Origin of the sequence: Acetobacter sp. AAB5, assembly GCF_050106715.1 — a bacterium.
GTDB lineage: Bacteria > Pseudomonadota > Alphaproteobacteria > Acetobacterales > Acetobacteraceae > Acetobacter > Acetobacter oryzifermentans.
This window is the reverse complement of the sequence record NZ_JBNIEW010000004.1, coordinates 1-57368: the sequence shown is the minus strand read 5'-3', so window position 1 is coordinate 57368 and position 57368 is coordinate 1. Positions and strand designations below refer to the sequence as shown.

Sequence of the window (57368 nt, the reverse complement as noted above, 5' to 3'; positions counted from 1 at the left end):
GGGCATGATTGCCTACGCAGATGATGATCAGAATGGTGGTTTTTTTGCCGGGGCCTCTCGCAACTTCTCGGAAGAAACAGCCCGTGAGATTGATGAGGAAGTTCGCCGGCTTGTAGATGAAGCCTATGTGCAGGCTCGGAACTATCTGCATGATCATATTGATGAACTGCGCCGTCTGGCAGAAGCCCTGCTGGAATATGAAACCCTGAGCGGTGAAGAAATTCGTCAGATCATGCGGGGGCAGCCTATCGAACGTAAGGAAGAGGAAGAAAGCGGGCCAGTTAACCGGCGTTCTTCTGTGCCTCAGGTTGGTGGGCCAGATGCGCAGGGTTCGGATAAACCGGAAAATGAAAACGGGGGCCCAGCTCCTGTGCCTCAGCCAAGCTAACTTTCTAATAAAGATGTAGAGTGGAAAGAGGCGGCAGAAATGCCGCCTCTTTTTGTTTGGGATAGGCAGATAAGATGACGTATGTGCGGCTGGTTGAACCTTTGGGGCTTGTCTATGGCAACATAGCGCAAGCAGCTATCAAGCAGGGTGACGCTTTACCCTTATGCGGTGGCCCGGTGGCATTTACGTATGTGCGTTTGATAGAAGGGTACCAGACAATCGGTTTGATGCCTGTGCAGAAAGTGCCGCAGGAATGGGCGCTGGAGCTTGAGCGGATAACACGTTCTGTACCATCAGTTGGATTACCAGCAGGTCTCCAGATTATGGGTATCCTGAATATCACGCCAGATAGCTTTAGCGATGGCGGTAAACTGGCAAGTGCTGATGAGGCAGTTTTAAAGGCGCATGAAATGGTGCGTGCTGGCGCAACCGTGCTGGACATAGGGGGAGAAAGTACACGGCCTGGTTCCGCCCCAGTTACGCCAGCAGAAGAATGGAAGCGTATTGGCCCGGTTCTTGTGGCTTTAAAGGCAGAATTGCCAAGCGTGGCTGTTTCTGTAGATACGCGGAACAGTTATGTCATGCAGCAAGCTTTGGCGGCTGGGGCGCACATTATCAATGATGTAACGGCTCTTGCGTATGATGCGGCAGCTTTGCCGCTTCTGGCTGCACAAGATTGTGGTGTTGTGCTGATGCATATGCGCGGCACACCACAAACCATGGCAGAACATGCCGTTTATGAAGATGTGAGCATAGACGTGGTGCGTGAACTCGCCCAACGGATTGAGGTCGCTGTAAAAGGAGGCATTGCACGACATCGGATTATGGTAGATCCGGGGTTTGGTTTTGCAAAAAACTTTGAACAGAATAAGCAATTGTTGCGGCATATTCTGCTTCTGACCAATTTGGGCTGCCGGGTTGTATTTGGTGTGTCCCGCAAGCGGATGATTGGAAACCTTACGGGAGAAACTATGCCACATTTGCGTGATGCCGGAACGCAGGCGGCATCTTTTCCTGCTATGGCTTTGGGTGGCCCGGTTTTGCGCGTGCATGATGTTAAAGGCATGATGCAGGCTGTAAACGTATGGCGAGAAATATATCAGAACTAAAAAAGTAAGTTTCCGGGCTGAACAAGGTTTCTTCCAGCCTGAAACCGTTTTAGGAAATAAAAGAAAACCGCAAGAAGGCAGTTCCGTTCTTTATGCAGGATGGGCTTTTTCTGTCTGAGGCGGACAGAATGGAATGAGCAGAATGAAGCGTTTTTTCGGAACAGACGGTATTCGTGGCACCGCTAACGTTGCACCGATGACGGTGGAAATTGCCCAAAAGCTGGGGCAAGCTGCGGGGTTGCATTTCAAGCGGGGGGATCACCGGCATAGCGTTCTGTTGGGGAAGGATACGCGGCTTTCTGGATATATGATCGAAAGCGCCATGGTTTCGGGCTTTCTGTCTGCTGGCATGGATGTCACGCTGGTTGGTCCGCTACCAACACCCGCGATTGCCATGCTCACGCGCTCTCTCAGAGCAGATCTGGGTGTTATGATTTCTGCCTCTCATAACCCTTTTGGAGATAACGGCATCAAGCTGTTTGGCCCAGATGGCTTTAAGCTTTCTGATCAGGATGAAAGCGAAATTGAAGCCCTGATGGAAAAAGACCTTACCGCATATCTGGCAACGCCAGAACATATTGGCCGAGCCTCTCGGCTGAATGATGCCGCTGGTCGGTATATAGAAAGTGCCAAAGCATCCTTCCCGCGTAAATTGCGGCTGGATGGCATGAAGATTGTTATTGATTGTGCCAATGGCTCTGCCTATCGGGTTGCGCCAACCGCATTGTGGGAGCTGGGCGCAGAAGTTATCCGGATAGGTTGTGAACCTAACGGCGTAAACATTAATGAAAAATGTGGTTCAACACACCCTGAAGCCCTGTGCGCCGCAGTTGTAAAACATAAGGCGGATCTGGGTATTGCTCTGGATGGCGATGCAGACCGTGTGCTGATTGCAGATGAAACTGGCCGCCTGATTGATGGTGACCAGATTCTCGCTCTTATTGCCCAGTCTTGGGCGCGTGAAGGGCGCTTGGTAGGCAAGGCTGTTGTGGCAACCGTTATGTCCAATATGGGGCTGGAACGGTTTCTTGAAAATCTGGGCTTAAATCTGGAACGTACGGCAGTGGGGGATCGCTACGTTGTAGAACGCATGTTGGAACGACAAGCCAATATAGGCGGTGAACAGTCTGGCCATATGGTGCTGACAGATTTTGCAACAACAGGAGATGGGCTGATTGCCGCTTTGCAGATTCTGGCAGTGCTTGTGCAGGATGGTCGCCCAGCTAGTGAAGTTTGCAGGTTGTTTCAACCGTTTCCCCAAAAGCTGAAGAATGTTCGATATAAAGGTGTCTGCCCGCTTGATGTGGATGAAGTAAAAAGTCGTCAGGCTGATGTAGAACGCAAATTAGCTGGCCGTGGGCGTTTGGTGCTGCGTAAAAGCGGTACAGAACCTTTGGTGCGTGTGATGGCAGAAGCAGAAGACGCAAATCTGGTTGATGAGGTTGTTGATCAGATGTGCGATGTGCTTGAGCAGGTGCGTGTTCCTGCGTAAAATACAGTATAGGGAAAGGAGTTTTGAAAAATTCTTTTCCCTAGAATGTTCATGTTACAATTTGGAGCATGTTTAAACAACCATGCTTCATTTTGCACGGCAACAATCGAGCGTCTTTTATTCTTATAAATTACCAAAATACATTATAATTCAAATATATTTTGGTAATTTAGGCACTATTCTCCGCAACATGCTGATGGTGGGAAGTATGCCGGGAAGACACTGATTGAGATTGTTCCAGGGGTTTGCTGAGTGTGGGGATGGATGCGCACGCTTTAGGTGCTTGTGGGTCATTCAGAATATAACCTCTGCCCCATACCGTAGAAATAAGGTTTCCTACACCTGCAGCCTGAAGTTTTTTGCGAAGTTTGCAGATAAAAACATCTATAATTTTTATATCCGGTTCATCCCGTCCTCCATAAAGGTGATTGAGGAAGGTTTCCTTGGTTTGGGCAATGCCTTTGCGCAATACAAGGAGTTCAAGAATGGCAAATTCTTTTCCGGTAAGGTGAACAGGCTGGTTGTTGACCGTTACGGCATGACTGTTGAAGTTAACTGTAAGGTTGCCAATGTGGGCAATAGGGTGGGCATAGCCGTGAACCCGCCGTAAAATGGCTTGAATGCGCGCTGTAAGTTCCGTTGAATCAAAAGGATCCGTTAGATAATCGTCGGCACCCACGGTAAAAGCTTTGGTTTTCACCTCAGGATTATTAACTGGTGAGATAACGATAACAGGTGTTGTGAGTTTTAAAGATCGTAACGTGCTAAGAATATCATACCCATGAATATCAGGGTGTTGCAGGTGAAGAATGGCAAGGCCATAATCATAGTTTCTGAGTAATTCTATAACTTCCTGATCACACTGAACCATATCCACCGAAAAAGAGGCTTTTGTTAATGCCGAAAATATGGCCCGGCTGGAGGTGCAATTATTTTCTAAAAGCAAAATACGCATGGTGGAACCTCATTATGGTTCAGAGAATCAAAATGCACTCTATGGTTGCATTTTTTGTTATCACTAAACCTATACGTGTTTCAAAAAGAAACAAACAATATTTCGTCCAGAGCTTCTCTTTAGCGCGTATCAATCATGCATTTTGTGCATGTCGAAAGGAACATAATAATGAGTGAAGATTAAGGAAGTGATAAAAAATGTTAGATTTTATTCGTGAAATTTCAAGAAAATTATTTATAAACAATGGAATGTAGAAAATATTTGTTTGCTTGGCTTAAGCTACACTTCTTTGTGATATCGAAACTGACGTAACAAAAAACCTCTCATTGTTGTGATTTAACAGCAAATGGCTGGGCAATGGACGGAGAAGGCTAAGATGGCCAGAGAAATGATTCTGCAAGATGAATACGCAACAATAAAACTGGCCACAAAGCTGGCAGAATATGCGCAAGCAGGGGATGCTATTTTACTTTCTGGGCCGCTAGGGGCTGGGAAAAGCCTTTTTGCACGTGCTTTTTTGCGAGCATTTTGCCAAGAGCCCAACCTAGAGGTGCCAAGCCCGACCTATACCTTAGTGCAATCTTACGAATCCCCTTTATGCATTGTGTCTCATTTTGACCTCTGGAGATTGGGTGGCCCTGATGAGCTTGAAGAGCTCGGATGGGATGAGGCACGAGAAGGTGTGGTGCTGGTTGAATGGCCCCAAAAACTGGAAGACTTGTTGCCTGAAGATGCCTTGAATCTTGAAATACACGTTCTGGCCGATGGGCAACGCCAAGCCAGATTATCAGGATGGGAAGAAAGATTGAAAAAGGTAGATATCGCTGGCTATGGGATTGGCGCATGAAACTTGCAACAATTCCCGCACACCTTCCTTTCCTTGATCAACTCGCCATACGTTGGATCGAATCTGCAAATCACGATGTAGAAGCTATAGGTGAAGGCATTATTGTATTGCCCGGCAGGCGTGCTGCACGTGCATTAACAGAAGCTTTTTTGCGCCATATGGATGGGCAGAGTGTATTGCTGCCACGCATTGTGCCTATCGGTGCGCTGGATGAAGCTGAACTGGGATTATCCGCTGGCATAGGCGGTGAACTGGCATTGGACTTGCCCCCCGCTGTTGCCGGTATGACAAGGTTAGCTGTGTTGGCTCGGCTGGTTTTGCAGGCAGATAAAGCATTTGGTACACGGCCAACGCTGGATCAGGCATGGCCTTTGGCAAAAGCTCTGGCAGATTTAATGGATGAAGCCGAGTGGTCGGGCGTTAACCTGGCAGAACGTTTGCCAGAAGCTGTGCAAGAGAATTTTGCAGAACATTGGCAAATTATTTTAAGATTTCTAGAAATTGTAACACAGGCATGGCCTGAATGGCTAAGGGAAAACGGGGTTATGAACCCTGTGGCCAGACAGGTTGCGTTGCTTGAAGCACAGGCAGATTTATGGCGTAAACTCGCACAACAGGGTGATAGTACACCTATATGGGCGGCCGGGTTCACGCATGTTATGCAGCCTACAGTAAAGGTGTTGCAAGCCGTTCTGGAATGTCCTGCAGGTAAGGTTGTATTGCCTGGATTGGATATGATGATGGCAGAGGAAACCTTTCTTTCTTTGCCAGATAGTCACCCTCAGGCTGGGTTAAGTGCTTTACTAAAAAATTTAGAAATCACACGAAATAAAGTTCAAGTTTGGGAAGGCACAGGAAAAGGAGCAGAACGAGCTGCCATTCTTGCGCGCGTTCTTCTTCCGGCTGAAGCTTTGGATGATTGGTCTCATCCGGGTGGTGCTGAGTTAGAAAATGTTTACAGGCTAGATGCAGCGGATCAGCAGGAAGAAGCTGTTGCAATCAGCATGATCATGCGTGAGGCTATCGAAAAACCAATGCATCGTGTCGCCCTTGTAACGCCAGATAGAGTATTGGCGGCACGTGTGGCAACGGAACTGGCACGCTGGGGTGTGCTGGCGGATGACAGCGCAGGCTCATCCTTGGTGGATACACCTGCGGCTGTTTTATTACGTCTTGTCGCTCAAATGGTGGATAGCAGATTTTCGCCAGTTTCTCTTTTGAGTGTTTTAAAACATCCTTTGGTTGCATGTGGTTTTTCATCAGGTGTCTGCCGCGCAACAGCACGCCTTTTGGAACGTGCTATTTTGCGTGGTCCAGCACCTCCACCTGGGTTTGTAGCTTTATGTCGGGTTGTGAATAATGCTTTAGAAAACCTGAATGAAAGAGCAAAAGCCAAGCTGGAAGGTGGTGTTACGGCGGATAGGCCTTTTGGTCCGGTAGCATTGTCTGTTTTCATGCAGCGTTTAGCTTTTTGTCTGGAACCGGTTCTTGGGTGGGAGCTGGATGCGGTAGAAGCAAGCGTGCAGACAGCGCAAGATTTAGAGCAGCATTGCGCGCCTGTGCCAGACTTACTTGCTGCATTAATTGCAACAGTAGAGCGTTTGGTTGCAACTGATGAAGAAAGCGCATCAGAGCGTTTATGGCGTGGTGAAGAAGGCAACATGCTTGCCAGCCAGTTAACAGAGTTGATGTTGGCATCAGAGGTTTTGCCGCCTCAACCGCCTGTTGTTTTGGATGGCTTGTTAACAGCAGTTCTTGCCCCTGAACGCGTTGCCATGCGCCGAGGAGGAGACCCCAAATCTTTACATCCACGTGTTTTAATCTGGGGTTTGTTTGAATCGCGCTTGCAAACAGCAGAAACAGTTATTCTGGGTGGGCTTTCTGAGGGTGTGTGGCCGCCCGTAGTGGATGCTGGCCCATGGATGAGCCGGCCTATGCGGCAAAGAATGGGGCTTCCTTCTCCAGAGCAGGCAGTAGGGCAGGCAGCGCACGATTTTTTTGCAAGCGCAGCCGCCGCAGATACAGTTATTCTTTCCAGCGCACGGCGGAGAGAAGGTGCGCCTGTTGTGCCGGCCAGATGGCTTACGCGGCTCAATGCTTTTTTGGCAGGCCGTAATGGGTATATTCCCAATCACCCTGCTTTAGTTTGGTTGAATAAGTTGGATCAGCCATTAGGGCCAGCAACACCTGCTGCACCACCGCAGCCCATGCCCCCCGTTGCATTGCGGCCACGTCGTTTGAGTGTGACAGAAATAGAAACTTGGATAAGAGATCCTTACGCTATTTACGCAAAACACGTTTTACGACTTGAAGTCTTGCCAGAGTTGGAAGAAGCAGCCGATGCATCTGACTATGGTATGATTGTGCATAAAGCGTTGGAGCGCTGGATAAAAGCTTATGGTGTGACATGGCCAGAGAATGCAGAAAAGAAATTATGCGATTTATTTTCTGCAAGTTTACAGGAACATGTTTTGCATCCAGCATTGCGTGCATGGTGGGCGCCCAGATTAACACGTATTGCCCAATGGGTGGTGCAGGCTGAAGAAAAACGACGTAGTGAATACGGTGTGCCGCGCGCTATTCTGACAGAAATTCGTGGGCGTGTGAGCATTATGGATGCTCCAGGCGGTAAGTTTGACATTATTGGTCGGGCAGACCGTATAGAATTAAATGCTGATGGGCATGTGATTGTGCAGGATTATAAAACGGGCACATTACCCTCTGCCAAAGATGTTTGGGCCGGTTGGAGCCCGCAACTTCCGCTTGAGGCAGCTATGATTATTCGGGGTGGTTTTAAAGAAGTTCCCGAACATTCAAGAGAAATATCAGATCTTATTTATTGGCGCCTAACGGGTGGTGCTGATCCGGGAGAAGAGGTGGTTGTGAAGACCCGTGAAGCACTCAGCCTTACCGATTTGGCCGAACAAACTTGGGAAAATTTGCTATTGCGGGTGGCAGCATACGATCAACCAGATCAACCTTACCTTTCTCATCCCCATCCGGGCAGAGAGCCGCGCTTTGCCGATTATGCACGTCTGGCGCGTGTGCCCGAGTGGAATTCAGCCCGTAAGGAGGATGAGGAATGAGCATATCTGCACAGAAAGCTTTACAAAAAGCTATTTCTCAGGCGAACGCACAGCAAGCTCTGGCCTCGGATCCTTCGGCTTCGGTTTTTGTTTCAGCTTCTGCGGGAAGTGGTAAAACAAAACTGCTGATTGACCGCCTTTTGCGCTTGATGCTGCCGCGTTTGGCAGAAGATGGTTCTATCCACCCCGGAAGTTCACCTGCCCGTATTTTGTGCTTAACCTTTACTAAGGCAGCCGCAGCGGAAATGTCCATTCGTCTGCAAAAGCGTCTTGGCCGTTGGGTAACATTGTTGGATGAGGAATTAGATAAAGAGTTGGCAGGGTTGTACGTTCCCTGCACAGATGAAACACGCAGGCGCGCGCGTGCATTGTTTGCAGAAGTGCTTGATCTTCCAGGGGGTATGCGCATTGGAACAATCCATGCGTTTTGCCAATCTCTGTTGCGGCGCTTCCCTATGGAAGCTTCCATGAATCCGCATTTTACAGTTATGGAAGAAACAGATGCATCCTTGGCTTTGCAATCGTGTGTAGAAGCTATTTTAGGGCAGCAAAAAGAAGGTATTATCTCTCCACTGGCAGGTCAGATTTCTCTAGGGGATTTTATTTTTATTGCCGGGGTTTTGAGAAAAGATGAGAGATCAGCATCTTTGCTAAAACTCATTGTAGAAGCCCCCCATAAGGCTGAGGCGATATTATGCCAGATTCTAGGATTATCACCTGATATATTACATGGCAGCACCTCTGAATTTCTTGAAAAATTATGCTCTGATTTTCCAGAAGAACAGAATTTAAGAGAGGGGTTTCAGATTCTTTCTAAGGAGGGATCAGAAGCAATTAAAAGAAATGCTTTTTCTCTTTTAGATTGGCTTACCTTGCCTGCATCTGAGCGTGCAATGCAATGGTCTGTGTGGCGAAATGGTTTTCTTACAAAAGATGGAAAGCTGCGCTCTACCGGTTTGATTTCTAAAAAACTTTCTGAAAAACACTCTGATATTGCACTCTATATTCAAAAAGAGGGTGAGCGTATATCCAAAGTGGAAGAGCAACTGCGTGCGCGAAAATTGGCAGAGATGGGAAGCGCATTGCTTAAAATGGCAGCAGATGTTTCTAGCCTTTATACAACGCAAAAAGCACGACATGGTCAAATTGAGTATGATGATCTTATTCAACGTGCATTGGGACTTTTGCGAGAGCCTGGTGCCGCTTGGGTCATGTATAAGTTGGATGGAGGTATAGACCATTTGTTGCTGGATGAGGTGCAGGATACCTCTCCCGAACAATGGCGTATAGCAGGCGATCTTACAGAAGAATTTTTTGCTGGCCTTGGTGGACGAAGTGAAGAGGAACCACCGCGGACTATTTTTGCCGTGGGGGATTATAAGCAGTCCATTTACGGGTTTCAGGGCGCAGATCCGGATTCTTTTCGAGAATGGCGTCAGAAGTTCAAAAAGCGTGTGCAGGATGCGCATTTAGTGTGGCGTGAACCAGAACTCACAGTTTCCTTTAGATCAACTGCGCCCGTTCTTAAACTGGTTGATGCTGTTTTTGCAGAATCTGATGCAGCCAAAGGGGTTGTTGAAGAACCTGGGCAAATCATGGAGCATATTACGGCACGCCCTGGCGAAGGGGGGCGTGTAGAGTTATGGCCATTGGTTGAGACTGAAGATGAAGAAGATAGTATTAGTCCGTGGGAGCCAGCACAAGGAAATGCCACACGGCAGAGCTCACGCCAAAAATTGGCAGATGCTGTGGCAGGCTATATCTTCAGGCAGTTAAATCAAAAATCTTTATCTGGGAAAAAGCCTTTAACAGCAGGAGATGTTTTGGTTCTTGTGCCGCGCCGCTCTCCCTTTGTGGGGATGTTGGTGCGTGCGTTGAAAGGCCATAATATTCCAGTGGTTACGCTTGTACGTACGGGGTTGGCCGAGCATCTTGCTGTACAGGATATGCTTTCATTATGCGCCGCACTTTTGTTGCCGCAAGATGATTTAACATTAGCGTGTGTGCTCACATCTCCGCTCGGTGGTGTATCGGATGATAGTTTGATGGCTTTGGCTACGGGGCGTGAAAAAGGAGAACCGTTATGGTCAGCACTCCGAGAGCGCCATGCAGAGCAGTCAGATTGGAAACAAGCGTGGAATTTTCTGAATGGTTTGTTCAGACAGGTAGATTATCTCACGCCTTATGAGTTTCTTTCTGCTGCATTGGGCCCGGGTGGGGCGCGTGCACGGTTTCTTGCACGATTGGGTCCGGAAGCTGCAGAGCCAATTGATGAATTGCTTTCCGCTGCAATCAGATATCAGGATCAGCATCCGCCTTCTTTGCAAGGTTTTCTGCATTGGATGCGTCATTCCGAAGAAACCGTGAAGCGGGAAGCCGAGGCTGGGGGAGATTCTGTAAGAATCATGACAGCCCATGGTTCTAAGGGGTTGCAGGCTCGCTTGGTGATTTTGCCGGATACAGTTGGCCTTCCGCGTTTTGAGGACAGATTGTTTTGGGCGCATGATAAAACACAAAATGTAGATGTGCCTTTGTATGTGCCGCGCAATGCTTTGTCTGTCGGTTTAACGCGAAGCCTTAAAGACGTTATGCGGAGCCGTGTGGTGGAGGAATATAATCGACTGCTTTACGTGGCACTTACACGTGCGGCAGATCGGTTGGTTGTGTGTGGATGGAAGCCAGGGCGCAATGTGCCAGCAGAAAGTTGGTACGAAAGATGCCGGGTTGGTTTTGAAAAAGCAGGCGCAGCAGAAGTAGATTTTCAGGAAGGGGGATGGTCTGGACCTATGCTGCTGCTAGAAGAAACGCCGCAGGAACAGACTCATCCCCAAAAGCCCGTCCCGAGTTCTGTTGAGAACCGTGTAAACGTAACTTCGCTGCCACAGTGGATGGGAGCTGCCCCGTTATGGAAACCTATTTTACCAGAAGCTGAAAGCCCACTAGCGCGGCCATTGGCGCCAAGCAAACCAGATGATGCCATGCTTGGGCCGTTACCACCTGTGCGTTCGCCACTGGATATTGCTGCTGTTACACCCGCCAAAGCGCGTGAGGCAGCTTTTCGGCGTGGTAATCTGGTACATTCTTTGTTGCAGTTTTTGCCAAATTGCCCGGTAGAACAGCAACCCGCTATGGCGCATCAGTGGTTGGCACGGCCAGCAAGTGGTTTGTCATCGCATGAAGCCACCGCGCTTGCACAACAGGTTATTGCGGTTTTGAGGCTGCCGGAACTGGCTGATCTGTTTGATCCTACTGCACGGGCGGAACAGCGTTTGGCCGGTGTGGCAGGCGGGCAGGTTATTGTGGGGCAGGTGGATCGTTTGCGTGTGCTGCCAAACAAAGTGTTGGTGTGTGATTTTAAAACTGGCCGCCATGCTCCCCGTAGGGTGCAGGATACACCTGTTCTATATCTCCGACAGATGGCGGCTTATCGTGCCCTTCTGCAGGGCATATGGCCAGATCGGCCAGTGGTTTGCGTTTTGGTTTGGACAGAAATGCCACGTGCAGATGTTCTGCCAGATGCGGTGTTGGATAAACACGCCCCCGGCATTTTGCCTGCGGCTGTATCTTGACCACAGCAAGCGCAACCTTAAGTGTTAGGAAGAGTTGGGTAGGAAGCCGTTTCAACTTGTTACCCTGTATTGGTAAAGGCAGTTCACGGCATGCAGGCGCGTGCCGGAGATTTTAAGGAACCAGAAAATGAGTGAACACACGCTTGCTGTCAGCGATTCCAGCTTTGATAAAGATGTTCTCAAGGCATCTGGCCTTGTGCTGGTAGATTTCTGGGCAGAATGGTGCGGTCCGTGCAAGATGATTGGCCCAGCACTGGAAGAAATTGGCAAGGAACTGGCCGGTAAGGTGACTGTCGCCAAGGTAAATATTGATGACAACCCGGAAACCCCCAATGCGTATCAGGTGCGTAGCATTCCTACCCTTATGCTGGTGCGTGATGGTAAGGTTGTAGATAAAAAAGTGGGTGCCCTGCCCAAAAGCCAGTTGAAGGCATGGGTTGAAGGCGCTCTGTAATCAGAGCCTCAGTTATGGCCTGAAGCTTGGAGGTAAATTACCAGCTTCAGGCTTAGTTTCCGCAGGGGCATATAGCCTGTAAGTTCTCATAAAACTTGGCAGATAGGTTCAGCCAGCGTAATGCAACGCGTGCTGGGCCATATTATATTTGTCCCTGCAATTTGTATTGTGCAGTCACAGGGTTCAAAATGAGCTGGATCACCGAATATGTTCGTCCCAAAATTCGCGGCCTGCTGCGTCGGGATGTGCCGGATAATCTGTGGACGACCTGTGACTCATGCAGCCAGATGATTCTGACCAAAGAGCTGCACAAGGCATTGAATGTGTGCCCCCATTGTGGGCACCATATGCGTGCGCCGGTTATGGACCGTCTGAAATGGACGTTTGATAACGGGGACTTCACCCGTATCGAACTGCCATCTGCTCCGGTTGATCCGCTTGGGTTCCGCGATCAGAAAAAATATACAGATCGTCTTAAGGATGCGCGCGCAAAAAGCCATCTGGATGAATCGCTTATTGTGGCCCACGGCACCATTGGTGGCCATCAGGCTGTTGTAGGTGTGATGGCGTTTGAATTTATGGCAGGCACCATGGGGGCTGCGTTTGGTGAACGCTTTGTGGCCGCTGCACGCTTGGCTATTCTGCAAAAAGCCCCTCTGGTTATATTTACGGCTTCTGGCGGCGCACGTATGCAGGAAGGCGTTATCAGCCTGATGCAGATGCCGCGTACCACCGTAGCCGTTGAAATGCTTAAAGAAGCCGGGTTGCCTTATATTGTGGTGCTGACCAATCCAACCACAGGTGGGGTTACGGCTTCCTTCGCCATGTTGGGTGATGTGCAGATGGCCGAACCCAATGCGCTAATCGGTTTTGCTGGCCCTCGCGTTATTCAGGATACAGTGCGCGAAAAGCTGCCAGAAGGCTTTCAGCGGTCTGAATACCTGTTGGATCACGGTATGTTGGACATGGTGGTGCCGCGTAAGGATGTGCCCGCAACATTGGCCCGCGTGATCGGGCTGCTGATGCATGCACCGGCTGATGTAAAAGCCCCACCGCCGCGCCCAGAGGCACCGGCTCCCGCCGCCGCAGAGTAATTTTTTCATGATAAAAGTAGCAGCCTCTGGCCCAACAGCAGAATTTACGGGCCGGACTGGCGCGGTGCTGGAGCGGTTGAATAACCTATATCCAGCCCTGATTGATCTTTCCCTTGGACGGTTAGAGGCGCTGCTAGCAAAGCTGGGGCACCCGGAAGAAAAGCTGCCCCCCGTTATTCATGTTGCAGGCACAAACGGGAAGGGCAGCACATGCGCAACTCTGCGTGCGATTGGTGAGGCCGCAGGCTGGCGTGTGCATGTGATGACATCCCCACATCTGGTGGATGTTACAGAACGGTTTCGTATTGCTGGTAAGCTTGTTAGCGAATCGGAACTGGTTGCCACGCTGGAAGAAATCGAGCGGGTGAATGATGGCGCGCCCATTACTGTATTTGAGGTTCTGACAGCGGCTGGCTTTCTGCTTTTTTCTCGCCATCCAGCAGATCTGGCTATTATCGAAGTGGGGCTTGGTGGCCGGTGTGATGCCACTAATGTGCTGCGTAAACCTGCGGCATGTATTGTTACCTCCGTCTCGCGCGATCACGAGGCGTTTTTGGGGGACACGCTGGAAGCTATTGCCGGAGAAAAAGCCGGTATTTTCAAGCCGGGTGTGCCTGCTGTAACGGGTAAGCAGCCAGAAGCCGTTATGAAAGTTCTGCAAGCGCAGGCCGAAAAGGTAGGGGCTCCGCTTTATCGGCGAGGGGCTGAATGGTCAGTTTTTTCGCAAAATGGTGCGGAGTCGGGCACGGCTAGGCTGACATTTACAGACAAGGCCGGAGAACTCACATTGCCTCAGCCAGCATTGGTTGGGCCGTGGCAGGTTGAAAATGTGGGGCTTGCTGTAGAGGCATTGCGTGTTTCCGGCCTGCATGTGCCGGAGCAGGCGTGGCAGGGTATTGGCCATGTAAACTGGCCCGCACGCATGCAGCAGCTTCATGGTGCATTGTCCTCTCATCTGCCTAAGGGCTGGGAACTCTGGTTGGATGGTGGCCATAACCCCGGTGCAGGCAATGCTCTGGCGCAGGAACTGGCACACTGGAAAGATCAGCCCCTGCATGTGCTGGTGGGCATGAAGCAGACCAAAGATGCAACAGGGTTTTTGCACCCTGTATTGCCATTTGCATCTAGCGTGTGGGCCATTTGTGAGCCTCAGCAGCATTTGGCATTGCCGGTGGAAGCTATTGTGGAAGCTTCTGGCGGAAAGGCTCAGGTTGGGCCAACGCTGGTTGAGGCGCTGGATGCGCTGGTTGCCCAGAATCCACAGCCACATGCAAGAGTGCTGATTTGTGGCAGCCTATATCTGGCAGGTGTAGCCCTTAAGCAGGATGGATGGGTGGCCGCGTAAATCGGCCGCCTGCCACTAAACACCAAATTTTCAATGGGGAAGAAAAAGTGGTGCCCCCAGTAGGATTTGAACCCACGACCTACCGCTTACAAGGCGGTTGCTCTACCACTGAGCTATAAGGGCACTCATGCGTCTTACGCAGGGGCAGAATTAAGCTGAAACTACCCCCTGCCGTCAAGACCTGTTTTTATGTTGATGGAAGGTTTTTTGAGGCGGCAGGATATTGCATCCAAACCGCTGCTGGCGCATCTAGGCTGCATGCCGCACTCTCATCTTCCTCCTCACCCAGTTCTATCCCTGCACGATAGCCAAAGCCGTGCCACGGTGCCGTTTACGCCTATCGATCCGGCACACGTAAAAGTCTATTACTGTGGACCAACAGTGTATGACTTGGCCCATATCGGCAATTTGCGGGCTATGTTGACGGCAGATGTGCTGGTGCGTTTGCTACGGCACGTTTACCCGCGTGTGACATTTGTGCGGAACATCACGGATGTTGATGACAAAATTACCGCCCGTGCCCGCGCGAATGGGGAGGATATTGGTTCTCTTACCCAGCGCACGACAGAAGAATTCCATCAGGATCTAGCATCCATGAATGTGCTGCCGCCGGATATAGAGCCGCGCGCCACACATAATATTGGTGAAATGCAGGCCATGATTGCGCGGTTGATTCAAAACGGCCACGCGTATGAGGCCGAGGGGCACGTGCTGTTTTCGGTCGGCTCCTTTCCATCCTACGGCGTGCTTTCTGGCCGCAACCCCGAAGATCTTGAAGCTGGCGCACGTGTGGAGGTAGCTCCCTACAAAAAAGCCCCGGGTGATTTTGTGCTGTGGAAACCATCGGATGCAGACCAGCCGGGGTGGGATAGCCCTTGGGGCCGTGGGCGGCCGGGGTGGCATATTGAATGCTCGGCTATGTCTCACCGCTATTTGGGGGATAGCTTTGATATTCATGGTGGCGGATCAGACCTTCTGTTCCCGCACCATGAAAACGAACGTGCCCAGAGCCTGTGCTGCTTCCCACATGGCAAGTTTGCCAATTATTGGGTGCACAATGCCATGCTGCTGGTTGAGGGCGAGAAAATGTCCAAGTCTTTGGGCAATTTTCTGACCATTCGGGATGTGCTGGCTCAAGCCCCGGCAGAAGCTCTGCGGTTGCTGCTGTTGGGGGCGCATTATCGCTCTACGCTCAATTATACGCAGGCCGGTTTGCAGGAAGCGCGTAAAACGCTGGATCGGTTCTACCGTGCGCTTGCTGCGGGGCCGGTGCCAAAAACAGATGTGCCGGAGGGCGTTTTGCAAGCTCTGGCAGATGATCTCAATACACCCAAGGCTATTGCAGAGCTGCACGCTCTTGCAGCGCAGGCTTTGGCAGGAGACAGGCAAGCCGCAGGCGCGCTTAAAGCGGGTGCAGGCATGCTGGGGCTTTTGCAGGGTGACCCGGAGCAGTGGTTTAAAGGTGATGCATCTGATGAAGATGCCGCGATTGAAGCCCTGATCAACGAACGTCTGGCGGCCCGCAAAGCACGGGATTTTGTAAAGGCCGATGCGCTGCGTGATCAGCTTCAGGCTCAGGGCATTGTGCTGGAAGATACCAAAGACGGCACAAGCTGGAGGCGCGCATGACCGGGCGGGACGGGGGCGCACCTCTGGAGCCAATAGGCAATACGCCAGTTGTTATTTTGGTGCGTCCGCAGATGGCGGAAAATATTGGCACCACAGCGCGCGCCATGGCCAATGGGGGCCTTTTCCATTTGCGGCTTGTCAGCCCAAGGGATGGATGGCCGCAAGAGCGCGCATGGCGTGCTTCCTCTGGGGCAGATCGGATTCTGGAAGCCGCAACGGTGCATGAGAGTGTGGATGATGCCGTGGCAGACTTGCACCATGTGTATGCAACGTGCCCACGGCCTCGGCATATCATCAAGCCAGTTCTAACGGCCCGTGGTGGTGCAGCGGAATTGCGTGCGGCAACAGGGCGCGGGTTAAAGGTTGGCCTGATGTTTGGCCCTGAACGTGCTGGCCTTGATAATGAGGATATGGCGCGGGCAGATGCGTTGATCCGCTATCCGCTTAATCCGGCTTTCATGTCGCTTAATCTGGCGCAGGCCGTCATGATCATGGCGTATGAATGGTGGATGGCAGAGGATCAGACCCCCCCGCGTGAACTCATGACGAATGAGACCCATGTGGCCACCAAAGGGGAGTTGGAAAACTTTCTGCAACATCTGGAGCGTGAGCTAGATAGCTGCGGTTTTCTGCGGAATGAGCAGAAACGCCCTGGTATGGTGCGGAACCTACGCCACTTTTTTACACGTGGTGAGGTAACGGAGCAGGAACTGCGCACGTTGCATGGTGTTGTGCGAGAACTGGCACATCCGCGCCGAAAAGACTGATATTTTTAAAGGAAATATATCTGCTGCCAGCCCATAAAAATGGCTGGCAGCAGTAAAGCGGTTTTTTAGTCCGCCGCCAAAGGCATATTGTGGTGCGCCATGGCCTTGGTCACGTGGTCTTCCACCGCGTTGGTAATCTTATCTACCTGTTTGGCAAAGATATGATCCGCTTCGGGGAAAACGCGGTAATCAACTGTCACACCTTTTTGGGTGTTCAGCTTATCCACCAGTTTATGAATGGCAGGTTCTGGGGCCATATCATCCTTGCCGCCAGCAATCATCAGGCCACCGCAGGGGCATGGTGCCAGAAAGCCGAAATCATAATGCGCGGCAGGTGGTGCAATGCTGATCCAGCCGGTAATTTCTGGGCGGCGCATCAGCAATTGCATGCCAACAAAAGCACCAAAAGAATAACCTGCAATCCACAGACCACTGGCGTTGGGGTTAACCATCTGCATCCAGTCCAGCGCTGCGGCGGCATCTGAAATTTCGCCAATACCGCCATCAAACCGCCCCTGAGAACGGCCAACCCCGCGCGAATTGTAACGCATGACGGAAAAGCCCATCTTTTCGAACGTGCGATACAGCGCATAGGTAATGCGGTTGTTCATGGTGCCGCCGTGCAGCGGGTGGGGGTGCAGCACGAGGGCAAGCGGGGCGTTGGGCTCGTTTGAATGGTGATAGCGCCCTTCAAGACGACCATCAGGGCCGGCAAACATAACCTCTGGCATTCGGGTTCCGCTTGATCATGGAAAACGTCCGTGGGCATGACGTTTCCGGGTTCTGTAAACAGGTCTGGCTAAAAACGATGCCACGTTCCTAATCAGGCCATGCGGGGCAGAAGCCGCGCAGTTAAATGTTCAACACACCTTTCCTTTCCGTTTGTGGGGAGAAAACGGAAAGGAAAGGTTCTTTAGGTATATGGTGTCTCTGATGTGTAGAGAAAATAGCAGAAGGTGTTTTCTGCCGTTGACCTTGGAGAAGACACAGGCATAATCATGCACCAAGATTCCGTGGAGATCGTAATGCGTGGGGGAAGGTTTTTCTCCCAGCGTGATTGGGCATGCTGCACCTCGTGGTGTTGACCATGCGGCTTTCTATAGCGGCTGTGCGGCCAAGATTTCCACATAAATCGTTATAATGGCTGTTTTTCGCCCTTTTGGGTATGGCATGTCTGTGTGGCAGGCGATCTGATTTGGGGCATCATGACAAGCAGAACAGAAAAAAACAGCAGTGGTTCAGATGTGGTTTATCTGGATGCGAATGCAACAGAGCCTTTGCGCCCCCAAGCGCGTGAAGCCTTGCTGGAAGCTGCTGATTTAACAGGAAATCCATCTTCCGTGCATCGGGCTGGCCGTAAGGCTCGCGCTTTGCTGGAACAAGCCCGTAATACGGTTGCACGTTATCTGGATGTAGCGCCGCTGAACTGTATTTTCACATCAGGCGGTACAGAAGCGAATGTGCTGGCCATGAGGGGACTCGGCCAAGGCCGCAGGTTCCTGATAGGGCGCACGGAGCATGATGCTGTTCGCAAAGGCGCGCCAGAAGGTGCACATGTGGCGTGGTTGGATGTGGATGCCAATGGTCAGGTACGGTTAGATAAGCTGGAACAGGCGCTGGCGCAGGATGAAATACCTGCTTTTGTGTGTTTGATGCTGGCGAATAATGAAACAGGTGTGCTGCACCCAATTGATGATGTGGTTTTGCTGTGCCGGAAGTACGGGGCGCATTTGCATGTAGATGCGGTGCAGGCAGCCGGGCGTTTGCCATTATCTGTTGAGAAAAGCGGAATCGATAGCCTTGCGTGTTCAGGCCACAAAATGGGTGGACCAAAAGGGGCGGGGGCCTTGTTGTTGCGCGGGCCAGCCCCAGCACGTGTGCTGCCAATATTTGAGGGCGGAGGGCAGGAGCAGGGCCGTCGTGGTGGCACGCCTCCGCTACCGGCTATTGCGGGCTTGGCCGCAGCCTTAGGTGCGGCGCTGGAGCAGCCGCGAGATCTAGCCCCGTTGCGGAATAGTATTGAGCAGGCGGCAGTGGCCGCAGGCGCCAAAGTATTTGGGGCAGATGTGCCACGCCTGAACAATACTGTTTCTTTGGCATTGCCGGGCAGGCGGGCGCAGGCGCAACTGATGCGCCTAGATCTGGATGGTATTTGTGTTTCGGCTGGCTCGGCCTGTTCTTCGGGCAAAGTGGCGTTTTCACACGTGTTGGAAGCCATGGGGGCGGATGACTTGGCAGGGCAAGCCTTACGCGTTTCTTTGCCGTGGAATGTGACAGAGCAAGATGTTGCCCGCTTTATCGAATCCTATACCCGTATGGCGCAAAGCCCGGCAGCTATCGGGCTTATGGATTCTCTGGTGTAATTTCGATCATGGCATCTTCTATTTATTTTGATCATGCAGCCACCACACCGTGTGATCCGCGGGTGCGCCAAGTGCTGCTGGATGTTCTGGACCATGAAAATGGTAATCCACACAGCACAACGCACGAAGCGGGTATGCGTGCAGCAGACAGAGTAGCACATGCGCGTAATCAGGTTGCCAGCTTGATAGGGGCTGATGCCAAGGAAATTATTTTTACATCGGGTGCTACAGAAGCCAATAATCTGGCCATTAAAGGGGCTGTACGCCATCTGGCTGCACAGGGTAGCCCGCGTAAGCGCGTTATAACTGTCGCAACAGAGCACAAATGTGTTTTGGAAAGCGTGAGAGATCTGGCGCAGGAAGGGTTTGAACCTGTTGTGCTGCCAGTAGATGCTAATGGCCTGCTTGATCCATCTGTGCTGCAAGAGGCGCTAAAAGTACCCACAGCACTTGTTTCCATTATGGCGGCGAATAATGAAACAGGTGTGCTGCAAGACATGCCGGTTCTTAGCACTTTAGTGAATGAAGCAGGAGCTTTACTACATTCCGATCTGGCGCAAGCCGCGGGGAAAATTCCTGTAGATGTGCGGGCATGGGGTTTGGCTTTGGCTTCTGTTTCCAGCCACAAACTGTATGGCCCAAAAGGTGCCGGAGCATTGTTTGTGCGGCGTCGGCCACGTGTCCGTCTGGTGCCTCTGTTTTCTGGCGGAGGGCAGGAACGTGGCGTGCGCTCTGGCACCGTGCCCGGTTTTCTTGTGGCTGCGTTTGGAGAAGCCTGCCAGATTGTAAAGCAGGAGATGGATACCGGCTTTGAGCATTTATCCATGTTACAGCGCGTTTTTCTAAACAAACTGAATGCTGTTTTGCCGGGGTGTAAGGTTAATGCCGTTGCAGCCCCACGTTTGCCGGGTATTTTTAACCTGCGCTTGCCCGTAGGCGTTTCGGCTTTGGATGTTGTGGCGGTTATGCCAGATCTTGCTGTTTCTTTGGGATCGGCCTGTTCTTCGGCAGAACTCGCCCCATCTTATGTGCTGGAAGCAATGGGATTGCGTAGGGAAGAAGCGGGAAGAAGCTTGCGTCTGTCTCCCGGACGTTTTACCTCAGCCGCCGAAGCAGAACGCGCGGCAGAAAATTTGGCGCAGGCTGTCTTGCGGGTGCGAAGCGTAACGTAAGTTACCAAGTGCAACCCAACAGAAGCGCCATAACCCCACATGCCGCAATGAAACAGCCTTTGGCAGGATGGAAAACCAATGCCCCAGATGACATTTGTTGAACAGGACGGAACCGAACACAAAGTGGATGCGCCGGTTGGCCTTTCCGTGCTGGAAATTGCCCACAAGCATGGCATTGATCTTGAAGGCGCGTGTGAGGGTTCTCTGGCCTGTGCAACGTGCCATGTGATTGTAGACCCAACTTGGGCCCCCAAGCTGGCAGCCCCTACAGATGACGAAGAAGATATGCTGGATCTGGCTTTTGGGCTGGAAAAAACATCTCGCTTGGGCTGTCAGATTGTCATGACAGATGCGCTGGATGGTTTGGTTGTACGCCTGCCCAGCAAGGCCTGAAGCCGTTTTTAAAAGGATATAGCGCTCATGCGTATACTTGTTGCCATGTCTGGTGGGGTGGATAGCTCTGTTGTAGCTGCTCGCCTTCTGGAGGAAGGGCATGAAGTTGTGGGTGCTACCTTGCAGCTTTACGATTCGCGCGGGGCTGCAAAAAAAGGTGCGTGCTGCGCGGGGCAGGATATTCGAGATGCCCGCGCAGTAGCAGACCTTCTGGGCTTTCCGCATTACGTGATTGATGCAGAACGCCGTTTTAAGGATAGCGTTATAGAGCGTTTTGCAGATGCCTATGCATCGGGTGAAACGCCAGTGCCCTGTGTGGCGTGCAATCAGGGTGTAAAGTTTACGGACCTGTTGGGCCTTGCGCGTGAGATTGGCGCAGATGCTATGGCAACAGGCCATTACGTTCGTCGTGTAGAAGGGCCAGAGGGCGCAGAACTGCACCGCCCGTGTGATGAAGACCGGGACCAGAGCTGGTTCCTGTTTGCTACCACGCGGGATCAGCTTGAGTTTCTGCGCTTTCCGCTAGGCGATATGCCAGACAAGGCCGCCGTTAGAAAAGAAGCCGAGCGCTTTGGTCTGGTTGTTGCGGGCAAACCCGATAGTCAGGACCTATGCTTTGTAAGCGATGGCTCCTACGTGGATCTGGTTGAAAAAATGCACCCTGAAATGGCTGGTCCGGGTGAAATTGTGGATCAGCAGGGGCAGATTGTCGGCCAGCACGAAGGCGTTATGCGGTTTACGGTGGGCCAGAGCAAAAGACTGGGGAATGCCGCGCGCCTGAATGGCGAACGCCAGATGGTGGTTGGTGTAGAACCGGGCCGCAGGCGTGTGATTATTGGCCCGCGGGAAAAATCTTTTGTTACGGCCCTTTCCGTGCGGAATGTGAACTGGCTGGTAGATGCCCCCCCAGAAGGTTTGGTCTGCCGTGTGCAGATGCGCGCGCGGGAAGAGCCGCGGGCCGCTCGCGTGGTGCCTACGCCGGAGGGGGCTATGGTGTATCTGGCAGAACCTGCCATGCCTGCCCCTGGGCAAGCCTGTGTATTCTATCAGGGCACGCGTATTCTGGGTGGTGGGTTTATCCGCCGTATGGAAGAAACTGTTCCAGCATAATTTTGAGGCAAAGGGCACGAATGATGGCTGATGGTCGGCTTGTTATTGGTACGCAGCGGTATTCTTCGTGGTCTTTGCGGGGCTGGCTGATGGTAAAGCTGGCACAACTGAACGTGGATATAGATGTTGTGCCGCTAGCAGGTGGTGGCAAAACCACAGTGCTTAAAACACTGTCTCCCAACGGGTGCGTGCCGTATTTGGAGCATGAAGGCGCTGTTGTGTGGGATTCGCTTTCCATTGCGGAATACTGCGCAGAACATCAGCCTGCACTTTGGCCGTCTGAACGGTGCGAACGTGCGATCGCGCGCTCCATATCAGCAGAAATGCATTCCGGATTCCGGGGCGTGCGTTCTGCTCTGCCGATGAATCTGGGGCGAGATGCGCGTCCGCTGGCAGAGCCTTTAGCGGAAGATGTGTTAAAGGATATCGCCCGGATTGATGCCATCTGGACAGATACCAGAACCCGTTATGGGGCTAATGGCCCGTATCTGTTTGGTGCATCTTTTGGAAATGCAGATGCCATGTTTGCCCCGATTGTCTGCCGATTCCTGTCCTATGACGTTACAGGGCTATCTGATGTTTCCCGCGCTTATATGGAAGCCGTGCGGCAGCACCCACTGATGCGGGAATGGTATAAAGAGGCGGCAGATGAACCGGCAGAGTGGCAGTTGGATATGTACGAATCCATCCCCTGATACGGTGTGACGTTCTGCAGTGTGCCCCACAGAATGTATGATACCGGAGGGGTAAAATGGCGCGCGCCTTACGGGTTTTAACAGTTTTACCCCCCCGAGAAAGATTTGCACCCCAACAGGCTGGGGCCATTGCGTTACTGGTGCATCGCACAGCTTTAGAAGGTGAAACTGTTGTAGGGTCACCTCTATCTGTTCCAAGTTTTCAGGGTGTGGCTTTCCAACCCGTTCCTTTCATTTTGTATCCGTGGGGGCGGATTGGCCGATATATAGCCGGAGTAGCCAGAAAGATTCGGCAGCTTCAGCCAGAACTCGTTGAGGTTCATAACCGGCCAGATATTGCACTGGGGCTGCGCAAGCGTTTTCCTCATCTTCCTGTTTCTTTAGTGCTGCATAATGATCCGTGCGGCATGAAGAAGGCACGCACAGCAGCAGAACGAGAAACGCTGGCACGCAAGGTGGCGGTGGTTGCCGTATCTGAATGGGTACAAAAGCGCTTTAAAAGTTCAGTAACCGCAGTGGATGTGTATGTGCTGCCCAATTGTCTGGACTTTTCAGCTTTGCCTGAAGTTTCGCAAAAGCGCGAGAATCTGTTGCTGTTTGCAGGCCGCGTTGTCGCCGATAAAGGTGTGGATTCCTTTGTAGCAGCTTGTGCTGAAATATTACCTTCCCATCCTGCATGGCGTGCTGAAATTATCGGCGCAGACAGGTTTGGCCCAGATTCTCCGCAAACGCCTTTTTTAAAGCAGTTGCGTGTGCAAGCACAGGCAGCCCATGTGGCGATGGCCGGGTATCAACCCCATCATAAAGTGTTGGATGCTATGGGGCAGGCGGCTATTGTTGTCATACCTAGCCGTTGGCCAGAACCTTTTGGCATGGTAGCGCTGGAAGCCATGGGAATGGGTGCGGCTGTGGTCGCTTCCCCTCGTGGTGGTTTGCCAGAAGTGGTCGGAAATGCCGGGGTATATGCTAACCCGGATGATGTTCCAGCCTTAGCGAATGTTTTGCGTGGTTTGATGAACAATCCACAAAAGCGCAGCCAGATGTCTGTTGCAGGTAGTAAACAAGCCCAAAAATTTGATGCAGACATTATCCGAAAAAAACGGCAGCTTTTACATGAGGACATTGTAAAAACGTGGCTGCATAAAAGAAAATAAACGCCCATCTTCTTGGGCGCTTAAAGTTTGGCTTCCTCGTTAGGTTTCCATCCGCAAGCTTGCAAGGCTGGCACCATGCCGGGGCGGGGCGGTGCAACCGCTGTAATGGGGGGAGAAAGTGGCAGGGTTAAGCTTCTGGCCAGAAGGTGCAATCCTTCAGAGTGCGGCGTGCCGTAAAGAGGATCACCCACAATAGGCCAGCCCATGGCGGCACAATGCACGCGGGCCTGATGTGTACGTCCTGTTTCAAGGGTAAGTTCCAGCCAGCACAACCCCTTGCTTCGGCCAAGAACTTTCCATTTTGTGGCGGCAGGCGTGCCAGAAGGAGATGCAACCATCTGCCAGCCTTTTTTAGAGGATTGTTTTTCAAGTGGCAGGTCTATGCGGCCAGTGTTTGCCTGTGGGCCGGTTTGTACAACGGCCCAATAGGTTTTCTGTGCCGTTTTGGTGGCAAAGGCTTGTTGCAAGGCCAGAAGGGGTTGCTTGCGTAAGGCAATGGCCAAGCACCCTGATGTATCTGTATCCAGCCTATGCGCCAGCCATGGCCCATCCTTGCGGCGAGAAAGAAGCGGAAACCAGTCTTCAACACTTGGCCCACCAGCAGGGCCTGCATGAACGGGCAGGCCTGCCGGTTTATTCAAAATAACCAGATGATGATTCTGATAGAGGATGGGTGGCGAAGAAGGAGGAATGTTTAATCCTCCCTATTAGCGCCAACCAACACCTTGCGGCGGCCAACACGGTCGGCTTGGCTGATGATGCCGTCTTTTTCCATCTGCTCAATCAACTTGGCGGCACGATTATAGCCAATGGAAAGCTTGCGCTGAATGAAGGAGGTAGAGGCTTTGCCTTCAGCGGTTACAATGGAAACAGCTTCATCATACATTTCGGATTCGCCGTTATCACCGCCGCCAGAACGGCCAGAACCACTATTGGAGGACGCTGTTTCATCCACGGGTTCTGCCAAAACGTCATCATCGTAAACGGGTTCTCCCTGTTCTTTCAGGAAGTTAACAACCTGTTCCACTTCACTATCGGCCACAAATGGGCCGTGCACGCGGGTAATGCGGCCGCCACCTTGCATGAACAGCATATCACCTTGGCCCAATAGCTGTTCAGCCCCCTGTTCGCCCAAGATGGTACGGCTATCAAACTTGCTGATAACCTGAAAGGAAATACGAGTAGGGAAGTTGGCCTTAATAGTGCCGGTAATTACATCCACAGAGGGGCGCTGCGTGGCCATAATAACGTGAATACCAGCAGCACGCGCTTTTTGAGCCAGACGCTGCACGCAGGCATCAATTTCTTTCCCGGCCGTCATCATCAGGTCAGCCATTTCGTCAATAATCACGACGATATAGGGCATGGGGTCTAGCGTAACAGATTGTTCCTCAAAAACCGGGTTTCCGGTTTCGGGGTCAAACCCTGTCTGCACGCGGCGCACAACCACTTCACCATCGGCACGGGCTTCTGCTGCACGGGCATTATAGCCCGCAATATTTCGCACCTGCATATGCGCCATGGTGCGGTAACGGCGGTCCATTTCGCGCACAACCCATTTAAGGGCGTTCACGGCTTTCGGCGGCTCTGTCACCACGGGTGTAAGCAGATGTGGAATGCCATCATAGATGGAGAGCTCCAGCACCTTAGGGTCAATCATGATCAGGCGGCATTCATCGGGGGAAAGCCGATAAAGCAGCGAAAGAATCATGGCGTTCACACCAACAGATTTACCCGAACCCGTGGTGCCAGCCACCAGTAGGTGAGGCATACGCGCCAGATCACTGAATGTCGGTTCACCAGCAATATCTTTGCCCAGAGCCAGAGGAAGCTGGCCCGGATCATCCCGCCATGTGGGCTGGTTGAGCAGCTCAGAAAGGTAAACCGTTTCACGCGTTTGATTAGGCACTTCAATGCCCATCACGTTACGGCCCGGCACTGTGGCAATACGCACACTCAACACGGAAAGAGAGCGTGCCACATCATCTGAAAGGCCAATAATACGGGCAGAACGAATGCCCGGTGCTGGCTCCAGTTCATAGAGCGTAACAACGGGCCCTGCGCTCATGCCGACAATTTTGCCCTGCACACCATAATCGGCCAGCACCTGTTCTAGAAGTCGTGCTGTTGCGTGAAGCGCTTCTGGGGAAGGGCCTGTGCGTGTATTGCTCGGGGCTGGTTTGAGAAGGCTGAGAGGTGGGAGTTCCCATCCACCTTTACGCACAGTGGCGCCTGCACGTACCGGAGTGTTGGTGCTGCTTTCCTGATTTGCACTTCCAGAAAACAGACGCCCCAGAATACCCGATTTAGCCGGCTTTTCTGCAACGGGTTGCGGAGGCGGAGGGGGCGCTTGTGTGACGACTGGAGCCGGCGTGGCAGCGGGCGCTGGGTCAGGCGTATGATGCGCTAATTCCATGGAAGAAGAAACCGCAGGTTTTTTGCTGTCTTCTTCATTATGCAAAACCAAGGCTGTGCCAGCAGATGCGGGCGTAGATATTGGTGCTGCGTGGGAAACTTCTTCTACCTCTGGTTCATCATGAGCAAAGAGAGACTGTGAAGAAGCCTGTGGCCGGTTTTTATAAAGATCGGCTGTTTCCGTGGGAGTATAGGCATCAGTCTGGGGTTTGCGGCTGGCATAGTAACGCACAAAGCGCACCGCAAGCTTGCCTGGCAAGCGCAGCAACGTAAGTGTCACCCGCCAGATGGCAAACCATTCCTCCCGCCGCAGGCCCGTTGCCAAAGCCATAAGCAGAAAAGCCAGCAGCAACCCAAGCAGCCACAGCACCATACCGCCAGCCGGACCAATGGCCGCCATACCAGCGGCAATGGATGTTTGGGCAATAGAATGGCCAATGCCCCCGCCAACACCCGCTTGGGTTGGCCAGTTAATGGCGGGCAGGGCAGTGAAGAGCAGAGGAATAGCAGACAGCAACGCGCCAGAAACTGGTAACAGGCACAGAATAGCTACAACACGCATGGCAAATACAGGCCATGATTCGTGGCCCAGTAGCCGGTGGCTCATAAACCGCCAGCCCCATGCAATCAGAATTAACGCGGGCAGAATGGCTGCCAGCCCCACGCCCTGCAACAGCGTATCGGCAAAAAAGGCCCCGCTTATGCCTAACAGGTTGGTAGGCGGCTGGCCTGTTGCTGTGTTGAAGGATGGATCATTGGGATTATAGCTGACAAGTGCAGCTAATAAAGCGCAGGCCAGAACGCATAGCGCAAGCCCACCACCTTCCTCCAGGCGCAAACGCAACGTGCTTTTGTGTGAGGATGGGGGATAATGATCGGATTGCGTAGGGCTTATGCGCGCCAAGGGTGTTGATCCTGACTCCAGAAGCCGAAACACGTTTCCAGCATGCCGGAAAAATGTTTGCGGGTGATTGATGAGAATGATTCGGTTTTAGCAGTAGCGGTAATCTATCGTGAACAGCTTTATAGCAGAAGCACTGGAACGTGGTTTTGTTAAGGAAGGTGTAAAGAAAATGCAGGTGTTGAGCACATCATCTTGCTCATAATGTTTTGTTTGCACGCTATCGGTAATGGAAAAGCGCAAAGCCAATCTCAAAACTACGAGATATTATTCAGCCCAGCAGAAACCACAGCCTGAAAATAATTTGTTCCGGCCAAGTATATCTTCGCAGTTTGGGAGAGTTCTGTAGCATCCGCCATCTGTGCCATCTTCCTATTATACCTGATTGTGACAGCACTCTGTGTAATGCATCTAAAAAATGGCGGTTGTTTGCTGAAAGATAAGTTTGTTTGCCAAGATAGGCCAGATTATCCCGAAAGATAGACATAAACTGCCAAGGCCCGCGCCGAAGGGCGGCTAATGCTCGTTGCGTAAATAAGGCAGGCGCACCCACGGCATTATTATCATGCTGACGATAAAATAGTGTGGGCTGATTGTCCGTAATAACTGTGCCATCTGCGCCAGTTACAACCAGATACGCCCACCAATCATGCAAAATATGATTTGGCGGCGGAAAGCTGCCTTGCAAGAGAGAGACCGCCGCAGGGGCAAGCATAATGGTGCAGCCCGTGGCAATATTCTGCGTTAATGCCATTTGAAAACATGGATTTGGCGGTAACTGCGGTGAAATGCTGATTGGGCGCAGCTTGGTATCTGTTAAGCGTTGGCGTGAGCAATAAAGCGCAGGTTTTTGGGTGGCTGTCAGCGCTGTGAGCCCACGTTCCAGTTTATGCGGAAACCAGACATCATCCTGATCACAGAAGGCAACAAAAAAGCCCGCGGGCACATCTTTCAGAAGTGTTGCGTAAGAAAGTACAACCCCCATATGCGCAGGGGATGACGTAATTTGCCTGCAACGTTGATGGCCGACATCCATGGTAAACTGATGCATGCATTCGATACTTGCATCTGTAGATCCATCATCTCGCCACAGCAGAACCCAGTTTGTATGCGTTTGCTGTTTAAGAGATGTTAGCAGATCATTTAAAAATGCAGCACCATTGTAAACAGAAAGTAAAACGGCAACAGGAACAGTTTCCTGAGATTGGGGAAGATCCATCCCGTGTTGCACGTTTGGTGTCTGCACCTGACTGTTCACTTCTGCATTTTGTCAGGCGGTATTGATTGAAATAACCTTCTGGGGCCGCCTGTTCCCCCAGAGAGGTGTCAGGAAGGTGCGGTGAAGATTTGGTGTACCACCTTGTTCACGCTTTCCTGCCATTGCGGCATTTGAATACCAAATACGTGCGTGAGTTTGCTGTTATCCATGCGGGAATCAGCTGGGCGCTTGGCAGGGGTCGGCCAATCTTCTGTGCGAATGGCTGTAATGGTGGGTTTGGCTTGGCCATATTCAGCCGCTTTTTGCAGCGCGGCTTCGGCCAGACCATGCCACGTTGTCTCACCCGTGCCACAAGCATGGTAAATGCCTGCGTATTCATCTTTCCAGCCGGTTTTTTCAATAGTGGCCAGAATGGAAAGAATAGCCTGCGCCAGATCATCGGAACAGGTTGGGTTGCCGCGTTGATCCCCCACAACCTTCAAGGCTGGGTTTTTGGCGCCAACATTCAGCATTGTGCGCACAAAGTTTTTTCCGTGTGCTGAATAAACCCAAGAGGTGCGCAGAATAATGCTACGTGGATCAGCCGCCAGAATGCGTTGTTCACCTTCAGCTTTGGTGCTGCCGTAAACGGTCTGTGGAGAAACAGGGTCTGTTTCCACATAAGGTGCGCCTTTGTCTCCAGCAAAAACATAATCTGTGGAAACATGGATAAAAGGTATGCTGCGTTCTGCACACAGGCGGGCCAGCAGTTCTGGCCCCGTTGTATTGGCACGAGCTGCGGCTTCAGGTTCACTTTCTGCCAGATCAACAGCCGTCCATGCTGCGGCGTTTACCACAGCAACGGGTTTGATGGCGTCTAGCGTAGCCTTAAGTGTTTCAGGGCGGTCAAAATCAAAATCAGGACGGCCGACACAACGGATGCGCGGGCCACCAAGATTTACCAGAGATGTTGCCAGTTGGCCTTTTCCGCCAGTTACCAGAACAGGGCCGCCAGTTTCAGACAGAATGCTCATGCTTAGCCTTCTTTCCCTGCATACTGAAACCATCCCTTGGCCGCTGAAAACTCTGGGGCCAGCAAGTCTTTTTCAGACAATACGGCGTCCTCAGCCTTAACGGGCCACTCAATCCCGAGTTCCGCACTGTTCCAGATAACGGCGCGTTCAGATGCTTTGCTGTAAAGAGCCGTGCATTTGTATTGCACTTCTGCATTTTCAGTCAGGGTGCAAAAGCCGTGCAGAAAGCCAGGTGGAATCCAAAGCTGAGACCAATTTTCTTCCGAAAGTTCAGCCGCAACCCATTTGCCATAAGTAGGGGAGCCTGTGCGTGCATCTACGGCAACATCCCAAATGGCACCGCGGGTGCAACGTACCAGCTTGCCCTGTGCAAACGGATCAAGCTGGCAATGCAGGCCACGGATAACGCCTTTCTGGCGGGAGAGGCTCTGGTTATCCTGCACGAAAGGTTCCGTAATGCCTGCTTCGCGCATGCGTTCGATATTGTAGGTTTCTGAAAAAAACCCACGATTGTCACCAAAGCGTGGTGGCGTAATCAGAATAACATCGGGAATGGCAAGGCGTTCGGATTTCATGCGCGGGAAACTCCTGCGTTGCTATAGGGGAAAAGAAAAAGCAGGCCTTAGTGGCCTGCACCTTCAGACGAAGCTAGGTTGAACAACACCCGGCCCAGTTCTGTTTTACCCATGCGTTTGGCATGTTCTTTAAGATGATCGGCAGAAATATACCCCATACGGAAGGCCACTTCTGCAGGAGAACCGACAAGCATGCCCTGCCGTGCCTGAATGGTGTGCACAAACTGGCTGGCTTCTAGCAGGCTGTCGGGAATACCCGCATCCAACCAGGCGCAACCACGGCCCAGACGCTCAACTTGCAGGTTGCCTTCTTCCAGGTAAAAACGGTTGAGATCTGTAATTTCCAACTCACCACGTGCGGAAGGTTTTACCTTTTTGGCAAAATCCAGCACACGGTTATCATAGAAATACAGGCCAGTTACTGCCCAGTTTGAAGGTGGATTGGTGGGCTTTTCCACAATATCAAGCGCACGGTCTGTTTCATCAAAGGAAACAACCCCATAACGTTCGGGGTCACGTACCTGATAAGCAAAAACAGTAGCGCCTTGTGGGCGTGCTGCCGCTTTTTGTAGGGAAGCGCTAAGGTGATCAGCAAAGATGAGGTTATCACCCAGAGCCAATGCACAAGGTGCGTCTTGCAGCCAGTCTTCAGCAATCAGGAAGGCCTGCGGAATACCATCTGGTGAAGGCTGGACACGGTATTCAAAGTTTACACCAAACTGAGAGCCATCCCCTAGCAGGCGCTTAAACTGCGGCAGATCCAGCGGGGTGCTGATGATCATGATATCCTTGATACCTGCCAGCATAAGCGTGGAAAGCGGATAATAGACCATTGGTTTATCATAAACTGGCAGCAACTGTTTGCTGGCTGCCAGTGTCATGGGGTAAAGCCGCGTGCCAGATCCGCCAGCCAGCAGAATGCCCTTCATGGGGGTAGGAGTAGCAGGTTTTTGAATCATGGAGCAGTGGTTCCCAGTCTCTGGCCAGTATAGCGGCGGGCGCGAATGCTTTCCCACCACGCGCGGTTGTCCAGATACCACTGGACAGTGCGGCGGATGCCGGTTTCAAAATTATGCTTGGCTTTCCAGCCCAACGCCTTTTCAGCGTGGGAAGGATCAATTTCGTAACGGAAATCATGGCCGGGGCGATCTGTTACATAACGGATCAGCCGTTCATGTGGGCCTGCGGCATCTGGAGAGAGTTCATCCAGAATGCGGCAGATTGTCTGCACAACTTCCAGATTGGTGCGCGGCTGGCGGGCACCAATAGCGTAGGTTTCACCAGGTTTGCCCGTTTCAACGGCTTTCACCAGGGCTTCTGCGTGGTCTTCCACAAACAGCCAGTCACGCACATTATCACCCTTGCCATATACGGGCAGTTCTTTGCCCTCAATGGCGTTGATGGTGATAAGCGGGATCAGTTTTTCAGGGAAATGCCAGATGCCGTAGTTATTTGTCGTGTTGGTGACAAACGTGGGCAGCCCGAAGGTATGATACCAAGCCCGAACCAGATGATCGGAAGATGCCTTGCTGGCCGAATACGGGCTGCGCGGATCATACGGCGTTGTTTCGGTAAACGGCGGATCATTGGGGCCGAGTGCACCAAAAACTTCATCCGTGGAGATATGATGAAAGCGGAAGGCTTCTTGCGCTTCCTTATCCAGAGTCATCCAGTATTTGCGGGCGGCCTCCAGCATGGAGTATGTGCCCACCACATTTGTCTGGATAAAGACGCCCGGCCCATCAATGGAGCGATCAACATGGCTTTCCGCCGCCAGATGCATAACTGCATCTGGTTTAAAACTGTTGAACAGCTTTTCCAGCGCAGGTGTATCTGTGATGTTGGTCTGTGAGAACGTATAGCGTTCGCTCTCTGGGGCGTCTTCAACTGTCTCAGGAGAAGCTGCATAAGTCATGCAGTCAACATTCAGGACAGAATGTGAGGTATTGTGTATGATGTGGCGAATAACGGCAGACCCGATAAACCCACAACCACCGGTTAATAAGATGCGCATGCTATGTCGTTCTTCAAGACCAGAATGATATAATTGCCTGATAACAGCTTATCAGTCATATGGGAGAAGAAAGCAATTCTCCAGCATTCTTACGTTTTTTCTATGCAAATCTGGATAGAGAAGGATATCTCACCCGTTAGACAAAAATATACACAGTCTAATTGAGGTAGAACTTCTATAAATGAGGGTGTTTTTAATTCAATGACAGGAACCCGCCAAACAGATCCAATGCAGTGGGTGCATATGGTTCCGGAACTGGCATTTCTGGCTGATTCCTCTCCTGTTATTGGAAAACCAGAGCAATCAAATCCGTTTGTTTGTGAGCAACATAACGGAGTATGGACGCCGGTTTTTGGGAAACTGTTTCTGGAAAATAAAGAACAATTTTCTTTTTATGGGCGCATGGCGCTGGAACTGGCTTTTCTGCTGAATAGCCTGCCCGCGCATGATGTGAAGAAATATTTAAATCGCATTTGGGTGGCCTGCGCCCGCAGTGCAGCGCGGTGGTGGAAGGTTTTTGGTGGGGCTGTAGAAAACTGCCCGGAAACATGGGTGGAAGCGCTAGCAGCAGATAGGCTGCCTGATATGGAATGGTTGCAGCAGCTATGCCAACAGCAGTTATCTTCTGTATTTCAGGTAGGAAACGATCCGCAGGTTTTTTCTGGTCAAACTGAAAAAGATGATGATTTTTGCCAGTGGGTGCAGCGTGTCTGGCCCTACCTCGGATCTTCTGATGTGCTTATGGCAGAAGGTGGGGATGAAAGACTCGGCCTTGATCCTCAAACCCATCAGAATCGTTATGGCTGCACCTATAGCCCTTCTGTAACAGGTGGGCAGTATTCTTCTTCCACGGCATCATCGCCGTCCCTGCATGCATTTAATGCTGTGGAAAAATGTCGGCTGGAGCTGGTGCGGGAGATGCTTGTGCAGCCCCCAGAAGTGCCATTGCTTGCGCTTGAAGCAGATACCAAGGCCTTTTTGGCGCAATACTACGGCGTTGAAAAACCAGATAACTGTATTTTAGCGCCATCAGGTACGGATTCCGTGCTGGCTGCGCTGGCTCTTTCTTTGGTTGTTAATCCTGCCGTAGGTGTGGTTTTGGCAGGTGTAGAAGAAACCGGCAGCGGTGTGCCATTGGCAACGCAGGGGCGGCATTTTGCCAGCACAACTGCATTGGGTTTCCGTGTTCGCAAAAGCGAGAAGATAGCTGGGTTTCCAGCAGGCACACAGTTGGTAACAGCCCCATTGCGCACCGAAAATGGGGAGCTGAATTCTCGGCAAAATATTTTCCATATTTGTCAGCAGCAGATTCATAAAGCCATACAGGCCGGGCAACGTGTGCTGCTTTATTTGCTGGATACCTCTAAAACGGGCCAGCTTGTTCCCGATATGCAGGTGGTGCAGGCGCTTTGCCATACATATCCGGGCCAGATTGATGTTGTGGTGGATGCTTGCCAAGCGCGCCTGATGCCTGAGCGTATCACGGCCTATTTGCAGCACGGCTGGGCTGTCATGGTTACGGGTTCCAAATTTTATACAGGCCCGGCGTTTTGTGGGGCGCTGTTATTGCCAGAAACGTGGCGGCAACGGCTGGATCATGCTGTGTTGCCATCAGGGCTGGTGGCCTATTTTAATCAGGCGGAATGGCCCGCCTGTAAGGCAACGGCTTCTTTAAACAATGGGTTTAATTTGGGGCTATTGCTGCGCTGGGTTGGCGCATGTGCGGAAATCAAACGTTTTTCTGATGTGCCTGCCGCAGAAAAAATCCATCGCTTGGGGCAGTTGCTGGGTGGAATACGCCATATTCTGGAGCAGGATCAGACAATAGAGCTATTGCCAGATACCTTTGCAAAGCGGAGCGCTCTGCCCGATGCGTGGGATCAACAGCAAACCATTTTTTCTTTTCTGATCAATGGTGGGGGCAATAGTGGCATGACTCCCGTTTTAAACCTTGAGGAATGTCGCCAGCTACATGTGTGGTTAAAGCAGGATATCTCTGGCTATCTGCCATTTGGCTGTCCAGATTCTGTGTATCAGATTATGGCCAGAAATTATCAGCTAGGGCAGCCTGTTGCCGTGCCTTATGCACAGGTGCGCGGGCAAATGGCTGGTGCTTTAAGAATTTCTGTTAGTGCCCGCCATATTTCTGGGTCAGATATGCCTACAGGTATGGCGTATCAAACGTATGTGGGTCAGGAGATACAAAATGTTCAATATGTCATGGAAAAGATTTCCCTGATCCTGCGCTATTGGCCATTTTTGCAGAAAGCGGAGGAAAAGGCGGCTTCTGCGCAGTCTGAAAACGTGGTGGATGTTGAGGCGGAAGCATTGCTTCCTGTTGCATTGTAGGGGGCGCCATTTCGGCTCTTGCGTCACAAGTTAGCTGGCCGCACAACACACTTTATGAACGAAATAAGAGACCTTCCCAAAGTTTTACCCTCATCTCAGGATCATTTTCTGGATGGCCCCAAATTGGCACCGGGTATTACGCGCTTCTGGCTGATCCGTCACGCATTGGTGGAAGAAAATGCCCGCATGTGCATGTACGGCGCAATGGATGTGCCTTTGTGCCCCGATAGCCTTATTGCGCAACGCCCTATGTATCGGGCCTTGGCAGAACGCCTGCCTAAGCCAGCACATTGGCTTGTAAGCCCGTTATCTCGCACACAGCGCACAGCGCAGGCCGTGCAGGAAGCTGGCTATGGCCCCGCCAAGCTGACAGTAGAGCCAGATCTGATTGAACAGAATCTGGGCTCATGGCAGGGCCTGCCTTATGAGGAACTGCCCCAGTATCTTAATCTTGCACCGCATCCGTTCTGGGCCGTTGGGGCAACGGAATGCCCGCCGGAGGGTGAAAGCATGATTGATGTCTGCGCGCGCGTGGGCCGCTTGCTGGACAGGCTGGCAGAAAAATATGCGCAGCAGGATATTATAGCGGTAACACATGGTGGCGTAGTGCGTGCGGCATTGGCCCATGCCCTGCGCATTCATGCGGAAACAGCACTTCATTTTTCCGTGCAGAATCTGGCGCTAACCATTCTGGAACGTTTGGACGTGGGCTGGCGCGTTGTAACTGTAAATGAATTGCCCGGCGTATAAGCCGGGCCCAGCCAAAATTACTACGGAAAAGCCAGCCATGCCGGGTTTACGTGGCGGTTTAACTTCCTATGTTTTGTGTATGCGCCATTACGGTGTGGCCATTTCTTCCTGAAGGGTTGTCGTGCATGTCTTCTTCCTCTCAGCATCCGGGTGCTCTCGCCGTTACGGACCAGCTGTTTTTTCATCGCCCAGATGCACAACTGCATAAAGATGATGCGGAAAAGCTGACAAAAACGGCATTGGCCGGAATGGAGGATGGTGAACTTTTTCTGGAATACAGAGAAAGTGAAGGCATTGCATTGGATGATGGCGTTATCCGTTCGGCATCCTTTAATACCAGCAGCGGATTCGGCCTGCGCGCCGTATTGGGGGAAGAAACGGGTTTTGCCCATTCGGATGAACTCAGCCGCTCTTCCTTGTTGCGTGCTGTAGATGCCGTAAGCGCTGTGCGTGCCGGACGCTCAGGCCAGATGGCAGCACCGCCACGGGCCACCAACCAGCGGCTTTACACAGATGCCAACCCGCTGGGTGATAGCGATTTTGCAACGCGTTCTGGCCTGCTTTCAAAAATAGATGCCTATGCGCGGGGCAAAGATAGCCGTGTGGTGCAGGTTATGGCCTCCCTTTCGGGGGAATGGCAGGCTGTGCAGATCATGCGGGCCGATGGCACACGTGCGGCAGATTTGCGCCCCTTGGTGCGGCTGAATGTCTCTGTTGTGGTGGAACATGATGGCAAGCGTGAAAGCGGAAGTTACGGGCTGGGTGGCCGGTATGAGATCAACCGCTTGCTGAATGAAGAAACATGGCAGGGCGCTGTGGATGAAGCGTTGCGGCAGGCATTGGTTGCATTAGAAGCACAACCCGCACCAGCAGGTGCCATGGAGGTTGTGTTAGGCGCAGGTTGGCCCGGCATTTTGCTGCATGAGGCCGTTGGGCACGGGTTGGAAGGTGATTTCAACCGCAAAGGTACATCCGTATTTGCTGGGCGCATCGGTAAGCGTGTTGCTTCTCCCGGTGTTACGGTTGTGGATGATGGATCTCTACCCGATCGGCGCGGCAGCCTGACTATTGATGATGAAGGCACGCCCACAGGCCGCACGGTGTTGATTGAAGACGGTATTTTGCAGGGCTACCTGCAGGATAGGCTGAATGCACGCCTTATGGGCATGGCACCTACAGGAAATGGGCGTCGCCAGTCATACGCGCATATGCCTTTGCCGCGCATGACCAACACCATCATGCAGCCCGGCTCTTCTACAACGGAGGAAATGATCTCCTCCGTGAAGCGTGGCTTGTACGCGGTGCACTTTGGGGGCGGGCAGGTGGATATCACCTCAGGCAAGTTTGTGTTTGCCGCATCTGAAGCTTATCTGATCGAAAATGGTCGCGTAACGGCGCCTGTAAAAGGTGCTACCCTGATTGGAAGCGGGGCGGAGGCCATGACACAGGTTTCCATGATTGGCGGCAATCTGGAGCTAGACCCCGGTATTGGCACCTGCGGTAAAGCCGGGCAAGGCGTGCCGGTTGGGGTGGGCCAGCCTGCCCTTAAAATGACCGGCCTGACCGTAGGCGGCACAGCTTAAGGCTTTTTTCAGCCAAATGCTGTTGGGCTGAGTGTTTCTGTTCTCTGCTCTCTCATGCTAGAGCGTCTGTCTGCTGGTTCTGCCCTGCAGACAGGGGCCGGAGAGAAGGGACAGGATAAATGGTCGAGAACGGGTTTAAGAGTTCTTTCATGCGGGAGGCCGCTGCACGCGGCTTTATTTTCCAGTGCACGGATGCCGATGCGCTGGATGCGCTGATGGCAGAAAAATCCGTGGCGGCCTATATCGGGTTTGATCCTACGGCAGATAGTCTGCACGTTGGCAGCCTTATCCAGATTATGATGTTGCGGCTGTTGCAAAAACACGGCCACCGGCCAATAGCGCTGGTGGGTGGCGGCACAGCCCGTATTGGTGATCCATCCTTCCGGGAAGAAGCCCGGAGGTTGATGACGGAAGATATCATTCAGACCAATCTGGCCGGCATTGAAGGTTGCTTGCGCCAGTTCCTCACCTTTGGTTCTGGTGCATCAGAAGCAGCGCTTGTGAACAATGCAGATTGGCTGGACAAGCTGGCCTATATTGACTTGCTGCGTGATGTGGGGGTGCATTTTTCCATCAATCGCATGTTGGCGTTTGATTCCGTAAAAAATCGCCTTGAGCGCGAGCAGGGGCTGACATTTCTGGAATTCAACTATTCCATTCTTCAGTCTTACGATTTCCGTGAACTGAACCGCCGCATGGATGTGGTGTTGCAGCTTGGCGGGTCAGACCAATGGGGCAACATTATTTCTGGTGTGGAACTGGTGCGCCGCACAGACCAGAAAAGCGTTATGGGGCTAACTACACCGCTGCTTACAACGGCATCTGGCGCCAAAATGGGCAAGACAGCCAACGGTGCCGTGTGGCTTTCTGAAAAACGTTTGCCAGTGTTTGATTACTGGCAGTTCTGGCGCAACACGGAAGATGCAGATGTAGGCCGTTTTCTGCGTCTGTTTACCGAACTGCCGCTTGAAGAATGTGCACGTCTGGAAGCCCTGCAAGGCGCGGAAATTAACGAAGCCAAGAAAGTTCTGGCAACAGAAGCAACGGCTCTATGCCATGGGCGCAGCGCGGCTTTGGCTGCGGCAGAAGCTGCCCGCCAGACGTTTGAAGAAGGCCGCGTAGCTGCGGCAGATCTGCCGGTGCATGAAGTGGCAGAGGCCGATATGGCCGCAGGTATTCCAGTTTTTCGCCTGTTTGCAGAAGCAGGGTTGGTTAAAACAAATGGGGAAGCTCGGCGTTTGGTACGAGGTGGCGGGGCGCGCCTTAATAATGATGTGATACAAGATGAAAATAGGCTGATTACACAGCAGGATATGGTGGATGGAGCCATCAAACTTTCTGCTGGCAAAAAACATCATGTTCTGGTCAAGGTTGGGGGTCCAGCCTGATAGACCGAGTAAGGAGGCTACCGTGAAAAAACTGGCGTTAAAACTGTCTGCTTTGGGGCTGTTGTGCAGCCTAAGCGCATGCGGTGGCCCCTATTATGGTGATGGCGGCCTGTATTATCCTTACGGATATTCGGGCTATGGCCCTGTATATGATGATTATTATGGTTATGGCCGTTGGGGCGGTGGTGGCCGCGGCCCGCGGCCACGCCCAGGTTTTGGCCCCGGTGGCCGACCCGGTGGGCATGGTGGCCCCGGTGGCTTTGGCCCTGGCCCACGCCCAGGCGGTGGTGGCGGTGGTCGCCCACCAGGTGGTGGCCCTGGCGGCCCCGGAGGCGGCGGTCGTCCCGGTGGTGGTGGTCCGGGTGGTCATGGCGGTCCCGGTGGCGGTGGTGGCCCTGGTGGTCACAGATAATCTTGCCAAGGCAGCATTTTTCAAAGTTTGAAGGTGCTGCCTTTTTACTGGAAACAGTTTTTTGCTTACCTAATCAGTTCTGAACAGATGGGTTTTATTGTTTCTCTGCGCAGGAGCTGATGGCGTGCTGTACCCTAAAAAAATTGCCTACGTTATTAACTCGCTAGAAGGTGGTGGCACGGGCGCTATGGTGCCTTCCATTACGGGTTTTTTTCGTGCGCGTGGGTGTGATGTTGGCGTTTTTGTGCTGACCCCGCGGGATAAACGGGCAGAGCCAGCGCTCCAAGCTGCGGGGCTGGATATACACATTAGAGAAGGTGGAGAAAGCGATCACCTTCAGGCATATTTATGGCTACGCCGTAAACTGGCTGCGTGGCAGCCCACCCAGATTTGGACGTCTTTAACACGCTCTACTTTGATCGGGCAGCAAGTTGGGCGCCGCTTGCGCGTGCCGGTTATCAGTTGGCAACACAATGCGTTTTTGAAACCGGGAAATATTCGTCTTTTACGGGCAGCCAAATCGCTTTCAAAATTGTGGGTATGTGATTCGGAATGCGTGGCAGAGATTACGCGCGCACGCCTTAAACTTCCGGCAAATAAAGTCATGTCTTGGCCGGTTTTTCAGGCTTCGCCGGATATTCAGCCGGCACAGCCTTGGACGCAGGGAGAGGTGATTCGTGCAGGCTCACTTGGGCGGCTGCATGTTGCCAAAGGTTACGATATTCTCTGCGCAGCTCTTAAGCGCCTTCAGGCCTATACATCCTTGCCTGCGTTTGAAGTGACTGTTGCAGGAGAAGGGCAGGAGCGGGTTCATCTTGAGCAGATGGCACAAGAATTAAAGCTCACGAATATTCGTTTTTCAGGCTTTGCATCTTCATCGCAGGATTTTCTATACACCCAGCATCTTTATCTTCAGCCATCTCGGCGCGAAGGATTCTGTATCGCCATGCATGAGGCCATGCAGGCAGGCTTGCCTGTTATTGGCAGTGATGTGGGAGAGATGGATCGGTCTATTATAGAAAATGTAACCGGGTGGAAGGTGCCGCCAGAAAACCCGATTATGTTGGCCGATACATTGGCGGCAGTTCTTGCGCAGCCAGAGCGGCTTGCTGAGGTTGGTCAGAACGCAAGGCAATTTGTGCTGGAAAAGTTCAGTAAAGAGAAGTTTTTTGAAAATGGAGATGCCATTTTCCGGCATCTGGCAAGGCAGATTTAAGGTGGTAAGGGCAGCCACCTTAAAGGCGAACATATTCCTGTTTTGCACAACGCAGCACAGAAACAGCGATTCTTATAAAATATAAGGGAGAGACTGGTGCTGCTGGACAGGATTGAACTGTCGACCTCTCCCTTACCAAGGGAGTGCTCTACCACTGAGCTACAGCAGCTTAGTCTGCGGGCGTTCTAGCTGTTCGCGCGGAACGCCGCAAGACCAGATACGGTAAAAAAGACGAAAAAATTAATCGTCGCGGTGGGTTTTTTCCATGCGCTCGTGCTGTTCCTGCGCTTCAATGGAAAGTGTGGCAATGGGGCGTGCTTCCAGCCGTTTCAGGCCAATGGGCTCACCCGTTTCTTCACAGTAACCATATGTGCCGTTTTCAACCCGCTGCAAAGCAAGGTTGATCTTGCCAATCAGCTTGCGGGCACGGTCTCGCGTACGCAGTTCCAGTGCACGGTCTGTTTCCACACTGGCACGGTCAGTAATGTCAGCTTCATGGATGCCGCCTTCAGAAAGGCTGGCAAGCGTATCTCCTGCTTCTTTAAGAAGGTCGGCGCGCCATTTAAGCAATTTCTGCCGGAAGTACTCCGTCTGAAGGGGATTCATGAACTCTTCATCTTCAGAGGGGCGATAATCTGGCGGTAAGGTAATCATGTCTGTCGTCAGCCTTTGCAATGACAGGCAGCCTGCCTTGAAAGAATGACGCGGCTTATAGCGGCATCCCGCTCACCCGCCAACAATTTTATGGGGCTAAAACGCAGAAAAGCGACAAAGGATAAAGTAAGAGTAAGAAAAGACTGCATTTAAAATGAGTAATGAAAAAATATTTTAAGAAAGTTCCCGTCTTTATAAACACTTTCTTAACAAAATTATGCACGTTTTTGTGAGCTTGATGCTGCTATAAGCCAACCAACAAACATAAAAATCCATCCCGCAGTGGGGAAAGAAAAAACAGCGCTGGTTGAAGTAATGGGCCATAACAGAATGCAACAGGCCACAAAGAGCATGGCTTGCTGCGGATGGTGCTCTACATCCAGCGCCCGCCACCCAATGCGCACCCATTGAAAAGCCAAACCTATAAATGCCACAAGGCCCGGTAAACCAGCCGTTGTGGCAACTTGCAGATAATAGTTGTGCGGGTGAATATTACAGCCCCGGTCCGTATCATTTGTAAGTGTTTCTATGCCCAAAAAAGATAAGGCATGTGTTTGGATAGGGACGTGGCAGAAATTCCTAAAGCCATCCATCCCCAGCCCCACCCAAGGGTGTTGGGCAACCATAGCAATGGCAGAGCGGAAAAGCTTGCCGTAGTCGCTTTGGGCAAAATGATGCAGCTGATCAGAAAATTTTAGGACAAGTTTGGCGTAAACAGGTGGAGAGATTACCGGCAAGCAGGCAATCAACCCACCAGCGCAGGCAAGAATGAGGCCAAATGGCAGGCGAAAGCGGGGGAAGATAAATGCCGTAAGAGACAGCCCAAAAAAGAGCAGCACACAGCTCATACGCTGGCCGATCAGCACCATGGTTGTGACGCCCAGCAACAGAAGCGCACAGCCAAGAACCCAGTATTTCAGCTTGTTTTGGCGTAACAGGCGTAAAACGCTTGGCATAATGCCCGGGAAAAACAGCATCAGCAGCGTAAAGCCCGCGCGGGGTTTTGTGAATGGCCCTGTCAGGCTGCCATCACCCCAGCGCGGCATGCCCATCAGGTTTGTGCCGGTTAGATACTGTTGCCAGCATTGGCTTATCAGCCACAAAGCGGCCAGTAAGCAGATTCGTTCCAGCCACATGCGTTGTGCTTCAGTGGCAAGAAGCCAGCATTGTAGTGCCACGCAAAACAGAAAAAGCCGAGGCAGGCAAAGCGCCTGCACCCACTCCCCCGTAATGCCAGCGTGCATGGAGGAAAGCAGGCATAACCCGCAAAATAATGCGGCCAGTTTAAGCCAAGGTTGTTTAATCCACTGCCAGTTCTGCAACAGGACACTGTGCAACAGAAACAGCCCCCCAATGACAGAAGCAAACGTGTCCGAAAGGGCGCGGCTATAGAATAGAAAAAATGGGAAGATACTCAGACACACCAAACCTGCTGCTGTCAGATATCCAGCCAGCTTAATACGGAATGGGGAGGAAACAGCAGGAGGCATGTCTGGAATGGATAAGGCTGGCTATGAGATAGTGCAGCCAGCCCCCAATCAGTTGGGCTGATTAGAACGGGATTTCGTCATCAAGATCTCCGTTGCCGCCAGACGCATCCCAGCCGCCGGAGTTATTGCCGCCGCTGCGCTGCGCTGGCGGCTGGCGTGGTGCGGATGATGGAGCGCCATAAGCACCACCGCTGCCCCCACTGTTGTAGCCGCCGTAGCTGCTGCCGCTTCCACCACCAAAGCCACCGCCGCCTTCGCTTTCACCTTCGCCACTATTGCGGCTATCCAGCAGCACCAGCTCACCACGGAAACGGTCAATAATCACTTCCGTTGTGTAGCGTTCCTGGCCACCCTGATCTGTCCATTTTCTGGTTTGCAGGGAGCCTTCCAGATAAACCTTGCGGCCTTTGCGCAGGAAACGTTCGGCCACATCTGCCAGACGTTCATTAAAAATGACTACGCGATGCCATTCTGTGCGTTCACGCCGTTCACCAGATGCGCGGTCATTCCATGTGTCGCTGGTGGCCAGAGAGAAGGAAACAATCTTTGCACCGCTCTGGCTGGAGCGCACTTCGGGGTCTTTGCCCAGATTGCCGACCAGAATAACCTTGTTAACGCTGCCAGCCATGAATGCCGTTACCTTCTATTTGCGTAAAATCCATTTTCGTTCTGCCTGTGTAGCGCACCTGCTGGAACGTGTAAAAAGCTTAAAGACGCCAGATAGAAAATCGGGCGGCACCATGTTGGCGTTCTGCCAGAAAAACAGGTGTGCTTGCCGTTTCTAACGCTTCTTCTTGGGTGGAAAAAGGTAAAGCTTCCTCACGTCCAGTTTCAATAACTGCAATGGCATCTGGAGCAATCCAACCTTTGCTTTGTAGGGCTTTGAGGGCGCGTTCGGGCAGATTCTGGTGATAGGGGGGGTCCAGAAACACCAATCCAGCCGAGGCCGTGCAGGCGGGTGGGGATGTGACATCCCGCGCAATCACGGTGCAGCTCTCTTCCCATTTGCAAGCTTGAATATTGGCCCGTAACGCGGCGAGGGCCGGGCGACTGGTTTCGAAAAAAGTCGCATGGCTTGCTCCGCGAGAAAGCGCTTCCAGCCCCAATGCGCCAGTGCCAGCAAATGCGTCCAGCACATGCGCACCGGAGATAAGTGTAGGCCCACCCCAAGGTGCATGTAGCAGCATATCAAACAAGGCCTGCCGCACACGGTCTGCCGTAGGGCGTGTGGTCTGCCCTGTGGGGGCTGTTAGCAGCCGTCCTTTACGGCTGCCAGCAATAATCCGAACCATTAATCTGCCTGTTTTGCAGGTGCGCGCTGGGTGGTTGGGGTCTTTTCTGTTGCTTTGGGGAGCTGATCACGCAGCACGCGGGGAGAAACTTCTTCCAGTTCACGGCGCAGCAAAGTGCCAAGCTGAAAAGGCCCATAACTGGTGCGTATCAGGCGGCTGACGTGCAGGTTCATGCCCGCCATTACCTTACGGATTTCACGGTTTTTCCCTTCCTTGAGGGAAACTGTCAGCCACGCATTGTCACCTTTGCGCGAATCCAGAACTGCATGGATAGGGCCGTAACGCACACCATCAAACACGCTACCTTGGGCAAGGCTTGCCAAGCGTTCTTCATCCACCACGCCAAATACGCGCACTCTGTAGCGGCGTAGCCAGCCGTTGGAGGGAAGTTCCAGCCTGCGGGCCAGTTCACCATCATTGGTGAGCAGCAGCAGTCCTTCACTGTTCAGATCAAGCCGCCCAACGCTGATAACGCGCGGCATACCCTCTGGCAGGGAGGCAAAAACCGTAGGCCGACCTTCCGGGTCTTTGTGCGTTGTCACCAAGCCATCTGGCTTATGGTAACGCCACAAACGGGTGCGTTCCGGGGCTGAAACGGGTTCTCCATCAACCTGTACAATATCGCCATTTGTTACAAAGGTGGCAGGGTGTGTTACCGGCTGGCCATTCAGGCGGATGCGGTTTTCCTCTATCATGCGCTCCGCATCACGGCGGCTGGCAACGCCACTGCGGGCCAGCCATTTTGCTATGCGTTCCCCTCGGGTTTCCTGCGTCACGCTGAATCTCCTGCTGCCTGTATGAAGGCTTTAAAAAGTGCTTTGTCTGCGGGGTCTATGCCAAATTCCGGGTGCCATTGCACCCCAAGGCAGAAAGAATGTGTGGGATCTTCAATCCCCTCAATAATACCATCTTCTGCCACAGCGTTAATAATGCATCTTCCCGGTGTTTTGACAGCCTGATGGTGGGAGGAATTAACGCCAATACGTGCGGGGTTGTGCGTGCTACGTGCCAATAAGGTATCAGGCGTGACCGTTACACTGTGGCTTGCTTCATCCCGTGGGTTTGGCTGTTCGTGCGGAAGGGCTGAGGGGCATTCTTCTGGAATGTGCTGGATCAGGCTGCCGCCAAGGGCCACGGCTATAAGTTGCATGCCACCACATATGCCCAAAACCGGCATATCACGCTGTAAGGCTTCAGCCAGATAAGCAGCCTCAGCCTGCGTGCGGCGAGGGCGCAAGCTTACGGTGGGGTGCACATGCGTTTCCCCATACAAAGAGGGATCAATATCAAATGCGCCACCCGTTATAATCAATCCGTCCAGCAAGTGCATGTAATCGGCACAAAGCTGCGGAAACAAAGGCAACGCAACAGGCAGCCCGCCTGCGGTGGAAACGGCAGACATATAATTTTCCCGCATGGCATACCATTTGAAGCGGGAATAACGGCCTTCACCGCCATCTTCCAAATCAAGCGTAATACCAATAACGGGACGTTTTTCTATCATATGCCACTATCCTGAAAGAACGGGGGAGGAAGAGAGGCAATACCGTTCTTTCAGGGGTATGTAGCAAAGTACTGGCGCGGGAAACAAAAACCCGTGCGGCCAATCCGTTTCTGGCTTGCCTGTTAGCGGGACAGAAAGGAAGGAATACTGATAGGAAGCGTTTTGGTGGCGGTGGGGGGCGGCGCCAAGGTTGCCGGTTCGTAATTGACACCGTCTGCAATGGCGAGACCAAATCCAATGGCCGCAGCAGCCAGAATGAAAGACAGGCTATGCATGTTTCTGACCCTCCTCAATCGGGTTTGGTATGCTTGAAAAACAACCCCAAAGGCACCCTCACGCTCTGTTACAGAACAGATTAAGGCTCCTTTAAGGCAGGATGACAAAAAAGCATGCACGATTGCAAGAAGAATCTGGATATTTTCTAGTAGATAAAAGCGAAAAAAACCTGAACGTTTCGGATGGTAGAGAGTAACATTTCGTGAGCACACGGCATGACTAAACAAAACGGCATGGCGCTGGCGTTGTGGCAGGCGCATCTTGCTGCTGCAAACGGAGAAGTGCCGGTGGGGGCCGTGCTGCTGGATAGCGCCGGAAAAGTGTTGGCGCAGGCAGGTAACCGCGTTGAAGAACTGCATGATCCATCAGCCCATGCTGAAATGTTGGTTATGCGCGAAGCTGTGCAACAGCGGCAGGGGCAAAAGCTGGCAGATTGCACCTTATTTGTCTCGCTTGAACCATGCCCTATGTGCGCGGCGGCTATGGCGCACTTTCGGCTGGGGAGGGTGGTGTTTGGCGCGTATGACCCCAAAGGTGGTGGCGTAGAGCACGGTGCACGCTTGCCGCATCGCCCCGAAACCTTACATCGTATGGAAGTTATAGGCGGCGTAAGGGAGCAGGAATCGGCGGAAATGCTGAAAACTTTTTTCCAGACATTACGCAGCCGATAACATCTTGTGAAATTATAAAGAGACAGCTTTTTTTTCTTGGTTGAGAAACCATGTTAGCGTTGTAGGCGTAAGGCACTGTAAACTCTGGGCAATCTGTGGTGGCTGCCAGAGAGGGGTGTTTGGACCGTCCGGGAATTGTCCTGTCGGGATAAAACAAGGAACAGTCGAAGTCGTGATGTCGGGAAAATCTGTGACAAAAGTTTGGGCGCGGAACAGACGCCGTAATTGGATCTCAGCCCTTCTGGCAAGCTGTGTATTGGTAACGGCCGCCGCTCCATGGTGCAGCACGCCAGCACGCGCAGAAGCTGATAGTGTTATTAAGCCGAATACCCCCACTTCTCAGCGTATTCCGGATTTTGTCAGTCTGGTTAAGCAGGTTAAACCGGCCGTGGTGTCTATTACATCCATGATCCGGGCAGATGCCGTGGAAGGTGATGGCGGCGGTATGGGCGGCATGCCTTTTCCGTTCCCGTTTCCTTTCCAGATGATGCCGCAGCCTTCACATCAGACGATTGAGGCCAGAGGCTCCGGTTTTGTGATTTCAGCCGATGGTTACGTGGTGACCAACAACCACGTGGTCAAAGGCGCCACCAAGGTTACGGTAACATTGGATGACGGCACAACGCTGCCTGCCAAGGTGGTAGGGCGTGATGGCAAAACCGATCTGGCGCTGCTGAAGGTGACAACGTCTGAAAAACTGCCCTTTATTGAACTGGGTGAATCAGATGATGTGCAGCCCGGGGAATGGGTGATTGCCGTTGGTAATCCGTATGGGCTGGGTGGCACTGTTACGGCTGGTATTGTTTCTGCCCGTGGCCGAGATATTAACGAAGGCCCTTACGATAACTTCATTCAGGTTGATGCGCCCATTAATCGTGGGAATTCCGGCGGCCCGCTGTTTACACAGGATGGTAAGGTTGTTGGGGTGAATACCGCCATTCTTTCACCTTCTGGCGGGGGGTCCATTGGCATCGGGTTTGCGATTCCATCGGATACCGTGCGCAATGTGGTCGAGCAGCTTCGCAAAACGGGGCATGTGGTGCGCGGCTATCTGGGCGTAAATGCACAGGTTATTTCTCCTGTTATGGCGCGTGCCCTTGGTTTGCCAGCCCCCTCCACACCGGGGGCACCGCCAGTTGGTGCGCTGGTTGCAAGCGTAAGCCCCGGTAGCCCGGCTGAAAAAGTTGGCCTGAAATCGGAAGATGTGATTACCGATTTTAATGGGCAGAAAGTCAGCAACCCACATGATCTGGCTGTGCGCGTGGCGTCTATGGCACCGGGTAAGCAGGCAACAATTGGTTATCTACGCGGCGGTAAAGCCCAGACAGCTACCGTTACAATCGGAGATCTGAAAACTGCTTCCAGTGATGGCAGCAGCGGCAGCAATGCGGATGTTGCACGTGGCCAGCGGCTTGGTATTGCTTTGGCCCCCCTTTCTCGCGATGTGCGCCAGCAGTTGGGGCTTTCGGCAGATGTGCGCGGCGTTGTTGTGAGTGACGTTGATCCTGGTTCCCCGGCAGATCAGGCGGGTATTCGGCCTGGGGATGTCATTCAGGCAATTGGCAGTCAGGCTGTGGATTCCCCGCGTGCAGCAGTGGCCAGTGTGAAGGCCGCACTGGCGTCTAAAAAGCCTGTGCTGTTGCGGGTTATGCGGGATAATCAGTCTCTGTTTATCGCGATCTCTCCAGATGGCAGCAATAATGCCCCGTCATCTGATGATGGTGGTGATGACGACGATAACTAAAGGATTGAGGTTATCCGAATCGTTGGAAAGGCTGGCTCAGAAATGGGCCAGCCTTTTTCTTTTATGCGCTAGATGGATTTAAGGCCGTAAGCGATGTCTTGCAGATTGGGCAGGGAAAGAATGCGGATGCAGTGATTTTCTGTGCCAGAAATAATTTTATCACGGCGGAGGGCGCTGATGGTGCGGCTTACCGTTTCAATTGTCAGCCCTAGATAGTCTGCAATATCCACACGTGTCATGGGCACAGAAGCTGTGGTTTCTGCATCGGGATCATGCGGATAGGTGCGGTGATATTGTTTGATCCGATCTAGAAGAAAACTGGCAACTTTTTCTTTGGCAGTTTTGCGCCCTAACAGCAGCATCTGTTCTTGCGCATCAGCCAACTCATGCGTGACAGCCGAGAGGAGATGACGGGCAAACCCTGGGTATTCGGCCAATAAATTTTCTATCTGCGCATGTGTGCAGCGGCACAATAATACAGTGCTTACGGTTTCTGCCCCAAAAGAATAGGTGCGTGAGTTACTAAGGCCAACAAACTGGCCTGCATCTGCAAATCCGGTAATCTGGCGGCGTCCGTCTGGTAGAGATTTAAACAGTTTAACTGTGCCGCTGATAACATTGAAAAAAGCAGATGCCGGTGTGCCTTCTTCAATAACTGCCGTACCCGGTGGCAAAGAAATCTGGCGTGTGGCGTGTGCCAAAACCGCCACATCCTGATCTTCTATGCTGCTGCACAGGTTATATTCGCGCACCTTGCACATCAAGCATCGAGCGGAATCAGTATCTGTGCGCCCGGTGCGTTTGCCAACGGAATGAAGTGCCTGAGCAGAAGGAGAAGGTGGCATGGAAGCAGAATCCGGAAAACCCGGTACCTTCAGCATTATGGCGAACGTGCTGGACCGGAAAGAAAAGGAATATGTGGCGTAACTATTATGTCATTGTTGATATAAATCAATAATGCGCAGTTGTCTGGGGTGGATTGGTTACAATTTGCCTTGGCTATAGGCCTTAAAATGCGCTGTGGTTAAAATGACACAGTATTGTCGCATATGGGGCGGAGATGTCTGAGATTTGATCTAAATCAAGGCTGGAAGAACGAGTGCATGATTTTTCCCGCTTCAGATATCGTTCTCTAGCGCAGTGGAAAGACACACAGGCATGGTCAAGTTCCGTTCCCTTTTTACGGCAGTGGTGGCTGGCGTTGCCGCTCTGGCCGGTACCGCCAAAGCTCAGACAGCAGCTCCTAACGCTGCATATGTGAATGCACCGGTCATGCAGCGCATTCCCGATGCACCAAAGCCGGGTGCGGGGCATTGTGGCCTGTTTGAAACCTGCGCCAGCACAAAGATCGGTCTTGGCCGTGGTGACTTCATGATCCGTTTGTCCGGTGTGGGCGTTCTGCCGCAGGATCGTGATAGCAAGGCTTGGCTGACAGCTCCTGGCCTTGGTCTGAACCACCTGCCATTGAACAACACGCATCTTTCCACCACCAATCAGGCCATGCCGGAACTGACGGTGGAATACTTCATCACAGATAACCTGTCTGTTGATCTGATTGCCACCAGCACCCGTCATGAAGTGGCTGCGCTGGGTAGCGATGTGCCAGGACTGGGTGGTCCTCGCAAGCTGGATGTGGGTAGCGCATGGGTTCTGCCCCCAACGGTAACATTCGCTTGGCATTTCCGTCCGCATAAGCGCTTCAACCCATATGTGGGTGTGGGTGCAACGGCTATGTGGTTCCACAACATGAACGGTAACCGTGGTTCTGCTCTGGGTCTGACCAAGCTGAACGCTGGCTTCACCGGTGGCCCGTCTGTTAACGTTGGTTTCGATTATCAGATCGTGGGCAACTGGTTCTTCAACGCAGACGTCAAGCAGATGTTCGTGCGTATGCATGCTTGGGTTGAAAACCCAGCAGAAAGCCTGAAAGTGAAAGCTCACGAATCTCTGGATCCGACGGTGGTTTCCGCTGGTATCGCTTACCGGTTCTAAGGCACATTATGGGCGCGGCATCCGTATCTGATCTGATTTCCCGCTACGGTGGGAATCTGCCGCGCTATACAAGTTACCCGACCGCAGCCAGCTTTACGGAAGCGGTCGGCCCCCAACAGGTTGCAGGTTGGTTGAAAGCACTGCCTGAGAATGAACCTGTCTCCCTCTATTTTCATGTTCCTTTTTGCGATGAACTCTGCCGGTTTTGTGGGTGCAATACATCCGTTATGCGGCATGAGGACGGGCGCTTAGCGTACGGTGATCTTCTGCGTGAGGAAATGCGCCGTATCGTGGCCCTTGTGGGGGAACAACGCACAGTAAAGCATGTGCAGTTTGGTGGCGGCACGCCTACCACTTTGCCGCCGCACGCTTTGCGGCAGATTATACGCTCTATCCGAACATTTTTTCAATTTGATCCACAAGCCGAATTGGCAATGGAGCTTGATCCTCGGCATGTGCCTCAGGATTATCCTGCTTTGCTAGGTGATTTGGGTTTTACCCGTATTAGCCTCGGCGTGCAGGATCTGGAACCTCGGGTGCAGGAAGCGTGTGGTCGTCATCAGTCTTTTGAGCAGACGCAAGCAAGTATTCAAGCAGCGCGTGCCGCTGGTGTGTCTGGCGTGAATATTGATCTGATTTACGGCTTACCTTACCAGACAGTAGAAAGCGTGGGCGCAACGGCGCTTAAAATTGCCTCCTTACGGCCAGATCGGCTGGCGGTATTTGGGTATGCGCATGTGCCGTGGAAGCAAAAGCGGCAGCGTCTGATCCCGGAAGCCTCCTTGCCGAAGTCTGATGAAAGACTGGCGCAGCGGGCGGAAATAGACCGGGTTTTGCAGGCACAGGGCTACCAACCCATAGGGTTGGATCATTACGCTCTACCAGAAGATGGTTTGGCTAAAGCAGCCAAAGCTGGGGCGCTACATCGTAACTTTCAGGGTTATACAACAGATTCCTGCCCTGTTTTGTTAGGGATGGGGGCTTCGGCCATTTCCATGTTGCCTGCCGGGTTTGCCCAGAACATTACAAGTGTGGCGGCTTATGCGCGGGCAATGGCTGAAAATTCCGATTCTCTCCCGGTAGCGCGTGGCGTTGCTTTTACGGAAGATGACAAACTGCGTGGGGCCATTATTGAACGCATTATGTGCGATATGGCCGTTGACCTTGCCGCTGTAGGGCAGGGGTACGATTTTTCTGAAGAACTTGCACAACTTCGTCCATTTGAGCAGGATGAGTTGGTGAAGATTGATGGCCAGAACATCAGCGTTACTGCGTTTGGGCGGCCTTTTGTAAGGCATGTGGCTGCTGTGTTTGATACGCGGCGGCGTGCTTTGCAGCAGCAGGCACAGGCAACAGGGCAAGGTGCTGCACCACAGTTTTCTGCTGCCCTTTAAGTAGAACCAAGCCTTGATTGTGCCAGTATTTTGGCGCAAGGAAGGAAAGCTTCCCGTGAAAGGGAGCTATGCAAGACAGCCATAGCGCTGCCTTTATCCAGCCGATATTCTGTGACAGCTGAAGGATCGGACGCCATGAGTCCTGATGCCACTGCTCCCGATCAGAGCGGGACATTCTCTCTGCCAAATTTGCTGGCGCAAACGCCAGTGGCCTCTAACCCTTTTCCACATTGGATGTTGGCAAATGTGCTGGAGCCAGATGCCTGCAAGGCATTATTGGCATGGGATCCTGGCGAGTCGGCTATTGCAGGGGATGTGGGCGGTCGGCGTGAAACGCGGAACAAGTCTCGCGTGTTTGTTGATCCCGCTGTTCGTCAGCAGGATGAGCGCTTAAACCGTATGGCGCATTTGCTGGATAGTGATGCCATGCGGCATGCGTTTGAACGTGTCTGTAATGTAAAATTGGATACAGCAGCGCTGCGTCTGGAATTGTGTTTGGATTCGGATGGCTTCTGGTTAGAGCCACATACAGATATTGGGGCTAAAAAACTTACCCTGCTTATCTCTCTTTCCACCGGGGAAGGGGCCGATGAACTGGGGACAGACTTGATGACTCCAGATGGCAAATCAGTTGCGCGTGCTTCTGGAGCATTTAATTCGGCTGTGCTTTTTATTCCGTCTGACAAAACATGGCACGGTTTTGTAAAGCGGCCCATTAAAGGTACGCGGCGCACATTGATTGTTAATTTTGTTGATCAGAACTGGCGGGCAGTGCACGAACTGGCGTTTGGGCCGCGCTCTGTTCAGCACTAATTTTTCTGACATGGCTGTTTCTGGCAGAACGGGCCTGCGTGCCCGTTTTTGCAATTCTGCGCCAAATCGGGTTTAGGGAAGCAGCATATCTTTAAACGGGGATGAAACGGGAATGAGCGAGCCTGTGCGGGAATCGATGGAATTTGATGTCGTTATTGTTGGGGGCGGCCCGGCTGGGTTGGCTGCTGCAATTCGCCTACGCCAGCTTTCTCCGGATCTGAGCGTCTGCCTGATTGAAAAAGGCAGCGAGATCGGGGCGCATATTGTTTCCGGGGCCGTTATTGAACCCCGCGCACTGGCAGAACTCATTCCTGATTGGAAGGAACGTGGTGCGCCGTTGAACACGCCGGTAACATCGGAAGATATGCTGTATCTGACCGAAACCGGTAGCTTGCGCGTGCCTTTGCTGGATAAGGTCATGCCGCACATGGCCAACCACGGCAATTATATTGTCAGCCTTGGGGAAGTCTGCCGCTGGTTAGCCACGCAGGCAGAAGAACTGGGCGTGGAAATCTATCCAGGTTTTGCCGGTGCTGATGTAATTATCGAGCGTAACCGCGTGGTTGGCGTTGTAACGGGAGACATGGGTGTAACCAAAGAAGGCACGCCCGGCCCCAATTACCAGCCCGGTATGGAACTGCGCGCCCGTTACACCTTGTTTGCAGAAGGGTGCCGAGGTTCTCTGACCAAGCAGGTGATGGCGCATTACGACCTGCGCAAGGATGTGGACCCACAAACATACGGCCTTGGCATCAAGGAAGTGTGGGAAATTCCGGCGGAAAAACATCGCCCTGGTTTGGTGCAGCATAGCTTTGGCTGGCCGCTGGATGACAGCACTTATGGTGGTGCATGGTTGTACCACTTTGGTGAAAATCTGGTGTCCTATGGTTTTGTGGTTGGGCTGGATTACGCCAATACGTGGCTTTCTCCTTTTGAGGAAATGCAACGGATCAAGCTGCACCCGGCTTTCCGCCAGCATCTGGAAGGTGGTCGTCGCATCTCTTACGGTGCACGTGCCCTTTCTGAAGGTGGGTTGCAGGCTATCCCGCGCCTAACTTTCCCCGGTGGCGCTCTGATTGGGGATTCTGCTGGCTTCCTGAACGTGCCTAAAATCAAGGGCACCCATACAGCGATGAAGTCCGGCATGCTGGCGGCGGAAGCTGTTGTAGAGGCCATGAAAACCGACCGTGTTGAACCCGGCGCATTTACAGAAAAAGTGCGGCGTTCATGGTTGTGGTCAGAACTGCGTTCTGCCCGCAATATTCGTCCGGCTTTTGCGCATTTTGGTGCCAAGGCTGGCGCTGTGTACGCGGCTATTGATGCCATGTTGCTGCGTGGCCGTGCCCCGTGGACACTGCACTTTAAGCATGAAGACAGTGATACCCTTAAGCCTGCTTCTTTGTCTGAAAAGCCGTTCTATCCGAAGCCCGATGGCAAGCTAACGTTCGATCGTCTTTCTTCGGTCTTCTTGTCTGCTACTAATCATGAGGAAGATCAGCCGGTGCATCTGCGCCTGCGCAACCCCAGCCTGTGGAAGCCGGTGAACTGGGATGTTTTCCGTGCGCCGGAAAGCCGTTATTGCCCCGCTGGGGTGTATGAAGTGGCAGACGAAGCCACAAATCCACACTTGCAGATCAATGCCCAGAACTGCGTGCACTGCAAAACGTGTGACATCAAGGACCCCGCCCAGAATATAGATTGGACCACGCCAGAAGGTGGTGGTGGCCCTAATTATCCGGCCGGTATGTGAATTTGGAGTAAAGTACGGTAAGGCTGCGTCCGAACCATCCTGCGTCTGCAAGCGAAAGAAGTCATGAAGATACTTGTACCTGTAAAGCGGGTTGTTGATTACAACATCAAGCCGCGTGTGAAGGCAGATGGCAGTGGTGTTGATACCACTGGCGTCAAGATGTCCATGAACCCGTTTGATGAAATTGCGGTGGAAGAAGCTGTGCGCCTGCGTGAAAAAGGCGCTGCTTCTGAAGTTGTTGTGGTTTCTGTTGGTGTTCAGAAGGCGCAGGATACGCTGCGCACTGCCATGGCGATGGGCGCAGACCGCGCCATTCTCGTTCTGTCAGAAGAAAGCCCTGAACCTCTGGCCGTAGCCAAAGTGCTGCGTAAGCTGGTGGAAAAGGAAGAGCCCGGTCTGGTTATTCTGGGCAAGCAGGCCATTGATGATGACATGAACGCCACAGGCCAGATGCTTGCTGGCCTGCTTGGCTGGGGGCAGGGTACATTTGCCAGCAAGGTAGAAATTGCTGATGGCCATGCACGTGTCAGCCGTGAAATTGATGGTGGCACGGAGGAAGTTTCCCTCACGCTCCCCGCTATCATCACAGCCGACCTGCGCCTGAACGAACCACGCTATGCGTCTTTGCCGAACATCATGAAGGCCAAGAAAAAGCCGCTGGAAACCATTGAAGCCGCTGAGCTGGGTGTGGATATGACGCCCCGCCTGAGTGTTGTTTCCGTGGCTGAGCCGCCGGAACGCAAGGCTGGCATCAAGGTTGGTTCCGTTGCGGAACTGGTGGAAAAACTGCGTAACGAAGCAAAGGTGATCTGATCATGACCGCTCTTGTTCTTCTGGATCATGAAGAAGGCCAGATCAGAAAGGCCGCTCTGTCTGCTGTAACGGCAGCTACCCAGTTGGGTGAAGTGCATGTGCTGGTGGCGGGTGATGCCTCCATCGCACAGGCTGCAGCTGCTGTGCCGGGCGTTGCCAAGGTGCTGCACGCAGCTGATGCACGCTATGCACATGAGCTGGCTGAACCTCTGGCTGCTCTTATTGTTTCTTTGGCAGGCCAGTACGATCATATCGTTGCGGCTGCGGGTGCCACGGGCAAAAACGTGCTGCCACGTGCGGCTGCTCTGCTGGATGTGCAGCCTATTCCAGACGTTGTCCGCATTGTGGATGCAGAAACATTTGTGCGTCCCATTTATGCAGGCAATGCTCTGGCTACGGTTAAATCCTCAGATGCCAAAAAAGTGCTGACAGTGCGCAATGCGTCCTTTGATGCAGCCGCATCTACGGGCGGCAATGCTCCGGTAGAAGCTGTGGAAGCAGTGGATGCGCCAGCAGTTTCCAAGTTTGAAGCTGTGCAGCTATCTGATTCCGAACGTCCAGATCTGGAAACAGCTCGTGTGGTGGTATCCGGTGGCCGCGGAATGCAGAGCGAAGAAAAATTCCATACGCTAGACCCACTGGCAGATGCTCTGGGTGCAGCTATTGGGGCATCTCGCGCTGCTGTGGATTCCGGTTTTGTGCCGAACGAATATCAGGTGGGGCAGACAGGCAAGATTGTTGCGCCTGAACTGTACATGGCCTTTGGTATTTCCGGCGCTATCCAGCATCTTGCTGGTATGAAAGACAGCCGCGTGATTGTGGCGATCAATAAAGATCCAGAAGCTCCCATTTTCCAGGTTGCTGATTATGGAATGGAAGCTGACTTGTTTGAAGTTGTGCCGCAGTTGGTTGAAGAGCTGAAGAAATAAATCTTTGCTCCTAAGCTATTTGCTTAAGCAGCCCCGCATACAGTCATGTGTGCGGGGTTTGTTTTTTAGTGGGTATTTGATGTGCCATAAGTGGCCAGAAACATTTTTACAGAGGCATGAATAATTTTTTCTTCGTCCTCAGTCATGTTGTCATACGGCATGTTGAAGCGCTTTCTGTGCGCAATCCGTGTCTGACAAAGTGAGAAAAACTGCTCTGCAGCAAAAACAGGATCATCTGTTTTTAATGTGCCGCGCTGGGTTTGTTCGCGAATCCAGTTGGACAGAGTTTCAATGGCAATGCGTGGGCCATGATACCAAAAGATGGTTGCGAGTTGCGGAAAGTGCGGAGCCTCAGAAACAATCATCCTGTAAAGCATCAAGCTTTCAGGCTGCGTAATCAGCTGCACCATGGCACGGGCTACGGCTGTAAGTGTTTCTTTGGGGGATGCCTCTTTCTGCACGGGGGCCAAGGCAGGGGGAAGTTTTTCCCGGCAGCATTTCTCTACAAAAGCCCCAAAGAGATCAGCTTTGTTGGTGAAATAATTATATAATGTGCCCTTAGAAACACCAGCCTCCCGCGCAATGGCAGACATACTGGCGCCTTCGTAACCGTGTTCAGCAAACACGTTGTAAGCCCCTTTTAAAATCTGCTCTCGCTTGGCTTCTGATTCCCCCGTGCAAGCAGAAGTGAGGGAGGAAACGGAGGAAGATTCGGACATCAGGATTTCAGACTTTAAAGATCAGGCGATTGACGCACAGAGGAAAGAAGGTAGGTTACCATGCTGACCGAACTGGTCGGTCAGTGCAAGGGCTGGTATTTTCTATCAGGCATATCATTTTCGGTGAGGGTGAACGGGTGGCAAAACGGAATGCACAGCGCACAGGCGCGTTGGCGCTGGTTTTCATGCTGGCGGGGTGCATGGTGGGGCCAGATTATAAAAAGCCGGATACATGGTCTCCCTCCCAGTGGCAGCGCGCAGCAAATAAAGATACATCACAGTTGCTGAGTGTTCCTACAACGCAAGCGCCAGATCCGCAGTGGTGGGCCATTTTTAATGATCCCGAACTCACATCGCTTGAAAAACGTCTGGCAGATCAGAACCTTGATGTACAGCAAGCCACTGAACAATTTGCAGTTAGTCGTGGTCAGTTACTGCTAGCCGGAGCGGAGCGGTTTCCAGATCTTGCAGCGTCTGGATCATACCGTAGGGCGCAGTATAGCAGCAAACAGTTGCAGCGTATTGTAGAGCGTATTGGTGAAAACGCGGCTGGAACAGGTATGGGGGAAATGCTTTCTGCGCAGTCCTCTTCCATCTCCATTCCTTTGCTGAATCAGTGGCAGGATGGGGTGCAGGCCAGTTGGGAGGTAGATCTGTGGGGCCGTGTGCGCAGGCAGTACGAAGCTGCTAAAGCGTACATGAACGCTACTATGGAAGAGCGCCGAGGTATTCTGATTGCACGGCAGGCGGAACTGGCATCAGATTACATGACTCTGCGTAACTTGCAGGAACAACTACGCATCACGAAAGAGAATCGTGATGCAGCATCAGCAATCCTGCAATTGAGCTCATCACGTTATAAAAGCGGCTTGGTTAGCGAGCTGGATGTGGATAGTGCTCGTTCAGAGGTAGAACGGACAAGCGCGCTTATCCCTCAGTTTGAGCAGCGCATTGTTATGCAGATCAATGCGATCAATCTGCTGATGGGCGCGCCTCCAGGCGGATTGAATACGGAACTGGAGCAAACCGCAGGTATTCCGCCAGTGCCGCCGCAAGTGCCTGTTGGTTTGCCATCAGAACTGGCAGAGCGCCGCCCCGATATCCGAGAAGCGGGTGAGGAGCTTCATGCCGCTACCGCAGAGGTGGGGCAGGCTGAAGCGGATTTCTATCCAAAAGTCACTATTGATGCGGGCTTTGGTTTCCAGTCCTTCTCTTTCCGCGATATGGGCTTCTGGAGCTCCCGTATGTGGAATGTTGGGCCAGCTATCACGTTGCCTATTTTTCAGGGCGGGCGTCTAACAGGCCAACTACACATGAAGAAGGCCTCACAAAAAGCTGCAGCCCTGCGGTATCGTAAAACGGTTCTGAATGCTTGGAAGGAAGTGGATAACGCCCTTACGGCCTATCAGGCGGAGCAAAAGCGCAATCAGAACATTCGCAATCAGGTTGCGGCAGATGCGCGCTCTCTCGAATTGGCGCAGAGCCAATATAAACATGGGCTCCAAAGTTATTTGCAGGTTTTGGATACACAGCGCCGGCTTTTGCAGTCTCAGACGCAGCTGGCGGATAGCACCGCAACCATATCGGGTAATTTGGTGCAGCTTTATAATGCCCTTGGGGGAGGTTGGGAGACCGCTTTCCCGGAGAAAACCAAGGCTGTTGCTAAAAACTGAGTGTAAAAATTGGGCGGTCGTATGGCCGCCTTTTTTACGAAAAAACGCACTTCTTTGAAGAATATGAATTTTTTCTGATTTTTAGAGTTGACGACGTATGTTTATGGGGTGTAGAAGCTGCTTCACCGAGACGGAGTGGTCTTGGCGGGTTTAGGAAGATCTGCTAGGTTATTCGGCTCTTTTGGTCTTTGACAAGA

General features: G+C 52.3%; 50 protein-coding genes and 2 tRNA genes (1 of these 52 running past the window's edge). 32 read left to right on the top strand and 20 right to left on the bottom strand.

Features of this window, described 5'->3' with window-relative positions; all coding sequences use genetic code 11:
* The 3 genes from ftsH to glmM form a co-directional block, all read left to right on the top strand.
* Window positions 1-388, top strand: partial view of an ATP-dependent zinc metalloprotease FtsH gene (gene ftsH / locus ACP7IZ_RS06110; RefSeq protein ID WP_426848286.1) — the end only. The gene continues 1550 nt to the left of window position 1, outside the view; 388 of the gene's 1938 nt are visible here — the last part of the coding sequence; its start codon lies beyond the left edge, outside the window; its stop codon occupies window positions 386-388.
* Window positions 389-462: 74 nt separating this feature from the next.
* Window positions 463-1497 (top strand): dihydropteroate synthase, encoded by a 1035-nt coding sequence (gene folP, locus ACP7IZ_RS06105; RefSeq protein WP_426848284.1) that lies wholly within the window; start codon window positions 463-465, stop codon window positions 1495-1497.
* A gap of 133 nt (window positions 1498-1630) precedes the next feature.
* Complete coding sequence (glmM, locus tag ACP7IZ_RS06100) at window positions 1631-2989, top strand: phosphoglucosamine mutase (RefSeq protein ID WP_006115634.1); 1359 nt, start codon at window positions 1631-1633, stop codon at window positions 2987-2989.
* Between the two features lie 169 nt (window positions 2990-3158).
* On the opposite strand, the gene ACP7IZ_RS06095 is transcribed toward glmM, so the two are convergent.
* The gene (locus tag ACP7IZ_RS06095) at window positions 3159-3944 is read right to left on the bottom strand and encodes a response regulator transcription factor (protein ID WP_426848283.1); all 786 of its coding nucleotides are present in this window, start codon (window positions 3942-3944) and stop codon (window positions 3159-3161) included.
* A gap of 346 nt (window positions 3945-4290) precedes the next feature.
* On the opposite strand from ACP7IZ_RS06095, the gene tsaE reads away from it, so the two are divergent.
* The 6 genes from tsaE (at window position 4291) to ACP7IZ_RS06065 (ending at window position 14339) form a co-directional block, all read left to right on the top strand.
* Window positions 4291-4791: a tRNA (adenosine(37)-N6)-threonylcarbamoyltransferase complex ATPase subunit type 1 TsaE gene (gene tsaE, locus ACP7IZ_RS06090; RefSeq protein WP_426848282.1), complete on the top strand. Its 501-nt coding sequence runs from the start codon at window positions 4291-4293 to the stop codon at window positions 4789-4791.
* Window positions 4788-7877 carry a double-strand break repair protein AddB gene (gene addB, locus ACP7IZ_RS06085; protein WP_426848281.1) on the top strand — a complete coding sequence of 1030 codons (3090 nt, stop codon included), beginning with the start codon at window positions 4788-4790 and terminating at the stop codon, window positions 7875-7877. Before tsaE ends, addB begins: the two co-directional genes overlap by 4 nt.
* Window positions 7874-11446, top strand: coding sequence for a double-strand break repair helicase AddA (gene addA / locus ACP7IZ_RS06080; RefSeq protein ID WP_426848280.1), 3573 nt, complete (start codon window positions 7874-7876; stop codon window positions 11444-11446). The genes addB and addA overlap by 4 nt, the downstream gene beginning before the upstream one ends.
* 127 nt (window positions 11447-11573) lie before the next feature.
* Complete coding sequence (gene trxA / locus ACP7IZ_RS06075) at window positions 11574-11900, top strand: thioredoxin TrxA (protein ID WP_035353042.1); 327 nt, start codon at window positions 11574-11576, stop codon at window positions 11898-11900.
* A 188-nt stretch (window positions 11901-12088) separates the two neighbouring features.
* Window positions 12089-12994 carry an acetyl-CoA carboxylase, carboxyltransferase subunit beta gene (gene accD / locus ACP7IZ_RS06070; protein ID WP_150177696.1) on the top strand — a complete coding sequence of 302 codons (906 nt, stop codon included), beginning with the start codon at window positions 12089-12091 and terminating at the stop codon, window positions 12992-12994.
* Window positions 12995-13001: 7 nt separating this feature from the next.
* Window positions 13002-14339, top strand: coding sequence for a bifunctional folylpolyglutamate synthase/dihydrofolate synthase (locus ACP7IZ_RS06065; protein ID WP_426848278.1), 1338 nt, complete (start codon window positions 13002-13004; stop codon window positions 14337-14339).
* 48 nt (window positions 14340-14387) lie between these two features.
* Here the strand turns inward: ACP7IZ_RS06065 and ACP7IZ_RS06060 are convergent.
* Window positions 14388-14462: transfer RNA gene (locus ACP7IZ_RS06060), tRNA-Thr, on the bottom strand.
* Window positions 14463-14534: 72 nt separating this feature from the next.
* Here ACP7IZ_RS06060 and cysS point away from each other — a divergent pair.
* Complete coding sequence (gene cysS, locus ACP7IZ_RS06055) at window positions 14535-15968, top strand: cysteine--tRNA ligase (protein WP_426848391.1); 1434 nt, start codon at window positions 14535-14537, stop codon at window positions 15966-15968.
* On the top strand, window positions 15965-16735 hold the full coding sequence (locus ACP7IZ_RS06050; RefSeq protein WP_426848277.1) for an RNA methyltransferase: 771 nt from the start codon (window positions 15965-15967) through the stop codon (window positions 16733-16735). The genes cysS and ACP7IZ_RS06050 overlap by 4 nt, the downstream gene beginning before the upstream one ends.
* A gap of 65 nt (window positions 16736-16800) precedes the next feature.
* Here ACP7IZ_RS06050 and ACP7IZ_RS06045 read toward each other — a convergent pair whose 3' ends face one another.
* On the bottom strand, window positions 16801-17466 hold the full coding sequence (locus tag ACP7IZ_RS06045) for an alpha/beta hydrolase (RefSeq protein WP_003623374.1): 666 nt from the start codon (window positions 17464-17466) through the stop codon (window positions 16801-16803).
* Window positions 17467-17913: 447 nt separating this feature from the next.
* On the opposite strand from ACP7IZ_RS06045, the gene ACP7IZ_RS06040 reads away from it, so the two are divergent.
* From ACP7IZ_RS06040 to ACP7IZ_RS06015, 6 genes are all read left to right on the top strand, one after another.
* On the top strand, window positions 17914-19098 hold the full coding sequence (locus ACP7IZ_RS06040) for a cysteine desulfurase family protein (protein WP_426848276.1): 1185 nt from the start codon (window positions 17914-17916) through the stop codon (window positions 19096-19098).
* Window positions 19099-19106: 8 nt separating this feature from the next.
* Window positions 19107-20270, top strand: a complete 1164-nt coding sequence (locus tag ACP7IZ_RS06035) for a cysteine desulfurase family protein (RefSeq protein WP_426848275.1) — start codon at window positions 19107-19109, stop codon at window positions 20268-20270.
* A 78-nt stretch (window positions 20271-20348) separates the two neighbouring features.
* Window positions 20349-20663, top strand: a complete 315-nt coding sequence (locus ACP7IZ_RS06030; protein ID WP_006115619.1) for a ferredoxin family 2Fe-2S iron-sulfur cluster binding protein — start codon at window positions 20349-20351, stop codon at window positions 20661-20663.
* Window positions 20664-20690: 27 nt separating this feature from the next.
* The gene (gene mnmA, locus ACP7IZ_RS06025; RefSeq protein WP_426848274.1) at window positions 20691-21773 is read left to right on the top strand and encodes a tRNA 2-thiouridine(34) synthase MnmA; all 1083 of its coding nucleotides are present in this window, start codon (window positions 20691-20693) and stop codon (window positions 21771-21773) included.
* Window positions 21774-21796: 23 nt separating this feature from the next.
* Window positions 21797-22468 carry a glutathione S-transferase gene (locus ACP7IZ_RS06020; RefSeq protein ID WP_426848390.1) on the top strand — a complete coding sequence of 224 codons (672 nt, stop codon included), beginning with the start codon at window positions 21797-21799 and terminating at the stop codon, window positions 22466-22468.
* Between the two features lie 56 nt (window positions 22469-22524).
* Window positions 22525-23622 carry a glycosyltransferase family 4 protein gene (locus ACP7IZ_RS06015; protein ID WP_426848273.1) on the top strand — a complete coding sequence of 366 codons (1098 nt, stop codon included), beginning with the start codon at window positions 22525-22527 and terminating at the stop codon, window positions 23620-23622.
* 20 nt (window positions 23623-23642) lie between these two features.
* On the opposite strand, the gene ACP7IZ_RS06010 is transcribed toward ACP7IZ_RS06015, so the two are convergent.
* The 7 genes from ACP7IZ_RS06010 to rfbB form a co-directional block, all read right to left on the bottom strand.
* Window positions 23643-24263: an RluA family pseudouridine synthase gene (locus ACP7IZ_RS06010; protein ID WP_426848272.1), complete on the bottom strand. Its 621-nt coding sequence runs from the start codon at window positions 24261-24263 to the stop codon at window positions 23643-23645.
* A gap of 53 nt (window positions 24264-24316) precedes the next feature.
* Entirely contained in the window at window positions 24317-26974 is a 2658-nt protein-coding gene (locus ACP7IZ_RS06005) for a DNA translocase FtsK (RefSeq protein ID WP_426848270.1), read from the bottom strand.
* 235 nt (window positions 26975-27209) lie between these two features.
* Complete coding sequence (locus tag ACP7IZ_RS06000) at window positions 27210-28184, bottom strand: glycosyltransferase family 2 protein (protein WP_426848269.1); 975 nt, start codon at window positions 28182-28184, stop codon at window positions 27210-27212.
* An 80-nt stretch (window positions 28185-28264) separates the two neighbouring features.
* A complete protein-coding gene (gene rfbD / locus ACP7IZ_RS05995) occupies window positions 28265-29170 on the bottom strand; it encodes a dTDP-4-dehydrorhamnose reductase (RefSeq protein ID WP_426848267.1) in 906 nt (301 codons plus the stop codon).
* A 2-nt stretch (window positions 29171-29172) separates the two neighbouring features.
* On the bottom strand, window positions 29173-29745 hold the full coding sequence (gene rfbC / locus ACP7IZ_RS05990) for a dTDP-4-dehydrorhamnose 3,5-epimerase (RefSeq protein WP_426848266.1): 573 nt from the start codon (window positions 29743-29745) through the stop codon (window positions 29173-29175).
* Window positions 29746-29792: 47 nt separating this feature from the next.
* Window positions 29793-30704, bottom strand: a complete 912-nt coding sequence (gene rfbA / locus ACP7IZ_RS05985; protein ID WP_035353063.1) for a glucose-1-phosphate thymidylyltransferase RfbA — start codon at window positions 30702-30704, stop codon at window positions 29793-29795.
* Window positions 30701-31759 (bottom strand): dTDP-glucose 4,6-dehydratase, encoded by a 1059-nt coding sequence (rfbB, locus tag ACP7IZ_RS05980; protein WP_426848265.1) that lies wholly within the window; start codon window positions 31757-31759, stop codon window positions 30701-30703. The genes rfbA and rfbB overlap by 4 nt, the downstream gene beginning before the upstream one ends.
* Before the next feature lie 201 nt (window positions 31760-31960).
* On the opposite strand from rfbB, the gene ACP7IZ_RS05975 reads away from it, so the two are divergent.
* The 6 genes from ACP7IZ_RS05975 to ACP7IZ_RS05950 all read left to right on the top strand — a co-directional run bounded on the left by ACP7IZ_RS05975 (window position 31961) and on the right by ACP7IZ_RS05950 (window position 39457).
* Window positions 31961-34108: a GMP reductase gene (locus tag ACP7IZ_RS05975; protein WP_426848264.1), complete on the top strand. Its 2148-nt coding sequence runs from the start codon at window positions 31961-31963 to the stop codon at window positions 34106-34108.
* Window positions 34109-34162: 54 nt separating this feature from the next.
* Complete coding sequence (locus ACP7IZ_RS05970; RefSeq protein ID WP_035353066.1) at window positions 34163-34858, top strand: histidine phosphatase family protein; 696 nt, start codon at window positions 34163-34165, stop codon at window positions 34856-34858.
* Window positions 34859-34983: 125 nt separating this feature from the next.
* Window positions 34984-36441 carry a metalloprotease TldD gene (gene tldD / locus ACP7IZ_RS05965; protein ID WP_160256650.1) on the top strand — a complete coding sequence of 486 codons (1458 nt, stop codon included), beginning with the start codon at window positions 34984-34986 and terminating at the stop codon, window positions 36439-36441.
* A 119-nt stretch (window positions 36442-36560) separates the two neighbouring features.
* Window positions 36561-37829 (top strand): tyrosine--tRNA ligase, encoded by a 1269-nt coding sequence (tyrS, locus tag ACP7IZ_RS05960; protein ID WP_426848263.1) that lies wholly within the window; start codon window positions 36561-36563, stop codon window positions 37827-37829.
* 22 nt (window positions 37830-37851) lie between these two features.
* On the top strand, window positions 37852-38241 hold the full coding sequence (locus tag ACP7IZ_RS05955) for a hypothetical protein (protein ID WP_426848262.1): 390 nt from the start codon (window positions 37852-37854) through the stop codon (window positions 38239-38241).
* 124 nt (window positions 38242-38365) lie between these two features.
* Window positions 38366-39457: a glycosyltransferase family 4 protein gene (locus tag ACP7IZ_RS05950; protein ID WP_426848261.1), complete on the top strand. Its 1092-nt coding sequence runs from the start codon at window positions 38366-38368 to the stop codon at window positions 39455-39457.
* A gap of 94 nt (window positions 39458-39551) precedes the next feature.
* On the opposite strand, the gene ACP7IZ_RS05945 is transcribed toward ACP7IZ_RS05950, so the two are convergent.
* From ACP7IZ_RS05945 to ACP7IZ_RS05910, 8 genes are all read right to left on the bottom strand, one after another.
* Window positions 39552-39626, bottom strand: a tRNA-Thr gene (locus tag ACP7IZ_RS05945).
* A 71-nt stretch (window positions 39627-39697) separates the two neighbouring features.
* Entirely contained in the window at window positions 39698-40111 is a 414-nt protein-coding gene (dksA, locus tag ACP7IZ_RS05940) for an RNA polymerase-binding protein DksA (protein ID WP_003626519.1), read from the bottom strand.
* A gap of 215 nt (window positions 40112-40326) precedes the next feature.
* A complete protein-coding gene (locus ACP7IZ_RS05935; protein WP_426848260.1) occupies window positions 40327-41601 on the bottom strand; it encodes an O-antigen ligase family protein in 1275 nt (424 codons plus the stop codon).
* A 61-nt stretch (window positions 41602-41662) separates the two neighbouring features.
* Window positions 41663-42229: a single-stranded DNA-binding protein gene (ssb, locus tag ACP7IZ_RS05930; protein ID WP_426848259.1), complete on the bottom strand. Its 567-nt coding sequence runs from the start codon at window positions 42227-42229 to the stop codon at window positions 41663-41665.
* A 79-nt stretch (window positions 42230-42308) separates the two neighbouring features.
* Entirely contained in the window at window positions 42309-42893 is a 585-nt protein-coding gene (rsmD, locus tag ACP7IZ_RS05925; RefSeq protein ID WP_426848258.1) for a 16S rRNA (guanine(966)-N(2))-methyltransferase RsmD, read from the bottom strand.
* Complete coding sequence (locus tag ACP7IZ_RS05920) at window positions 42893-43669, bottom strand: pseudouridine synthase (RefSeq protein ID WP_006115595.1); 777 nt, start codon at window positions 43667-43669, stop codon at window positions 42893-42895. Before ACP7IZ_RS05920 ends, rsmD begins: the two co-directional genes overlap by 1 nt.
* On the bottom strand, window positions 43666-44397 hold the full coding sequence (locus tag ACP7IZ_RS05915) for a gamma-glutamyl-gamma-aminobutyrate hydrolase family protein (RefSeq protein ID WP_426848257.1): 732 nt from the start codon (window positions 44395-44397) through the stop codon (window positions 43666-43668). The genes ACP7IZ_RS05920 and ACP7IZ_RS05915 overlap by 4 nt, the downstream gene beginning before the upstream one ends.
* Window positions 44398-44519: 122 nt before the next feature.
* On the bottom strand, window positions 44520-44672 hold the full coding sequence (locus ACP7IZ_RS05910) for a hypothetical protein (protein WP_003626506.1): 153 nt from the start codon (window positions 44670-44672) through the stop codon (window positions 44520-44522).
* A gap of 216 nt (window positions 44673-44888) precedes the next feature.
* Here ACP7IZ_RS05910 and ACP7IZ_RS05905 point away from each other — a divergent pair, with 216 nt between their 5' ends.
* Window positions 44889-45344, top strand: coding sequence for a nucleoside deaminase (locus ACP7IZ_RS05905; RefSeq protein WP_426848256.1), 456 nt, complete (start codon window positions 44889-44891; stop codon window positions 45342-45344).
* 175 nt (window positions 45345-45519) lie between these two features.
* Window positions 45520-47088: a Do family serine endopeptidase gene (locus ACP7IZ_RS05900; RefSeq protein WP_426848255.1), complete on the top strand. Its 1569-nt coding sequence runs from the start codon at window positions 45520-45522 to the stop codon at window positions 47086-47088.
* 68 nt (window positions 47089-47156) lie between these two features.
* On the opposite strand, the gene ACP7IZ_RS05895 is transcribed toward ACP7IZ_RS05900, so the two are convergent.
* The gene (locus ACP7IZ_RS05895; RefSeq protein ID WP_426848253.1) at window positions 47157-47969 is read right to left on the bottom strand and encodes a Crp/Fnr family transcriptional regulator; all 813 of its coding nucleotides are present in this window, start codon (window positions 47967-47969) and stop codon (window positions 47157-47159) included.
* A gap of 277 nt (window positions 47970-48246) precedes the next feature.
* Between ACP7IZ_RS05895 and ACP7IZ_RS05890 the strand changes: the two genes are divergently transcribed.
* The 6 genes from ACP7IZ_RS05890 (at window position 48247) to ACP7IZ_RS05865 (ending at window position 54779) form a co-directional block, all read left to right on the top strand.
* Window positions 48247-49080 (top strand): OmpW/AlkL family protein, encoded by an 834-nt coding sequence (locus ACP7IZ_RS05890; RefSeq protein WP_426848252.1) that lies wholly within the window; start codon window positions 48247-48249, stop codon window positions 49078-49080.
* Between the two features lie 8 nt (window positions 49081-49088).
* Window positions 49089-50474 (top strand): oxygen-independent coproporphyrinogen III oxidase, encoded by a 1386-nt coding sequence (hemN, locus tag ACP7IZ_RS05885; RefSeq protein WP_426848251.1) that lies wholly within the window; start codon window positions 49089-49091, stop codon window positions 50472-50474.
* Window positions 50475-50609: 135 nt separating this feature from the next.
* Window positions 50610-51287 carry a 2OG-Fe(II) oxygenase gene (locus ACP7IZ_RS05880; RefSeq protein WP_426848250.1) on the top strand — a complete coding sequence of 226 codons (678 nt, stop codon included), beginning with the start codon at window positions 50610-50612 and terminating at the stop codon, window positions 51285-51287.
* A 112-nt stretch (window positions 51288-51399) separates the two neighbouring features.
* Window positions 51400-53037, top strand: a complete 1638-nt coding sequence (locus ACP7IZ_RS05875; RefSeq protein WP_426848249.1) for an electron transfer flavoprotein-ubiquinone oxidoreductase — start codon at window positions 51400-51402, stop codon at window positions 53035-53037.
* Between the two features lie 63 nt (window positions 53038-53100).
* Window positions 53101-53850, top strand: coding sequence for an electron transfer flavoprotein subunit beta/FixA family protein (locus ACP7IZ_RS05870; RefSeq protein WP_006115584.1), 750 nt, complete (start codon window positions 53101-53103; stop codon window positions 53848-53850).
* Between the two features lie 2 nt (window positions 53851-53852).
* The gene (locus tag ACP7IZ_RS05865) at window positions 53853-54779 is read left to right on the top strand and encodes an FAD-binding protein (protein ID WP_426848248.1); all 927 of its coding nucleotides are present in this window, start codon (window positions 53853-53855) and stop codon (window positions 54777-54779) included.
* 65 nt (window positions 54780-54844) lie between these two features.
* Here ACP7IZ_RS05865 and ACP7IZ_RS05860 read toward each other — a convergent pair whose 3' ends face one another.
* Complete coding sequence (locus ACP7IZ_RS05860; protein ID WP_426848247.1) at window positions 54845-55498, bottom strand: TetR/AcrR family transcriptional regulator; 654 nt, start codon at window positions 55496-55498, stop codon at window positions 54845-54847.
* Window positions 55499-55581: 83 nt separating this feature from the next.
* Here ACP7IZ_RS05860 and ACP7IZ_RS05855 point away from each other — a divergent pair, with 83 nt between their 5' ends.
* The gene (locus tag ACP7IZ_RS05855; RefSeq protein WP_426848389.1) at window positions 55582-57171 is read left to right on the top strand and encodes an efflux transporter outer membrane subunit; all 1590 of its coding nucleotides are present in this window, start codon (window positions 55582-55584) and stop codon (window positions 57169-57171) included.
* The last annotated feature ends 197 nt before the right edge of the window (window positions 57172-57368 follow it).

Bases quoted from the DNA above. Each gene is read 5' to 3' on its own strand.
- folP (WP_426848284.1), top strand. From the start codon at position 463: ATGACGTATGTGCGGCTGGTTGAACCTTTGGGGCTTGTCTATGGCAAC.
- glmM (WP_006115634.1), top strand. From the start codon at position 1,631: ATGAGCAGAATGAAGCGTTTTTTCGGAACAGACGGTATTCGTGGCACC.
- ACP7IZ_RS06095 (WP_426848283.1), bottom strand. From the start codon at position 3,944: ATGCGTATTTTGCTTTTAGAAAATAATTGCACCTCCAGCCGGGCCATA.
- tsaE (WP_426848282.1), top strand. From the start codon at position 4,291: ATGGCTGGGCAATGGACGGAGAAGGCTAAGATGGCCAGAGAAATGATT.
- addB (WP_426848281.1), top strand. From the start codon at position 4,788: ATGAAACTTGCAACAATTCCCGCACACCTTCCTTTCCTTGATCAACTC.
- addA (WP_426848280.1), top strand. From the start codon at position 7,874: ATGAGCATATCTGCACAGAAAGCTTTACAAAAAGCTATTTCTCAGGCG.
- trxA (WP_035353042.1), top strand. From the start codon at position 11,574: ATGAGTGAACACACGCTTGCTGTCAGCGATTCCAGCTTTGATAAAGAT.
- accD (WP_150177696.1), top strand. From the start codon at position 12,089: ATGAGCTGGATCACCGAATATGTTCGTCCCAAAATTCGCGGCCTGCTG.
- ACP7IZ_RS06065 (WP_426848278.1), top strand. From the start codon at position 13,002: ATGATAAAAGTAGCAGCCTCTGGCCCAACAGCAGAATTTACGGGCCGG.
- cysS (WP_426848391.1), top strand. From the start codon at position 14,535: ATGGAAGGTTTTTTGAGGCGGCAGGATATTGCATCCAAACCGCTGCTG.
- ACP7IZ_RS06050 (WP_426848277.1), top strand. From the start codon at position 15,965: ATGACCGGGCGGGACGGGGGCGCACCTCTGGAGCCAATAGGCAATACG.
- ACP7IZ_RS06045 (WP_003623374.1), bottom strand. From the start codon at position 17,466: ATGCCAGAGGTTATGTTTGCCGGCCCTGATGGTCGTCTTGAAGGGCGC.
- ACP7IZ_RS06035 (WP_426848275.1), top strand. From the start codon at position 19,107: ATGGCATCTTCTATTTATTTTGATCATGCAGCCACCACACCGTGTGAT.
- ACP7IZ_RS06030 (WP_006115619.1), top strand. From the start codon at position 20,349: ATGCCCCAGATGACATTTGTTGAACAGGACGGAACCGAACACAAAGTG.
- mnmA (WP_426848274.1), top strand. From the start codon at position 20,691: ATGCGTATACTTGTTGCCATGTCTGGTGGGGTGGATAGCTCTGTTGTA.
- ACP7IZ_RS06020 (WP_426848390.1), top strand. From the start codon at position 21,797: ATGGCTGATGGTCGGCTTGTTATTGGTACGCAGCGGTATTCTTCGTGG.
- ACP7IZ_RS06015 (WP_426848273.1), top strand. From the start codon at position 22,525: ATGGCGCGCGCCTTACGGGTTTTAACAGTTTTACCCCCCCGAGAAAGA.
- rfbD (WP_426848267.1), bottom strand. From the start codon at position 29,170: ATGAGCATTCTGTCTGAAACTGGCGGCCCTGTTCTGGTAACTGGCGGA.
- rfbC (WP_426848266.1), bottom strand. From the start codon at position 29,745: ATGAAATCCGAACGCCTTGCCATTCCCGATGTTATTCTGATTACGCCA.
- rfbA (WP_035353063.1), bottom strand. From the start codon at position 30,704: ATGATTCAAAAACCTGCTACTCCTACCCCCATGAAGGGCATTCTGCTG.
- rfbB (WP_426848265.1), bottom strand. From the start codon at position 31,759: ATGCGCATCTTATTAACCGGTGGTTGTGGGTTTATCGGGTCTGCCGTT.
- ACP7IZ_RS05975 (WP_426848264.1), top strand. From the start codon at position 31,961: ATGACAGGAACCCGCCAAACAGATCCAATGCAGTGGGTGCATATGGTT.
- ACP7IZ_RS05970 (WP_035353066.1), top strand. From the start codon at position 34,163: ATGAACGAAATAAGAGACCTTCCCAAAGTTTTACCCTCATCTCAGGAT.
- tldD (WP_160256650.1), top strand. From the start codon at position 34,984: ATGTCTTCTTCCTCTCAGCATCCGGGTGCTCTCGCCGTTACGGACCAG.
- tyrS (WP_426848263.1), top strand. From the start codon at position 36,561: ATGGTCGAGAACGGGTTTAAGAGTTCTTTCATGCGGGAGGCCGCTGCA.
- dksA (WP_003626519.1), bottom strand. From the start codon at position 40,111: ATGATTACCTTACCGCCAGATTATCGCCCCTCTGAAGATGAAGAGTTC.
- ACP7IZ_RS05935 (WP_426848260.1), bottom strand. From the start codon at position 41,601: ATGCCTCCTGCTGTTTCCTCCCCATTCCGTATTAAGCTGGCTGGATAT.
- ssb (WP_426848259.1), bottom strand. From the start codon at position 42,229: ATGGCTGGCAGCGTTAACAAGGTTATTCTGGTCGGCAATCTGGGCAAA.
- rsmD (WP_426848258.1), bottom strand. From the start codon at position 42,893: ATGGTTCGGATTATTGCTGGCAGCCGTAAAGGACGGCTGCTAACAGCC.
- ACP7IZ_RS05915 (WP_426848257.1), bottom strand. From the start codon at position 44,397: ATGATAGAAAAACGTCCCGTTATTGGTATTACGCTTGATTTGGAAGAT.
- ACP7IZ_RS05910 (WP_003626506.1), bottom strand. From the start codon at position 44,672: ATGCATAGCCTGTCTTTCATTCTGGCTGCTGCGGCCATTGGATTTGGT.
- ACP7IZ_RS05905 (WP_426848256.1), top strand. From the start codon at position 44,889: ATGACTAAACAAAACGGCATGGCGCTGGCGTTGTGGCAGGCGCATCTT.
- ACP7IZ_RS05900 (WP_426848255.1), top strand. From the start codon at position 45,520: ATGTCGGGAAAATCTGTGACAAAAGTTTGGGCGCGGAACAGACGCCGT.
- ACP7IZ_RS05895 (WP_426848253.1), bottom strand. From the start codon at position 47,969: ATGCTGAAGGTACCGGGTTTTCCGGATTCTGCTTCCATGCCACCTTCT.
- ACP7IZ_RS05890 (WP_426848252.1), top strand. From the start codon at position 48,247: ATGGTCAAGTTCCGTTCCCTTTTTACGGCAGTGGTGGCTGGCGTTGCC.
- hemN (WP_426848251.1), top strand. From the start codon at position 49,089: ATGGGCGCGGCATCCGTATCTGATCTGATTTCCCGCTACGGTGGGAAT.
- ACP7IZ_RS05880 (WP_426848250.1), top strand. From the start codon at position 50,610: ATGAGTCCTGATGCCACTGCTCCCGATCAGAGCGGGACATTCTCTCTG.
- ACP7IZ_RS05875 (WP_426848249.1), top strand. From the start codon at position 51,400: ATGAGCGAGCCTGTGCGGGAATCGATGGAATTTGATGTCGTTATTGTT.
- ACP7IZ_RS05870 (WP_006115584.1), top strand. From the start codon at position 53,101: ATGAAGATACTTGTACCTGTAAAGCGGGTTGTTGATTACAACATCAAG.
- ACP7IZ_RS05865 (WP_426848248.1), top strand. From the start codon at position 53,853: ATGACCGCTCTTGTTCTTCTGGATCATGAAGAAGGCCAGATCAGAAAG.
- ACP7IZ_RS05860 (WP_426848247.1), bottom strand. From the start codon at position 55,498: ATGTCCGAATCTTCCTCCGTTTCCTCCCTCACTTCTGCTTGCACGGGG.